The sequence below is a fragment of the Pseudoalteromonas sp. S4492 genome (assembly GCF_005886115.1).
In the GTDB taxonomy this organism is placed as follows: Bacteria; Pseudomonadota; Gammaproteobacteria; order Enterobacterales; family Alteromonadaceae; genus Pseudoalteromonas; species Pseudoalteromonas gelatinilytica.
The window spans coordinates 1-57671 of sequence record NZ_PNCP01000016.1 but is presented as its reverse complement, the minus strand read 5'-3'; the positions used below and the strand labels follow the sequence as shown (position 1 = coordinate 57671).

General features: G+C 41.7%; 40 protein-coding genes (1 of these 40 running past the window's edge). 25 read left to right on the top strand and 15 right to left on the bottom strand.

What is annotated here, in order from left to right; genetic code table 11:
- The 4 genes from CWC28_RS04865 to CWC28_RS04850 form a co-directional block, all read left to right on the top strand.
- Positions 1 to 1290, top strand: partial view of an nSTAND1 domain-containing NTPase gene (locus tag CWC28_RS04865; RefSeq protein WP_138624817.1) — the final stretch only. Its footprint begins 1953 nt before the window's first position; the window shows 1290 of its 3243 coding nt (coding positions 1954-3243); the start codon falls outside the window, past its left edge; it ends in the stop codon at positions 1288 to 1290.
- Positions 1291 to 1305: 15 nt separating this feature from the next.
- Positions 1306 to 1683 carry a DP-EP family protein gene (locus tag CWC28_RS04860; protein WP_063700337.1) on the top strand — a complete coding sequence of 126 codons (378 nt, stop codon included), beginning with the start codon at positions 1306 to 1308 and terminating at the stop codon, positions 1681 to 1683.
- 158 nt (positions 1684 to 1841) lie between these two features.
- Positions 1842 to 2822, top strand: a complete 981-nt coding sequence (locus CWC28_RS04855) for a GGDEF domain-containing protein (protein ID WP_244926727.1) — start codon at positions 1842 to 1844, stop codon at positions 2820 to 2822.
- A gap of 135 nt (positions 2823 to 2957) precedes the next feature.
- Positions 2958 to 5477: a TonB-dependent receptor plug domain-containing protein gene (locus CWC28_RS04850; protein ID WP_138624816.1), complete on the top strand. Its 2520-nt coding sequence runs from the start codon at positions 2958 to 2960 to the stop codon at positions 5475 to 5477.
- A gap of 62 nt (positions 5478 to 5539) precedes the next feature.
- Here the strand turns inward: CWC28_RS04850 and CWC28_RS04845 are convergent, their stop codons facing one another.
- A complete protein-coding gene (locus tag CWC28_RS04845; protein WP_105181141.1) occupies positions 5540 to 6421 on the bottom strand; it encodes a dioxygenase family protein in 882 nt (293 codons plus the stop codon).
- Between the two features lie 168 nt (positions 6422 to 6589).
- Between CWC28_RS04845 and CWC28_RS04840 the strand changes: the two genes are divergently transcribed.
- From CWC28_RS04840 to CWC28_RS04830, 3 genes are read left to right on the top strand one after another with little or no spacing between them, the layout of a single operon-like run.
- Positions 6590 to 8170 carry an ATP-binding protein gene (locus CWC28_RS04840; RefSeq protein WP_138624815.1) on the top strand — a complete coding sequence of 527 codons (1581 nt, stop codon included), beginning with the start codon at positions 6590 to 6592 and terminating at the stop codon, positions 8168 to 8170.
- Between the two features lies 1 nt (position 8171).
- Entirely contained in the window at positions 8172 to 8867 is a 696-nt protein-coding gene (locus tag CWC28_RS04835; RefSeq protein WP_063700345.1) for a response regulator, read from the top strand.
- A 59-nt stretch (positions 8868 to 8926) separates the two neighbouring features.
- Positions 8927 to 9475 (top strand): hypothetical protein, encoded by a 549-nt coding sequence (locus CWC28_RS04830; RefSeq protein ID WP_105174689.1) that lies wholly within the window; start codon positions 8927 to 8929, stop codon positions 9473 to 9475.
- Here the strand turns inward: CWC28_RS04830 and CWC28_RS04825 are convergent.
- From CWC28_RS04825 to CWC28_RS04815, 3 genes are all read right to left on the bottom strand, one after another.
- Positions 9472 to 10377, bottom strand: a complete 906-nt coding sequence (locus CWC28_RS04825; RefSeq protein ID WP_063700349.1) for a tetratricopeptide repeat protein — start codon at positions 10375 to 10377, stop codon at positions 9472 to 9474. The genes CWC28_RS04830 and CWC28_RS04825 overlap by 4 nt on opposite strands.
- 67 nt (positions 10378 to 10444) lie before the next feature.
- Complete coding sequence (locus CWC28_RS04820) at positions 10445 to 11182, bottom strand: hypothetical protein (protein ID WP_199775176.1); 738 nt, start codon at positions 11180 to 11182, stop codon at positions 10445 to 10447.
- A gap of 94 nt (positions 11183 to 11276) precedes the next feature.
- A complete protein-coding gene (locus CWC28_RS04815) occupies positions 11277 to 12920 on the bottom strand; it encodes an amidohydrolase family protein (protein ID WP_138624814.1) in 1644 nt (547 codons plus the stop codon).
- 107 nt (positions 12921 to 13027) lie between these two features.
- On the opposite strand from CWC28_RS04815, the gene CWC28_RS04810 reads away from it, so the two are divergent.
- On the top strand, positions 13028 to 13927 hold the full coding sequence (locus CWC28_RS04810) for a LysR family transcriptional regulator (RefSeq protein ID WP_138624813.1): 900 nt from the start codon (positions 13028 to 13030) through the stop codon (positions 13925 to 13927).
- Here the strand turns inward: CWC28_RS04810 and CWC28_RS04805 are convergent.
- Positions 13924 to 15276 carry a magnesium transporter gene (locus CWC28_RS04805; RefSeq protein WP_063700356.1) on the bottom strand — a complete coding sequence of 451 codons (1353 nt, stop codon included), beginning with the start codon at positions 15274 to 15276 and terminating at the stop codon, positions 13924 to 13926. The two genes, CWC28_RS04810 and CWC28_RS04805, sit on opposite strands and share 4 nt — an antisense overlap.
- Before the next feature lie 260 nt (positions 15277 to 15536).
- Between CWC28_RS04805 and CWC28_RS04800 the strand changes: the two genes are divergently transcribed.
- The 3 genes from CWC28_RS04800 to CWC28_RS04790 all read left to right on the top strand — a co-directional run bounded on the left by CWC28_RS04800 (position 15537) and on the right by CWC28_RS04790 (position 22301).
- A complete protein-coding gene (locus tag CWC28_RS04800; protein WP_138624812.1) occupies positions 15537 to 18296 on the top strand; it encodes a cadherin-like domain-containing protein in 2760 nt (919 codons plus the stop codon).
- Between the two features lie 290 nt (positions 18297 to 18586).
- Positions 18587 to 21238 (top strand): TonB-dependent receptor plug domain-containing protein, encoded by a 2652-nt coding sequence (locus CWC28_RS04795; protein ID WP_138624811.1) that lies wholly within the window; start codon positions 18587 to 18589, stop codon positions 21236 to 21238.
- Positions 21231 to 22301, top strand: a complete 1071-nt coding sequence (locus CWC28_RS04790; RefSeq protein WP_138624810.1) for a cytochrome-c peroxidase — start codon at positions 21231 to 21233, stop codon at positions 22299 to 22301. Before CWC28_RS04795 ends, CWC28_RS04790 begins: the two co-directional genes overlap by 8 nt.
- 36 nt (positions 22302 to 22337) lie before the next feature.
- On the opposite strand, the gene CWC28_RS04785 is transcribed toward CWC28_RS04790, so the two are convergent.
- Both CWC28_RS04785 and CWC28_RS04780 read right to left on the bottom strand, forming a co-directional pair.
- Positions 22338 to 23336, bottom strand: a complete 999-nt coding sequence (locus tag CWC28_RS04785; RefSeq protein WP_138624809.1) for an AraC family transcriptional regulator — start codon at positions 23334 to 23336, stop codon at positions 22338 to 22340.
- Positions 23320 to 24237 (bottom strand): GGDEF domain-containing protein, encoded by a 918-nt coding sequence (locus CWC28_RS04780; RefSeq protein WP_138624808.1) that lies wholly within the window; start codon positions 24235 to 24237, stop codon positions 23320 to 23322. Before CWC28_RS04780 ends, CWC28_RS04785 begins: the two co-directional genes overlap by 17 nt.
- Before the next feature lie 284 nt (positions 24238 to 24521).
- On the opposite strand from CWC28_RS04780, the gene CWC28_RS04775 reads away from it, so the two are divergent.
- Positions 24522 to 26822: a TonB-dependent receptor plug domain-containing protein gene (locus CWC28_RS04775; protein WP_138624807.1), complete on the top strand. Its 2301-nt coding sequence runs from the start codon at positions 24522 to 24524 to the stop codon at positions 26820 to 26822.
- 58 nt (positions 26823 to 26880) lie between these two features.
- A complete protein-coding gene (locus tag CWC28_RS04770) occupies positions 26881 to 28821 on the top strand; it encodes a phytase (RefSeq protein ID WP_138624806.1) in 1941 nt (646 codons plus the stop codon).
- A 58-nt stretch (positions 28822 to 28879) separates the two neighbouring features.
- Here CWC28_RS04770 and CWC28_RS04765 read toward each other — a convergent pair whose 3' ends face one another.
- The 3 genes from CWC28_RS04765 to CWC28_RS04755 form a co-directional block, all read right to left on the bottom strand.
- Positions 28880 to 30466 carry an L-lactate permease gene (locus tag CWC28_RS04765; protein WP_138624805.1) on the bottom strand — a complete coding sequence of 529 codons (1587 nt, stop codon included), beginning with the start codon at positions 30464 to 30466 and terminating at the stop codon, positions 28880 to 28882.
- A gap of 94 nt (positions 30467 to 30560) precedes the next feature.
- Positions 30561 to 31145: a YqaA family protein gene (locus CWC28_RS04760; RefSeq protein WP_063700373.1), complete on the bottom strand. Its 585-nt coding sequence runs from the start codon at positions 31143 to 31145 to the stop codon at positions 30561 to 30563.
- Between the two features lie 59 nt (positions 31146 to 31204).
- Positions 31205 to 32113, bottom strand: a complete 909-nt coding sequence (locus CWC28_RS04755) for a GGDEF domain-containing protein (protein ID WP_063700374.1) — start codon at positions 32111 to 32113, stop codon at positions 31205 to 31207.
- Between the two features lie 236 nt (positions 32114 to 32349).
- Between CWC28_RS04755 and CWC28_RS04750 the strand changes: the two genes are divergently transcribed.
- Both CWC28_RS04750 and CWC28_RS04745 read left to right on the top strand, forming a co-directional pair.
- Positions 32350 to 33582 (top strand): TMEM143 family protein, encoded by a 1233-nt coding sequence (locus tag CWC28_RS04750; protein ID WP_105181150.1) that lies wholly within the window; start codon positions 32350 to 32352, stop codon positions 33580 to 33582.
- A gap of 141 nt (positions 33583 to 33723) precedes the next feature.
- A complete protein-coding gene (locus CWC28_RS04745) occupies positions 33724 to 35763 on the top strand; it encodes a S9 family peptidase (RefSeq protein ID WP_138624804.1) in 2040 nt (679 codons plus the stop codon).
- Between the two features lie 33 nt (positions 35764 to 35796).
- Here the strand turns inward: CWC28_RS04745 and CWC28_RS04740 are convergent, their stop codons facing one another.
- Positions 35797 to 36927 (bottom strand): ROK family transcriptional regulator, encoded by a 1131-nt coding sequence (locus tag CWC28_RS04740; RefSeq protein WP_138624803.1) that lies wholly within the window; start codon positions 36925 to 36927, stop codon positions 35797 to 35799.
- A 155-nt stretch (positions 36928 to 37082) separates the two neighbouring features.
- Between CWC28_RS04740 and fucP the strand changes: the two genes are divergently transcribed.
- From fucP to CWC28_RS04700, 8 genes are all read left to right on the top strand, one after another.
- The gene (gene fucP, locus CWC28_RS04735) at positions 37083 to 38372 is read left to right on the top strand and encodes an L-fucose:H+ symporter permease (protein WP_063700380.1); all 1290 of its coding nucleotides are present in this window, start codon (positions 37083 to 37085) and stop codon (positions 38370 to 38372) included.
- A 59-nt stretch (positions 38373 to 38431) separates the two neighbouring features.
- Positions 38432 to 38803, top strand: a complete 372-nt coding sequence (locus CWC28_RS04730) for a hypothetical protein (protein WP_370626045.1) — start codon at positions 38432 to 38434, stop codon at positions 38801 to 38803.
- Positions 38803 to 39183 carry a hypothetical protein gene (locus CWC28_RS04725; protein ID WP_063700381.1) on the top strand — a complete coding sequence of 127 codons (381 nt, stop codon included), beginning with the start codon at positions 38803 to 38805 and terminating at the stop codon, positions 39181 to 39183. Before CWC28_RS04730 ends, CWC28_RS04725 begins: the two co-directional genes overlap by 1 nt.
- 84 nt (positions 39184 to 39267) lie before the next feature.
- Entirely contained in the window at positions 39268 to 40023 is a 756-nt protein-coding gene (locus CWC28_RS04720) for a substrate-binding periplasmic protein (protein ID WP_119852215.1), read from the top strand.
- A gap of 3 nt (positions 40024 to 40026) precedes the next feature.
- A complete protein-coding gene (locus CWC28_RS04715) occupies positions 40027 to 42243 on the top strand; it encodes a tetratricopeptide repeat protein (protein ID WP_138624802.1) in 2217 nt (738 codons plus the stop codon).
- Positions 42244 to 42403: 160 nt separating this feature from the next.
- Complete coding sequence (locus CWC28_RS04710) at positions 42404 to 44287, top strand: propionyl-CoA synthetase (RefSeq protein ID WP_138624801.1); 1884 nt, start codon at positions 42404 to 42406, stop codon at positions 44285 to 44287.
- Positions 44288 to 44392: 105 nt separating this feature from the next.
- Complete coding sequence (locus tag CWC28_RS04705; protein WP_063700389.1) at positions 44393 to 46060, top strand: asparagine synthase-related protein; 1668 nt, start codon at positions 44393 to 44395, stop codon at positions 46058 to 46060.
- 119 nt (positions 46061 to 46179) lie between these two features.
- A complete protein-coding gene (locus CWC28_RS04700) occupies positions 46180 to 46749 on the top strand; it encodes a DUF2799 domain-containing protein (RefSeq protein WP_063700391.1) in 570 nt (189 codons plus the stop codon).
- Here CWC28_RS04700 and CWC28_RS04695 read toward each other — a convergent pair.
- Both CWC28_RS04695 and CWC28_RS04690 read right to left on the bottom strand, forming a co-directional pair.
- Entirely contained in the window at positions 46735 to 48417 is a 1683-nt protein-coding gene (locus CWC28_RS04695; protein WP_138624800.1) for a sensor domain-containing diguanylate cyclase, read from the bottom strand. The genes CWC28_RS04700 and CWC28_RS04695 overlap by 15 nt on opposite strands.
- 115 nt (positions 48418 to 48532) lie before the next feature.
- Positions 48533 to 49846 (bottom strand): DASH family cryptochrome, encoded by a 1314-nt coding sequence (locus CWC28_RS04690; RefSeq protein ID WP_138624799.1) that lies wholly within the window; start codon positions 49844 to 49846, stop codon positions 48533 to 48535.
- Positions 49847 to 50081: 235 nt separating this feature from the next.
- Between CWC28_RS04690 and CWC28_RS04685 the strand changes: the two genes are divergently transcribed.
- Positions 50082 to 51722 carry a BamA/TamA family outer membrane protein gene (locus CWC28_RS04685; protein WP_138624798.1) on the top strand — a complete coding sequence of 547 codons (1641 nt, stop codon included), beginning with the start codon at positions 50082 to 50084 and terminating at the stop codon, positions 51720 to 51722.
- On the opposite strand, the gene CWC28_RS04680 is transcribed toward CWC28_RS04685, so the two are convergent.
- Together CWC28_RS04680 and CWC28_RS04675 are read right to left on the bottom strand one after the other, a co-directional pair.
- Complete coding sequence (locus tag CWC28_RS04680) at positions 51719 to 52192, bottom strand: VOC family protein (RefSeq protein WP_138624797.1); 474 nt, start codon at positions 52190 to 52192, stop codon at positions 51719 to 51721. The two genes, CWC28_RS04685 and CWC28_RS04680, sit on opposite strands and share 4 nt — an antisense overlap.
- 139 nt (positions 52193 to 52331) lie before the next feature.
- A complete protein-coding gene (locus CWC28_RS04675) occupies positions 52332 to 55892 on the bottom strand; it encodes an ImpA family metalloprotease (protein WP_138624796.1) in 3561 nt (1186 codons plus the stop codon).
- Positions 55893 to 56253: 361 nt separating this feature from the next.
- Between CWC28_RS04675 and CWC28_RS04670 the strand changes: the two genes are divergently transcribed.
- Complete coding sequence (locus CWC28_RS04670) at positions 56254 to 57504, top strand: MFS transporter (protein WP_138624795.1); 1251 nt, start codon at positions 56254 to 56256, stop codon at positions 57502 to 57504.
- Positions 57505 to 57671 lie beyond the last annotated feature (167 nt).

Genomic DNA, 57671 nt, shown 5'->3' with positions numbered 1-57671 from the left:
AACAAAGCCCTTGAGTATTTTACCAATCAAGATGAAGAAGCTGCCTCGTTGTTTGACTTTAGCGATAAACAAGCCGAGTTTAATAACCGTTTTCAATACGCTCAAACCTTAGAGGCCATGGGCGAAGTCGCCTACTCTCGCGGCAAAACCGACGAGGCCTTCACCGCCTTTGATAATGCACGAACGCGCCTAGAATCATTACTAAAAATTCAACCCAACAACCTTGATGTTTTAATGCTTGCAGGGGCTAATGCTTTCTGGCTTGGGCAATTAAACTTTGATAACAGTGACTATACAGGCGCCGAACCTTGGATAAAACGCTACCAAGAGCACAGCAAACAAATGTACACATTAGCACCCAACGATTTTAACTCAATTATGGAGTTATCTTATTCTTATAACTCGTTAGGTTCATTGTACTTAAAGCAATTTGACTACGCTCTCGCAAAACAGAACTTTACTGAATCTTTAAAACTTAAAAACCAAGCCCTTGAGCTAAAACCTAATAACAAAAATCTATTACGCGATAAGACAGATACCATCAGTTGGATTGCAAGTACTGAAGAAAACTTAGGGCATTTCAATGAAGCTCTCAAGATTTTTGAACATGCAGAAAATGAAACAAATAAAATGTTAACTAAGTATCCGGCCGATGCTAGTGTATTAACATCGTTAGCATATAAACATATCCAGCAAAGCTACTTATTAAGTTACTTCCCTGATAAATCAAAATCTTACGAAAAAGCAAAGCAAGCAACAGAAACAATTAACAAAGCGAGATTGCAAGATGTTCAAAATAAAACTATTGAAAGAACGTACTATCAGTTTCTAGCTTATCAACTCTCTCTCTCTGATAACCCAAATATAGATAATAGAGTTAGTGAAATAATAGAGTTTTTAGGTACCAACAAGTCATCGAATAGACAAGTTATTGGTACAAAAATTAGCTTGATAGAATATTTCATTAATAGAAATAATATTAAAAGGGCTTTAGTTCTTTTAAAAAGCCTGGATGAAAATAACATGTTATCCAGCGCACTGGATATAGACAATGCACGACTTCATACAAGAATCTTGTTAATTAAAGCTCGTTTAGCTAAATCACAACAAGAAAAAAATTCTTTATGTGAAGACGCAGCAACCACTCTAAATAAAATAAGTAAAAAAACTAAAAGTATAAAATTTACTTACCCATTAATTCAGGCATATACCTGCCTAAATAAATCACACGAAATAGAAGCGACCATTGTTCCGGTAAGAGAACTGGGAATAATTAATTTTCAACTATAAAGTAAAGGAAAAAACATGAGTGAAGGTAAAGTATACAATTTCACAGTGAATATTGAATTAGATAGCAACAAAAAAGCCGTATTTACATACTTCCAAGATGGTCAACAAGTATCTGGTGGTGGGGTTGTTACAGAAAGAAATAGTCTTGGGATTTACACCCTAAATGAAGAAACTCAAAAAAGAGGGTTCTTATTTTCTGCCGCTACTTTTAGTAATCATGAGGGTGACTGTGCTAAAGATTTCAGTTACGAGGTTACAAACGCTGGTACGGTAATCAATATTTCAGATACCGATGAAAACAGCGGTACAGCATGTATGATCTTCACGGTTAGCTGCAATGGTGAGGAATATCAAAGCGAAGATCCACAGTTTGAAAATAAAGAAGAAGTATAAAATCTAGAAATAACACCAACACAAGGCTCCACCAAGGAGTCTTTTTAAGTTCAAAAACAACAACTTAAAATCAGAAGATTACCAGAAGGTTAATTTGCACTTTTTTAAGTAACTTTATAGACACCAAAATCGTTTGCATCGGCAAAAAGGAAACGAACGTGTCTACTAATAAAAATGAACAACCAAGCACTGCAAAACCAGAAGCGAAAAACGCACTACCGCAGTCTATCAATTCAGAGCAACTTGCACTGATTGCCCAAATGTTTCAGAACATTCCTGAGGGAGTGTTTATCATTAATGGCCAAGGCACGTTTGAATTTGCAAACCCGATGGCGGCACAGCTTTTAGGTGACAACCAAGAAGCGTTAATCGGGCAAAACATTTTACATTACCTACACGACACCGACCGTGATAAATACATGTATACCCTACTCAGTTGGTTAGACCATAAAGACTCGCCGATAAGCCTTGGGCCAAACGAAGTTAAAATAAACCGCGCTGATAATAAAACCCTTGAGGCGGATTTATGTATATCGAGCCTGCCAAAAAACATTGCCGTTGCAGAAAATTTATTTATTTGTGTATTACACGATTTATCATCACACAAAGAACAATATAACCGTTTAATTAAACAGGCTACCACTGACCATTTAACCGGCCTTGCAAATAGATTAACCCTTGAGGAATCATTAAAAGAGCATTGGCAAGAAAGCGTACAAACCAACCAAGCCATTAGCACTATATTAATCGACATTGATTACTTTAAATTATTCAACGACCGATTTGGCCATGTGAAAGGCGATAAATGCTTACAAAAAGTAGCCAGTATAATCGCAGAATCACTCCCTTCTCGCGATTGTTTAGCAGCGCGTTATGGCGGTGAAGAATTTGCCATTATATTACCCCGCTGTCAAAAAGACACGGCCGCTGCCATTGCTAAACATATTCAAATAAAAGTAAATAACATGCCATTTACTGATATAGGTTTACCAAGTGATTTTAGAATAAGTGTAAGCCAAGGAATTGCCTGTGAGTTTAATAATCAATATCGTACTTCAGAGGCATTAATTTGTGCAGCAGATACTGCTTTATACCGAGCAAAAACAGAGGGTAGAAATAAAATAAGCATTAGCGCTTAACCAAGTTAAAATAATGTAAATACAGTGAGCTAAATAGCTTGTTTAGATAATCATATAGTATACTTTTATGTTATTTGTTTGTTCCTTTTTTATTGATAAACTGCGAAGCGAAATCAACGTCAGAAGGGATCAACAATGACATTTTTTAAAAAAGTACCTTTGCAACTCGCAATTGCAAGTACACTCGCTACATCAGTGACTGCAATCGCTGCTGAGCAAACAACTGACAACACCGCTCAAGATGTTGAAGTTATTTCTGTTACTGGTACTCGCCGAAGCCTTCGTAGTATTTCTGAAAGTACCGTGCCTGTCGATTTATTAACAAGCCGCGATTTATCAAGCACAGGTCAGCTTGATATGAGCCAAGTATTAGCATCACAGTTACCAAGCTTTAACTACCCAAGTGCCACCATTGCTGATGGTACTGACCACGCAAAACCAGCTGTTTTACGTGGCCTTGCTCCTGATCACACATTAGTGCTGATTAATGGTAAACGCCGCCATGCCGGAGCATTATTAAACTTAAATGGTACGGTTGGCCGTGGTTCAACGGCCGTAGATTTAAATAATATTCCGACTTCTGCGATTAAACGTGTTGAAATTCTACGTGATGGCGCTGCAGCTCAATACGGTTCTGACGCGATTGCCGGTGTGATCAATATTGTATTAAAAGATGCCGATGAAGGCGGTAGCGTGAGCTACACATACGGTGAATACGACACACAAATGGCAGGCTCTCCTCAGCTACTAAACACCACAACGGATAGCGAAGGCAACTTAAGCTTTGAAACTGGCAGCGACCGTGAAGTAAACGACGGTATTACGCGTACAGCAAGTGCTAATGCGGGCTTTGCACTAGGCGATAATGGCTTTATTAACGTGTCGATTGAGTCACGTAATAACGAGCCAACAAATCGCTCTGGCTTTGATGCACGTGAGCAATATAGCCGTGATGAGAATGGCGATTTAGATTCGCGTGAATTTGACTTCGACCGCTATAACCACCGATTTGGTAAAGCCGATATCGAAGACTTCGCACTTTTTTATAACCTAGGTTATGAGTTTGAAAACTCGCTATCGCTTTACTCATTTGCTAGTTACTCAAACCGTAAAGGTAACTCAGGTGGTTTTTATCGTCGCGCCAACGATTCACGTAACTTAACTGAAGTGTATCCTGACGGTTTCTTACCACAAATTGATACCGATGTTGATGACTACTCATTTGCAATTGGCTTAAATGGCGAAACCAATAATTGGGCTTGGGATGTAAGCACCAATTATGGTCGCAACGATTTTGGTATTGGCGTAAGCAACAGCTTAAATACCTCGATGGGTGTTAGCAGCCCAACAGAATTTGATGATGGCTCGCTTGTTTATGAACAATACCTAGTGAATATGGATGCTAGCAACACACTAGATTTAGGTTTACCTGATGATGTGTTTGTTACGATTGGTGCTGAGTATCGTCACGAAAACTACCAAATAAAAGCAGGTGAAACAGCCTCTTACCTCACTGTATTAGATGACGATGGTAACCCTGTTGCTGCCGGTGGCGCGCAAGTGTTACCTGGTTTCTCACCAGAAAGTGCAACAGATAAAAGCCGTCATAACATTGCGGTGTTTGCAGAGTTTGATACTTACCTAACGACAGATTGGAACCTTGTTTTAGCAGGTCGTTTTGAAGATTACAGTGATTTTGGTAGTACTTTTACCTCTAAACTTGCTTCGCGCTACAGCATTAACGAGTCGCTGTCGCTACGTGGTGCAATTAGCACAGGTTTTAGAGCGCCATCACTTGCCCAAACATCATATAAATCAGTAAGCACTGTCTTTGAAAATGGTGTGCCAAATGAAGTGGGCTTATTCCCAGTTGATGAGCCAGCAGCGCAAGCTTTAGGTGCACGTGAACTTGAAGCAGAAGAATCCGTAAATATGACAGCGGGTTTCATCTTTACGCAAGGCGGTTTTAGCTTAACCCTAGATGCGTATCGCATTGAAATTGACGACCGTATCGTTTTGTCTGAAAACTTAAGTGGCTCAGAAGTTGAAGCGATTTTAGCCGAAGCGGGCGAAGTAAATACGCAGCGCGTTCGTTACTTTACTAATGCCATTGATTCACGTACGCAAGGTGTTGATATTGTTGCGACCTACTCACTAGGCTTAGAAAACTATGGTGATTTACGCTTAAGTGCAGCGGTTAACTTTAACGACACTGAAGTAACACACGTTAAAGAAAATCCACCTGAATTAGAGGCGCTTGGCGATAGCTACGAGTATTTCTCTCGTCGCGAAATCACACGCTTTGAAAAAGGTACTCCAGCCGATAAATGGAACCTATCTGCAACATGGGATTATGAAAACTTCCAAACAACATTACGAGCAACTCGTTATGGTGAAGTAGTTGATACTGCAAGCAGTGAAGATGGTGATGAAGTACTTGATGCTAAATGGATTGCTGACTTAGAAGTGGCTTACCGCCCTGATGAGCAGTGGAAGTTTGCATTAGGCGCCAATAACCTATTCGATCAGTACCCTCAAGATACTGTAAGTAATATAGGTTATAGCGATTTCAACCAAATTTTCCCTTATAGTGGCTTTGCACCATACAGCTTAGATGGTCGTTTTATTTACGGTAACATCACTTATAGCTTCTAAAAAATAGGGCGTGAAAGCAGTAATTGCTAACACGCCCTAACCTACAATGATGAGTGAATAAATTAACTAATTTGAATAGTGTGATACGCCAATAAAGTGCCATCACTATTTTGTGCTGTGTTTAAAATAAACTGCTCATAATCACTACCAAACACGTTATCGATGCTAGCAAGAGTTGTATCTTGTTCACCGCGTGATTTGTAATCGCTGTGAGTGGTACAAATTTCTTTTGCAAACGCATCAGTAAAACAGAACTGGCTAATTACATAGTCGTTATTGTTGTTTGCTACTTTAAAGTGAATATGAATAGTACGGCCAGAATACCAACCAGGGAAATGCGTTTTAAAGTTCACACGGCCACTGCTATCTGTGATCAATGAACCACGGTACCAAGTACTTGCCTCAGCTTCGGCATCGCCGTCAGTACAGAAGTCACCGGCAAAACGTGAGCTATCAGAACTACTGCTAGTATCGCCCGAGTAAATACCGCTGGTATCACAGTGCCAAACCGAGATTTCGTAATTTGCTAATGGGTTACAGTCGCTATCAATTAACTGTAAGCACAGCATCATAGGTAAACCGGTTAAACCATCCGAAATATCTTCGTCTGAATCAGCTTGGAAGTAACATGGGCCTTCGGTTGTTGCTTGAGTAAGTGCTAACACACATGCTGTTGATGTTTCAAAAATACTGTCATCAGGAAAGTCATCAGTAATAAGTGCTGTTGTGCCCGATACATAATCACTGTCGTTCGTGGTTGTTGTATCGCCTGTATCAGTGCTGGTGTCTGAGCCTGTTGAAGTGTCTGTATCTGATGTTGTATCTGTTGATGATACTGTATCTGAGTTACAGCCTAAAAATGCCAACATAGGCACAGCAGCAACTGAAACACCTAATGTTTTTAGCATTTTTCTACGAGTATAAAGTTCAGGTTTTAAAGTCATCTTGTGCCCCTTCGCTAACATGAGTAATTAGCATCGAGTATAAAGAACAAATGTAGAGACTTTGTGTAGAAAAAGTGGTGCTTTTATAGAGTGACTAGGATGCGCATGCCAAAAAATAGACATTTATAGTATATTCATTATTGGCTATTACATTTTACTATTACATCTATGAAGTTAATTCACAAACTCTTAATTACTAATCTTATTATTACGTTATTGCTGGTACTGACCATGTTTGGTCTGAACGCAATTACCAATAAGCGTATGCTCAATAATGTGTTTGAAGATATAGATAACGAAGCATTTAACCGTATAGCCACTGAAATTAGCCAGCAGTATCAGCAAACGGGTTCGATTGGCATGTTTATCGATTCTAAAGCCCTGTGGTATGAGCTAATTAACCGCAATTTTCATTCAAGCCGTTTATTATTTTCACCCAATACCCCAAAGCCAAGAGAGCCCGGGCCTTTTACACAAGATGGCCCTCCCGAAAAGCATATGCAAAATGAGGCTATGCCACCCCCCGATGACTTTGGGAAGCCACCATCGTTCGATCAAGCACCTGAATTTGACCCATCAACTGAGTTTAACGAGCTTGCAAACTTTGCTGACATGCGTGAGCCACCGCCTCGCAATAAACCCATGGCTGATGACTTTATACCCTTTGAAAAACGCCTAAGTTTACTTGATGCAAAAGGCGAAATACTGATTGCTGGCAATACCGAAACTGAGGTCGTGAACGAGCAAGAAATCACTCACAATGGTGACGTTGTTGCAGTGCTTCAGCTGCATGCTAACCGCAGTCATGTTAGCGCACTGACTCAGCATTACCTTAATACCCAAATTAATATCAGTTTGTGGACAGCAGGGATTGGTTTATTAATTGCGTTATTGTTTAGTTACTTACTCGCACGTCATTTTACTAACCCTATTTCGCAGCTGAAAAAAGGCGCAAAAGCCCTTGCTGAACGCGAGTTTGAGACCCAAATAACCGTCAACAGTAGTGATGAATTTGCGACCTTAGCGGATGATTTTAATCGTATTGCCACAGAGCTCAGACGCTTTGAATCGCAGCAAAGCCAATGGCTCATGGATATTTCTCATGAGTTGCGCACGCCTTTAACTATTTTAGAGGGTGAACTAGAAGCTATTAACGATGGCATTATCGAACCAAATCAAAAAGCAATAATCTCACTGCAAGAAGAAGTGGCGCTGTTAAGCCGACTTGTCAACGACTTACATAAAGTCAGCTCACTCGACAGACACAGCTTTAACTATCACATGGAAGCCATTGATTTTAATGCCTTGGTAGCCCTACAAGCGCATAAGTATGCGTTTAAATTTCAATCCAAAAACATCACGCTTAATGCCACCTTACCAGAGCAAACGGTAATGGTTTTGGCTGACCAAAATCGTATTACGCAAGTATTACAAAACATATTAGAAAATAATTTACGCTATACAGATGAACAGCAAAAAGTCTGGTTAGATTTAACGGTGTCTAACCATCATGTATTTTTGTCGATAGAAGATTCAGGCCCCGGTGTTCCTGATGAGGCCCTTGAAAAACTATTTGATCGTTTATATCGCACCGATAGTTCTCGTAACAGAAAAACCGGCGGTTTTGGCTTAGGCTTGGCAATTTGCCAAACAATTGTTGAAGCCCACCAAGGAAAAATAAATGCAACTAAAAGCCGTTTAGGCGGTCTGTGTATAACGTTAAAACTCCCGCTTGCAGAGGCGCACTAATATGTCAGAAACCTTAGCTAAACAGCATATTCTCGTTATTGAAGATGAAGTTAAAATTGCCGAATTAATAGAAAAGTATTTATATCTTGAAGGGTTTAAAACAAGCCTAATTCACGATGGCAACTGCGCACTGGATGCTGTTAATGAGCTAAACCCTGATTTGATTATTCTCGATATCATGCTGCCAGGCACAAATGGCATCGAGTTGTGCAGCAAGATAAGACAATACAGTGATGTGCCTATTATTATGCTTACAGCACGGGTCGAAGAAATTGATCACTTAATTGGTTTTGATGTGGGTGCCGATGACTATGTTACTAAACCATTCAAACCAAAAGAGTTAATGGCGCGTGTGAAAGCCATTTTAAAACGACGCCGAATGCCAACTAACAAACCGAGTACATTCACAGCAGGCAATATTATTGTTGATCCGAGCGAATACAAAGTACTGGTAAAAAATGAAGAACTGAAACTTACAATTAATGAATTTAGTTTATTAAAAATATTAATTGCCTCACCTAATAAAGTTTTTTCACGCCAAGATTTACTGACCATGACCCAAGGGAAGTACTTTGAGAGTTACGAGCGCAGTATTGATTCACACATTAAAAACTTGCGTAAAAAGCTGATTCAAGCCGACCCTGATAGCCATTACATTGAGTCAATTTATGGCGTGGGATATAAATTTAAAATTTAAACAACCTTTTTCATACTTGCGACGACTAACTAAATAACATAACCCATTTGGACATCATTATGAATTTAGTACGCATCAGCGCAAGTGCACTCTTAATCACAGCCACTACAGCGTGTATCGGCCTCTCAAATGCCAGTACAGCACACAACCAAGGTGATTATCGTGTTATCACTTTTAAAGACTGTAAAAAGATAAGCGAAAGTACCCTCAATAACGAACAGATTGCTGCATACCTAGAGCTTGAACGTGAGCAGGTAAAACTAGAAGCACTTGAGCAACCTATTAGTGACATTGAGCTACAAGTTACTGAGTACTCTAAGCAAATAGAAGCAATCACTGAAGAAGCAGTAATTGAAGACGAAAACCATCTGCGAATTAATAAAAGCTTATTAAAAGAGCAAGATAAGTTGGCTAAAGAGCTCAATAAACTTATGGCTGCTCATGATGCCGATTTTAAAGCACTGGAACAGCAAGCAAAGTTAATTGAACATGCCGCTAAGCAGTTTGATAAAACTATGAAGCCTTTGATGGAACAAGGTGAGTCAACCCATCTACAAATTTTAGCGCCGGGTGAAGAGGAAAAACCTGGGTGTTTTTACACTATCTAAAGTACGTTGCCAAGATGTGCATAAAGTTTCGCATGTGATTGACGAATGTCTTCTTTATGCACTTGCTTATACCATTTTAGAGCCTGCTCTGGCTTGCCTGCTTGCCAATTAATTTCAGCTAGCCGTAATGTATAAATGGCAATCACATGGCGATCTGAGTCTGAGTCCATGTACTTAAGAGACTGAGTATAAACAGCGTCAGCTTGCTCATAATTTGCCAGCAGTTGGTGGGTACGCGCTAAATTACCTAAAGCGACAGAGATTTTGCGATTATGGTTGGTTTTTAAAATCCAATCAGCGGCGATTTGTCGGCTTGCAAGTGCGCCATCTACATCACCTAATGAATGAAAAACACTGGCTTTATTCGAAGCCAGTTCAAAGTGAAAAATGGGATCTTTGCTTTTTCCAAAGCGACGCTCTGCCCTATCAAGTATATGCAGTGCCGTTTCTTTGTTGCCAAACACGTATTGCAAATTAGCCAATTCAACCATGCGCATAGGGTTACCAAAAGAGTCAAAGATTGCTTGCAGTTTTTCAAATGCTTTAGTGGCATATTTACGACCTGTTTCAAAGTCGCCTAAATAATGCATTGATTTAGCGTAATAAAAGTAAACTTGCACTTGAAAGACAACAGGCAATTCTTCACTTGAAATGAAGGGCTCAGTGCTATCTTTCAAGGTCTGAAATTCCATTTTGTCGTAGAAATAATCAAACTGATAAGATTTAATCTCATACCAACGCGCAGAGCCCAACTCACTACTTGCAAGCTGCTGATTAATGTAATCTAAGCAACTAATTTGTGGTTGTTGCTCACAAAACATCTCATGATCACTAAAGTTTTCAGAGGCGCTGACATTAAGGCAAGATAATCCTAGTAATAACAAGGCTAACTTTTTTTTCATTCACTATTTTCTCAGTGATAACTCACTCAGAAAACTAACAAAATTTAATGCTTTGTAACAGTATTTTTTAATTAAATTGATAAGTGTAACCCAGTACTAAGTTTTGATCTGAGCCATAATCACTGTCTTCTGTTGCAGCAAAAAGCTTGAAACTTTGTTGTTTATCAAATTGATAACTTGCACCAATGGCTGCGAAATAACCTGAATAATCGTTAGAACCTACCGAATACGCTGCTGCAGTCATTAATGTCCATTTTTCGGATAATGGCTTTAAAGCAAACGCCCCCAAATAACCACCATCACTACTGTTTGGAATAAGCACCCAACCTTCAGGGCCAGGTATTTCTGTTGTTAAACACGCCCCTTGCCCTGCTAAACACGCAATTTCACCATCAACATGGCTATAACCACCCATAGCGAAAATTTGCCAACCATAGGGCGCAATATCAAAGTAACTCAGTGGCATAAAAGTGCCAACACTATAGGTTGTGCGCTCAGCTCCTTGATCATAACTTTGCTTACCAAAGTTAAAATTAACAATGCCAATATCAAATAGCCACGAGCCACCAACACGCCATTCATCACCATTGGCACTCACACTGGCATTAAGCTTTTTTACTGCTCCCAAACTTAGCGAACCGGTGATCCTTAATTCATCTGAATAACTTGCACCAAACTGAGTAACGACCTTGGTGGGATCTTCACTCAGTTTAGTTTGTTCACCCGAAGCGGTTTGTGCTGCTGATGCGCTAAACACTGAAATTACCGATAAAGCAGCCAGTGCTGCTTTTTTACCTAATACCATATTAACGTCCTTTTAGTTTGACTGAGTCACAATTCATAATAACTGTGTATTAGGTAAATAAAAGTGTTTATTTTATGTTCGCTTACAATTTTAGCTACAACGCAGCAATACACTCCACTTCAACCTTTGCGCCAAGTGCCAAGCCGCTAGCTGCAAAAGCACTTCTGGCGGGTAACTTAGTAAAAAATGGCGTGTAAGCTTTATTGGCTAAAGACCAGTCTTTTATATCTGCCAACATAAGGATGCATTTAACAACATCGTTAAAATCTAAATTGTGATCTTGCAAAACAAAGCCAATGTTTTTCATTGCCTGCGTCATTTGGGTGCTGATGTCATTGCCTGCCAACGCCATGGTGGTTGGCAAGTTGCCTAATTGCCCCGATAAAAATAACAACCCAGCCGCTTCACGCGCCATCACGAACGGTAATTTTTCATTATCACCTAAGTGGATAAATTGGCCATTTTTAATTACATGAACAATATTTTGGCTATTGGTGATTTCAATACTTGGATCACTGTTAAGTACCACAAGATTCGCCGTTTTTCCTGCCCTTATTGAGCCTGTTTGCTTTTCAATGCCAATCACTTTTGCACCATTAATGGTTGCAGCCTGTAGAGCCTCTAAAGGTGTTAAACCTGCCCGTTCAACTAATAACTGCATTTCATGGTGCACCATAGGCGTTACAGTATTAAATCTATCACTGGTCACATCGGTACCTGCTGCAATAGTTACACCGGCTTGATGAGCCAATTGCGTAAACAACCCGCCCCACTCATTGAGCAATAACCCTTTTTCACCACGTGAGGCTTTGGTTTTATCAAAGACCGTTAAGGTTGAGTCTAGAATTGTGCCCTTATTTTTCATCTGTTTTATGAGTGTTTGATAAGCTTCTAGTTGCTTTGCATCGCTTTTTTGCTGCTCTGTTAAGGCGACATTTTTACGGCGCATATCATAGAAGTTTTCAATTACTTGCGCGGCAAAATCGGCAGCATGTGAAATTGTTTCAACCCCACCATTAACCGCTTCAAGCGGTGTTGCTGGGCCAATAAAAGCATGCGACCACACCTTGAGGTCATGATTTTTAGCAGCTTGAGATAACTTTGCTACCATTGCTCCTGGCACATTTGCATAAATTTTGATGCCGGTTGCCCCCAACCCTTTACTACGCAGCATAATGGCATCAAAGTCACTGTGTTCATCAACGGCACGCATCCAGTCCACAGCACCGGGGATTTCACCTTTTGCAGAGGCGACTGTGCGAGGGTCAGAAAAGAACGCTTTACCACCAATAATCACAGAATAATAAATATCCGGTGATTGAATAATATCGTTATCGGCTCGTCTTTTAAGTGAGCTCAAAGCACGGGTATCGCCGCCCATATCGCGCACACTTGTTACACCCCCCTGTAAAAGCTGACGCAAGCGAGTGCGTGTGATTTCATCGTTATCTGAATCGTCAGGCGAAGTAGCATGGTGCACATGAGTATCGATTAAACCGGGTATGACATACTTTCCTGCTAAATCGATTTTAATGACATCATCGGCAAAGCGACGAGAGTTTGCAGGAACAATTTGTTTGATTTTGTCATCTTCTATGATGATGGTTTGTGCTTTATTAACCGACAAGGCTTCGACGTCGATTAGGTTCACATTTTGTAATGCAATGGTTTGTGCCATCACCGGCGACGATAATGCCAATGCAATGCTGGCAAGTAATCTGTTGATGCCCGATTTCATAATCACCTCTTATTCTTGTTTTAACCCCCAACTTACACCTGAATTGCTTGGTTTTACATCTCACAAAAGTTTATAGTGTATGAACTTATAGTTTAAAAATAATAACAATGAACAAACTAGAAGCCGTCAGGGCAATATGCTTAGTTGCTGAATATCAAAGCTTTACTCAGGCATCTAAGCAGATGCAGCTGTCTACCACCATGGTTAGCCGCTACGTTAAACAGTTAGAGCAAAACTTAGGCTGCTTGCTGTTAAAACGAAACACCCGCAAAGTTTGCTTAACCGATGCAGGCCAAAACTATGTTCTGCAAATGAAGCCATTGCTGAATAAATTTAATGAAGTTGATGCTGAGCTTAGCGGGCTTAGTCAAACGCCTAGTGGTAAGCTAGCTATTTCAGCCAGTATTGAATTTGGTTGCCAATATTTAGCACCTTTGGTTAGTCAATATCAGCATGATTTCCCTGATGTGAAATTAGATATTGTATTGTCTAATACGCCTGTTGATTTATTTGATAGCCAAATTGATCTGGCATTTAGAGTTGCTCCTTCATTACCTGATGCCAGCCACATAGCGCAGACGGTTTGCCATTCATCATTATCTTTATGGGCCAGTCCTGCTTACTTAAAAAAACATGGTACGCCAACAGATATTGCGGCTTTATCTGAACATAGATTACTGTTTTTCAGTCATCATATTCGTCATGACCAATGGATATTTTTGCTAGATGGTCAGCATGTTTGCCGCAAATTTAACTGGGCAATGACCTCTAATAATGGCCGATTTTTAAATGAAGCAGCGGCAGCGGGTGGTGGGATAATTCAAGCGCCTCGTTATTCAGTCGCCCCGTTTATTAAGTCAGGCGAATTAGTCGAGGTGTTAGCAGAGCACACCCTAAAACCATTAACGATTGCTGCGGTTTATCCGCATAGGTATGCGCTGTCAAATCGGGTGAAATCATTTGTTGAGCTGGCTAAACACTACTTTAGCCAGAATCCGATCCCTTAAAGAAGGAGTAAACTACCTAAACCTAGGAAGGTAACAAAACCGACGATGTCGGTGACTGTGGTCAGGATCACAGACCCTGAAAGGGCTGGATCGATTTTAAGCTTATCTAAAATCGATGGGATCACCACCCCAGATAATGAAGCAGCCACTAAGTTAAGTAAGATAGCGATAGTGATGGTTAAACTTAACATGCCATCGTTGAACCAAAAATAAGTAAGCACACCAATCACAAAGGCCCAAACACAGCCGTTTAACGCCCCTACTCTAAGCTCTTTTTTCAGCAGCGCTTTGCGGTTAGAGTCGGTAACCTGACCGAGTGCCAAACCGCGTACAATAACCGTTAACGTCTGACTACCTGCAATACCGCCCATAGAAGCGACAACCGGCATTAATACCGCCAGCGCAACCACTTGCTCGATAGTTGCACCAAACAAACCGATAAACCAAGAGGCCAAAAACGCCGTTGCTAGATTAATACCAAGCCAAATACCGCGGTTTTTTGCCGATTTAGTGACGCTTGAGAACAGATCCTCGTCTTCACGTAGACCACCGGCTTTTGCAGCGGCTTCGTCGGTCACTTCTTGACGCAATTCATAAGCTGATGACACTGACAATCGGCCTAATAGTTTGTTGTCGGCATTCACAACAGGCATCGCCATTTGCTCACTGTGAATAACCACTTCAGCGGCTTCGTATAGGTCGTCATCAGCATGTAAAGCCGATACATCAAGGTTCGCGTAATCCAGCAGGCTGTCGTTATCATTGGCTTTAAATAAAGCATTGATAGCCACTTCACCAATGAGAGTGCCCTTACGGCTGACTAGATAAATCACCTCGGTATATTGCGGTAAGCCTTTTTGAAAAATTTTACGCGCGCCTGCCACTGTGAGTTTTTCTGACACTTTTAGCGCATCAAAATCGAGCCAGTGACCTAACTGCTCTGGATTATATTGCTGTGCAAGGTCGTACTGTTTTGTTTGAACTTCATCGAGTTGTCTGCGTGCATAATCAACAAAGCGCTCAGGAATAATTTCTTCAAGTTCAAGTAACTCTTCTACGCTCACTTCGTCAAGTAACTTAAAGCCTTCGGTTTCATCTAGACTTTGCAATAACCAACGACAGCTATCGCCACCTAGGTTAATGAAGATTTCATGTTGTGTATCTTCATCAAGTAATTGCCATATTTCTAAACGCTGCTCTTTAGGTAACGCTTCGAACAATAACGATAAATGTTCAGTAGAAAGCTTTTCTTTAGCATCAGCAAGTAACTTATTTTTGCGTGTTGTGGTGTCACACTGAAGCAAGTCATCAATTAACTGGGGAAGTTGGTCAACTGGATACTCAATCATTTGAGACCTCGGTTAATTACATCAATAACAATAGTCTAACGCAGCTGGCAAAAAATAACTGCTCTGAAAAGGTATATTTTTTGAAACTAAGCAATTACTCCCCAGCTGTAAAACATCGTTTTTAAATCACGGTTCAAGTTAGAGAACCACAATTGCACAAAAAAGCACAACCAAACGCAATTAAGATCTATTATCATTCGCATTATAATGATAACATCTCAACCCTTCATAATTTTTAAATAATAAATACGGGTATCAGCATGAAAAACAGAATAAAGTATTTACCATTTGTAATTGCATTTGCTCTCACTGGATGCGGTGGTTCAGATAGTAATAATGCACCTGAGTTCACAAGTAACTTAATGTTCACACTAGATGAAGATACATCTATTACGGGCCAAGTTGTGGCAGCAGATGATGATGCTGTTAGCTATACCCTCGGCTCTGCAGCAAGTAACGGAGTATTTGCTTTAAATGCTGATGGTACATTTACCTATACCCCAAAAGAAAATTTTGCAGGCCAAGACACAGTAACCGTTACCGCCACTGACGGCAGCTTAAGTACTGATGCAGTACTTACTTTTACGGTTAACAACGTTAACGATGCACCAACGCTTACGAGCCAGTCAATCACTGTAACCACCTCAACAACAACTGAAGGTTCATTAACTTTTAATGATGCCGACGGTGACACTGTAACTGTCTCTTTAGTAACGCCTCCTACCAACGGTACCCTTACTCTAGATGAACAAACAGGGGCATTTACATTTACCGCAGAAACGCTGTCAGAAATTAACGATAGTTTTGTTATTGAATTTACCGATGGCAATATTAGCTCGCCTATCACCGCAACCATTGAATTAAAACCTTCGTATGTTACGAACGAAGATAAGCTCAATTACTACTACAGCTCAGATAAGTCTCATTTAAAACAAGCACAAGCGATTAGTGAAAATATCAATGATGATATTTACATGGACGAAGTAAACACACAATTAGCTATTGGTTACCTTATTGCAGGCTTTGCTGAGAAAGCTGACGAACACTTCAACAAAATTACAGCAATAGACACAAAAGCAAATGCCTATTTAGATGCAGCTAAATCTCTTGATTTGATAAATTTAAGTGAAAAAGCTTTAACGTTTAGACAAGATGCTGCAACTCTTTACAATCAATACCTTGCTGAAAAAGGACTGGAAAATATCAGCAGCTCAGATCCGGGCTTTTATCTGACTCTAACGAATCAATACAACGCAGCTGGCCAAACTGAGGCCGCTCAAGCTATGTTAGACACACTAAAACTTTATGCAAGTGAGGTTTATACAGAAGAATATAATGCGACTTATATTAGGTTCATATCTGCAATCAAAAAAACCGTTGAGTCTTCTAAAGAGCAATATGCTGCAACCCACACAGAAACAGTAAGAAATGAAGGAGTAAAAGTCACTCAAGCCATGGCCGAATTAAGTGAAAAAATCGGTTACTTTATACAAAAGTCAGGTGACTACAAAGGCCAACCAACTGAGCGTATGCGGGCACTTTACATTGCATGGTCTGCTCAATCTTTTATTCAGCTAAATGAAGTTGATTTGGCAAAATATTATACGAACTTAGCGCTTTCATATTATGGTGTTGTTGGTTTTGATAATACATATAGCTTTACTGCAAGCCCATATGCAGAAGCAACTTTAGCTTCATATACCTATCCATTAGAAGTTTTAACAGCAAATATTAAAGCTTTATATGATGTAGAGCTTTCAAATAATCCCGCTTTTGCTTTACTCACAGATCAAGATGACAAAGATGATGCTGTTGAATTTTCTTTTGCTTATGAAGTAGCTAACAAGCTACAAGCGGGTATCACCATAGATGATGCAGTACAAAACGCGAAAGAATACTTTATGAGTGGCGAATCACCTAATGCAATTAGCTTCTATCAGACACTTATAACCTCATCAGGCCAACCTGGTGCAGCTGATATTCTTCGAGTTCGAGGTGAAAATGAACTTGGCCTAATTCTGGCTAATTACGCCGCAGATATACTATTTTCTGAAGAGTATATTTTAAGTCAAACTTCACCTACTTACATTACTGACCGGTATGGTTGTGCTGGACTAGTCAATCTTGCAATAGCATTAGGTAATGAGCAACAAGCTAAAAATTACGCACAGCGTTGTTCAGATATTATAGATACTTACTTTATTGAAAATAATACTAACTTCACTACCGACTCAGCTGCTTATGCATTGAATCACCAGCTAGCTACTTTCGGGCTCGTATCTCAACCTGAATCGATAGCTAACACCGCAGAAAAACTTAACACTCTAATTAATTTGTTTGAAAAAAAGCAAACACAAATAGAATGGCGATTAAGTTCACTCGGATACCTTGTACAAGCAGGGCTAATTGATATGGCGTTAAATTGGTTAGATATCAGCTTGACCACACTGCAATCAGAACAATCAAACCTTGATATTAATGACTATAAATCTCTACTTACTAAAGCACTTTACGCGACACTTAGCACTGGCAAAACAAGTGGTGGACTATTCGAAAGCTACTCTCTCACCTCATCATTAGCTAGATTCCAAGTAAATAACGAGCAATATGCCTCAGCTTATGCTGAAACAATTGAAATGTTAAAGCCATTTGTAGCCAATGCAAATACGTTTGTACTCTTACAAGACGATAAAGTTATACAAAGTAACCTTGAAACATTGATTACTTTTCAGACCCTACTTGGCAATGATGCCGCGGTAAAAGAATTAATTGCTCACTCAGTCAATGCAGAAGCAGATAAGCTATCACTTACAGCCCTTTATGCTAACTTAGTCGCTCAAAGAGATGATTTCCCTACATCTTCGATAGCAAGTATCGATACAGACCACGATGGCAAACCTAACTTCTTCTTATCAGGCGCATCAGAACAAGCAATTGCTGAATCCGGCTTAATTGCAGATAACGATGCTGACAATGATGGGATTGAAGACAGTATCGATGTGACTCCTTTAGGAGAATAGCCCATTATAATACGGCGAGGCAGCTCTGCCTCGCCCGCCATGTTAAAACCCCAACAAATTCAACAAATACTCAACAAAAGGAATTTAATATTCCTTGGAAAATAAAAAACCCCGCAATACAATTGAGATCTATTTCTATTCTCATTTTTAATTGATACAATCACCCACTCTTATCTTTATGCAAAATACGCAACAAATAAAGCAATTAATTTAATAAAGGTAATTAACTATTGCCAGCTCTTATGCGGCCTTCTCTTTAATCTAATTGGTACTATTTCAGGAGTTTTACCATGCAAATGCGCTACTTATCAGCGTGTTTGATGCTTTTACTTAATGCCCCTTTACACGCTAATGAAGTAAAGCAACAAACAACAGATCCTCAATGTAACGATAAGAACAATAAGCAATGCAAAGAGATAGAGCGCATTACTGTTAAAGGGCAATACATCGGGATTGAAGTACCTGAGGTGATAGGTCGTGCCTATTTAGATAGAAACTTTATCGAAGCAACCCCCAAAGGTAATGGTGATATTAATGAGTTAATTGCCTTACTGCCGGGCGTGCAATTAAGTGAAGACTACTACTCGATTGATAACCTTGCTGAAATTAGCGCCCCTGAAATTAGTATCTCGGGTGCAAAGCCTTGGCAAACAGGCTTTATGATTGATGGCATGAATTATAACAATCGTCTTGATCCTGCCAGCGCGAGCCGTATTGGGGCCTCTGAAAATGAGGTATCAGGCGGTGTGCAGAGCATGAACATTAACAGTCAAATTGTTGAGTCGATTACTGTTTACGATCATAACATTCCTGCAGACTTTGGTGACTTTTCTGGTGGCGTGGTCGATGCCGAAACGATTTCACCTTTTTCTACAGACACTCGTGTGAGCTTTGGTATTCGTGGTAACCGCAGTGATTGGGGGGAGTACCATATAATCGATAACGATGAGCCTGATGACACCGCAGAGGGCAAAGACGACCTTGAGCCGCCAATCTATGAAAAAACGAATATCGATTTTTCAATCCAAAAAAAGTTAAATGAACAGCATGCGTTACTAATGAGCGTTAGCTATTTAAAAAGTGATATTTCGGATATTTCGCTCTCGGCGCAAAAGGTCGAAAGTAGAGAAAACATCAACGCCTTACTGAAATACAGCTATCGCGATGGCTGGGTTGATTCACTCGATTTAAGCGTTATGTATGCCCCTTATACTTCAGACTCGTACTTGAAAGACGTGCTCAATAGTGACTATCAAGTTGAAGGGGGAAGTTTTGGCTTTACTGCGAATTTAGCTGAAGAAACACGCTTTGGTCACTTCAGCAGCAAATTTAATATGAGTCAAAGTGATAACAACCGTACAGGGCCTGCGCATTTTTATACTTGGCTTCAAGCTAAAGGCAAAGAATGGGGTCAATTAGCCGATCAAAGCGTCGACTCAATTCCTGTTTCAGAGTACGGCGGCTATGGCAACCTTGATAACACGCAAACCACCTTTAATTGGCGAAACACCCTAACACTTGAGCGTAAAAAGTGGGGCAATACCGAACATGCAATTCGCGTGGGTGCTGAACTCAACCATCAAAATTATGAGCGAACTCGCCAACAAAACTATTATAAGTATGACTCACCAATTCAATACTCATCAACCAACGCACAACTAAACTGTAGTGGCTATACCCTTGATTGTGTTGAGCAAAGTTTTTATGTTGATTTAGATACCCTTGCCGAACAATTAGGTGGCAGTATCGATTTTAATAACCCAGAGCACTTACTTGCCTACTCTAATAACGTAGCAACAACAGCCCAGTATTTTAACTCCCGTCTTGTCACGCCACGTGAAAATATCGATGTAAGCTTAAATAAAGCGGCACTGTATGCAACCGATGTGATCACTTGGAAGCAGTTTGATTTTCATTTAGGCGTTAGATACGACTACGATGAATTTTTCAAAAATCACAATATCGCGCCACGATTTTCAATGGGTTATGACGTATTTAACGATGGCAATACACTAATGACTGCGGGTTTAAACCGTTATTACGATGCAGGCCTACTTGGTTATAAAATTAAAGAGCAACAAAAGTTTGCTTACCGTGAGTACCGCCCTATTCAAAGTGGCTACTTACAAGCTTGGCTTCCTTCTTCTTACACAGGTAACTTTCGTTATATTTATGACGATGTGAAAAGCCCTTACGATGATGAAGTTGCATTAGGTCTTCGCCATGCTACCGAGAGTTTCGGTAACTTTGCAGTGAAATATGTACATCGTGACAAAAAAGACCAGCTATCCAGAAATGAAGAAACCAACCTAAAAAACGACGGTTATCAATATATTACTATTTATAATAATGGTACTGGCGAAAGCGAGCGATACTCGCTGTCTTGGGATGCAAAATTTGGCGACCATTCAATTTGGGCCAACGCATCTTATAGCCAAAATAGTGAAAGCAATAGCGACTACACCGCGACTCCTGACAACACCCCTATCGAGACACTGGTTTACTATGAAGGTGAGCTCATGAGCTTATCTGAATTAGATACCCTTAAAGCGAATTTTGGTCGCCCAGCAACTGCTAACTTTGGTTGGAATACCAACTGGACTGATACGTTTTCAACTGGTTTAACAGCAACCTACAGCGGCAGTTACACAACTGCAATTAAGTCTAGCAGCGATCAACAAATTGGTATTGGTAGTGAGTGTACTACGTGTGAAGCAGTTGAAATATTTGTACCAAAATACGAAGCACATACCTTTGATTCTCGCATTATGTTTGCCTTAAGTAGTCGTTGGAATTATCAAATAAGTCAATCTCAATCTGTTGAGTTCCGTCTTGATGTCAGCAACTTATTCAACGCCCGTAGCCATGCTATTACAGAAGGAAACTCAGGGATTGAACCTGGAAGAATGTTTTGGTTAGGGGTGTCTTATAACTATGAATAAGTGGTTACTTCTCTTAACGTGCAGCATTTTTACAACGAGCGCTTTTACTCAAGAGCAGTCATTACGCGAATTATACGCAAAGCCACAGCATGAGTGGCCAACGATTATTAGTAGTAAAGATGTGCCAGCTGCACCGCTTAAACCTTTAAAAGCCAAGCCGTTTAAGCAAAGTGATGAGATCATCGCATTAGGTGAAAAGCTATTTAACGATACCCGTTTGTCACGAGATAACACGGTAAGCTGCGCAAGCTGTCATGAGTCTCGTTTAGCGTTTACAGATAGGCGTAAACTAGCAGTTGGCATTGATGGTCAAGTCGGCACACGTAATACCCAAGCCATTATTGGTGTTGACCATTGGCAAACATTTTTTTGGGATGGCCGAGCAAAAACTGCAGCTCAGCAAGCATTAATGCCAATTGAAAACCCGATAGAAATGGGCAGTTCGGTTGAGCTTGTGCTTAACAAAGTAAACAGTGCTGAGGACTATAAAAGTCCAATATTTAATGCCTTTGGCAAAGAAGCGCTTAATAAAGAGCTATTGGCTCTTGCGCTTGTTGCCTTTGAACGCACGTTTGATATTCCTGAATCACTTTTCACGCGCTTTATCGATAAAGCACAAACGAACCCTAGTGAAGCGGTTGCACTTTTAGACGATCAACAACTTGAAGGGTTACATCTATTTAGAACCAAAGCGAGATGTATGACTTGCCATGAAGGTGCTTTACTCAGTGACAATGAATTTCATGTTACGGGGCTGCATTTTTATGGTCGAAAACTTCAAGATTTAGGGCGTTTTGAAGCCACCCAAGACCCCGCTGATATAGGCAAGTTTAGAACCCCTTCTCTTTTAGCATTACAACAAAGTACGCCTTGGATGCACCATGGTGGCTTTCAAAGTTTGCTGGGGATAGTCAACTTTTATAATGCAGGTGGAGCAAGGCCAAAACCGAGCAAAAAATTTAAAGATGATCCAAACTACCCACAAACAACTGAGTTACTGCATAAGTTAGCACTCAGTAAAGATGAAAAAAATGCGCTTATCGCATTTTTAGAAACCCTTTAATTGCACGCTCGCTCTTAGCAATAAGAGCGGGCTTTCTTACCCCTTTAATTGACTTGGCGTAAGCCCTGTCCAGCGTTTAAATGCTCGTCTGAAATTAGCAATATCATAAAATGATAAGCGCATGGCGACTTGCTCATTGCATTGCTCGCGCATGGCAAGTAGGTAAATCGCTTTGCGCTTACTTTGCTCATCATACAAGGTAGAAAAACGTACGCCATGAGCTTTTAGTTTGCGCTTGAAGGTTGCAGGGCTCATGGCAAATTGGCTGGCGACTTGGTCTAAATTTAACGCTGGATTTTGATAAATTAATCGGCTTACGACTTCCACAAAAGTGCTATTTGCAGAATCTAATGCCGCTAGCTGCGAGTTAATTTGTGAGAACCTAAAACTACTAAACGCGGGGTTAGTAAGCCTAAGCGCGTGTTTATTCAATACCCAACGGGTTATGGGCTTTTCAAAAGCGACTTTAAGGCCCAAATGCTGCTCGTATTCTTGGCTATGTCTGGCGCGTTTACAGGCAAACTCAAATTGACAAGGGACTCGCTCACCCGCCACTTTTTTAAGAACTTGGTAAAACGCGGCGCTGTAAATTTCCATAACATATTGGCTTATTTCATCATCCAAGCCCACTGCATTTTGCAGCACAATGTAATACTGCTCGTTATGTACATAACTATAACTAAATAACAAAGGAGCTAGTTGCATGCGCAAATTGTGTAACTGCTTTAAAGCTTGGCCGATGTGCGCTGCATGTAGCACGCCTTGAGCAGCAACAGAGGTATCGTTCGCCAGCTGACTGCCTAATAAAAAGCCGCTGTCGGCAGATTTCATCAACTGCTTAAACTGCGTCAATAAGCGTACTTGCTGCGAAATACTAAACTGATGCTGCACACTCATTAAGTCTTGCTCAAACACCCCAGTGCCTCTGAGTAACTTATGCAGTGCAATGCCGCGGCTTAAAGCCAGCTCCACCAGCGTGGTGATCAGCCCCTGTGCGGTGAGGTATTTGTCATCTTGATTAAGATACGGCTTCACAATGGCTGACTCTTTGTTGTTTTTGTTGTTGTAACTTAGCGTGTAAACGCGAGCTTAAACTGTGTGGTGTATCGCCTTGCATACTGCCCACTAAGGCCGCTGTTACATCTTGGAACTTAGCGTGTTTTTCGCCTTCAACCTTAAATGCACAATGGCTCAGCGCCGAGGTAATTTGCGCCACCAGCTCTTTCGCTTGTACTGCGCTGGTGTTTGGCATTAGCACCATAAAGCAGTCTCCTGCATAGCGGCACACCACATCGCTAAGGCGGCAATTCATCAATAAAAGCTCGCTCACTTCACGGAGTAAGCGGTCGCCTTCGATAAAACCAAATTCAGCGTTAAAATCAGCAAAACCGCGAATATCAATGGCGGCCAGTTGCAACGGCTGTGGCTCACTTAACTGCTCTTTTAGCACTGCTTGTAAGTAATCAGCCTTGTAAAGCCCTGTTATTGAACACACTAATTCATGCTCACGATGCTGGGCTTCACGACGTTTTAGTTGCCTATTCAGTACGTATTGCTCTTGATGCCATTGATACAGCCCAAGGCTTGTGAAAATCATGCCTATCGGCGCAGGCAATGATTCAATCCAAGTAAGCCATGTGTTAGTTGGTTGATGTAACCACTCATCAAATAAATCAAGGGAAGCTGAGAACATAAAAAGCCCTAGCCCAAGCACTAAAAAGCTGGTGACTTTGCCGGGCGGCCTCGAAATAAGCAGCGCAGCTATCCAAGTCAGGGTCATTAGCACAATGCCACCCTCACCTAAAATATCTAACCAAGCAATATCGGCAAGAGGCTTTAATTCTCCTGCTTGCGCACTTAGCAAAAACGCAATTACAAACAGAGCAATAACTGCATTGGTTAAAAATCGATGATGAGTAAAAGGGTTATATCGCATTCTCAGTACCTAACAATAATTCACGCTGCCATGCTAACTCGTTAGCGTTTAAAGCAGCAGGGTCATATTAGCTCAATGATGTGACAGCAAAACGACAGTCATACCTTGTTAAACCTCCTAAGCACTGTATTTACCTTAAAAAGATGGGGTTATTGCAGCTCAAAAGCACTTTTAAAACCCGCTAATCACTTGTTTTTACTGGCTGTTAGCGATTTTCTGTCACATTTGCGTCATTTAAGCTGCGTACTTTGCTCGTCAAACCAAGGACAACCAGGAGCAACCCCATGAAACAATTTAAAACGAAGGCGTTAGTAAGCGCCCTCGCCTTATGCCAATTTGCCGCTTACGCACAAGACGAACAAAACAGCGATGAGAAAAAAGTAAAAGTCTCTGAAGAGCTTGTCGTCTATGGCGAGATTGGTTATCGCAACCGCTCACAAGAGCTGGCACCGACGCTTGAATACTCACAAGAGTACTTTCAACGTTTTGAACCACTTACTGCTGGTGATGCATTAAAACGCGTACCGAGTGTGACGTTTTTATCGGATGTTTTAGAGTCTGATGGCGCGCGTATGCGTGGCTTAAGCCCGGCTTACACAAAGGTTCTTATTAACGGTGAAGAAGTACCTGGTGCAGGCGCAGACCGTTCATTCTTTGTTGACCGTATTCCTGCTGAGCTAATTGAGCGTGTAGAAATTATTCGTGCTTCAAGTGCAAACCGCTCTGCCGATGCCATTGCCGGTACGCTAAACATTGTATTGCGTGACGGTTACAGCCTAGATGGTGGTTACCTTCGTGCGGGTGGCCTGCGTTATGATGATGGCGAATTAAAAGAAAGCTTTTCCGGTGTTTACGGCACTGAGTTTGCTGGCGGCCGTTTATTACTTGGCGCTAACTTACAAGGCCGTTATAACCCAAAACAAAAATCAAGCCTACGCTATGGCGACAGCCCAGAGAATAACGCCAATTACAAAAGCGAAGAATTCGATAACCGTGAAGACCAAACAGACACCCGCGATGGTGACGACACCTCACTAAATGCCAGCTACGAAATTGCTTTTGATAATGGCAGCAAGTTTGATATCAGCGCAATTTGGGTTGATACCGACCGTACTGAAGATGAGCGTTCATTCGAATATGACGACCCAACAGCAATCAATAATTCAATTGTTGAAGGCGGTAATCTTGAAACCGACAACGCCAATGTGTCTTACATTGATCAAACCAACTACAACATCAACTCGGGTTATGAGTTACCCCTTTTTGGTGGTACCAGTAAATTCAAGCTTGGTTTTGCAAGTTTTGAAGAGTCTGTTTACGAGCAAGAAGTAGAAATTGATACCTCTGAGCTACCTATGGTGTTTGAGGAAGAAGAAGAAACTGTAGACCTTGATGACAAAGAATGGTCATTACAATGGCAACATAGCTTATTTGCAGGCGAGAACAAAACGATTCAATTCGGTGCCTTTGTACAAGGCAAAGAGCGCGATACTGCAGTTTATCAAGCCGAAGGTGAAAGCGAACAAAGCTTTACAAGCTGGGATCAGTTTAACCAAACACCAATGTCACTAGCAGGCTTTAACAACGAGTTTGAAGCAGCCGCTGGTGGCGTAAATAAACTCGAAGAAGACCGCCTAGATGTATTTGCACTAGTGAAGCACGAAGAGCAAGACTTCTCGTGGGAGTTAGGTGTGCGCTACGAAACAACCGACTCAACCATTACTGACAAAGTAGAAGGTGTAAGCGCTAAAAACGATTATGACTTCTTCTTACCATCGGCACATTTACGCTACAACGTCTCTGAAAACGGCCGTGTTAGTGCATCGGTTGCACGTAGCTTACGTCGCCCTGACTTTGACTACATCACCCCTGCTCTACTTGAAAAAGAGCTAGGCGATAACGACTTTTTAGGTAACCCAGACCTACAACCAGAATCATCGTGGGGTATGGACTTAGGCTATGAATATCGCTTAGGTAAAAGCGGCGTCGTGGGTATTAATGTGTTTTATCGCGATGTCACAGACCTTATCGAAATAGCCAATACAGGCCAACAAGGCTCAGAAGGTGATGGTACTTACATTTTGCAACCGCGTAACACCGGTGATGGCAACGTAAAAGGTATCGAGCTTGATTTATCAACGCCGCTAAGCGCCATTAGCATGCCAAACACAGGGGTATTCTTTAACTACTCATGGCTTGATTCAGAAGTAGATGACACTTTCGGTAGCCGTAAATTCAACGACCAATCTGACTACGTGTTTAACGTTGGTTTTATTCAAGACCTACCTGATTTAGGCGCTTCGTTCGGTGCAACTTACCGTAAACAAGGTGATGCGTATGGCCGTATCGTGGGTGAAGAAGTGACCACACACTACGGCGCAGACCTTGAAGTATTCGTAGAAAAACGCTGGCAAGACGTCACGCTTCGTTTAGTGGGCTCAAACCTATTAGATGCAAGTAAAGACGAAACCTTTAACAAGTTCGACACGGTTGATGACCAAATCAACCGCGACTTTGACGAGTATGAATTAGAGTCTGAAGAAGCAGGCCCTGTTATTCAGTTAATGCTGCGCTACGCGTTTTAATACACAAAAGAGTTATTAAGGCAGCGAATTGCTGCCTTGTTGTATATTTGGGGATCCCATGAATTTTAAAAAACCACTTAATCTTGTTGCCAGTGCAGTGATACTAAGCACCCTAGCAGCGTGTAGCCAAACAACGGCAACCGAGGCACCAAGTAAAAACCAATTAACAGCCTTTGGCACAACTGAAAATATGCAAGGCTCACAAGCAGCAGCCCTTGCTGATGACGCTTGGCTCTTAAGCTCACAAAGCCAAGGTCTGCAACTTATTGATGCCACAGGTAAACAGCACGCATTACAAAAAGGTAACTTCGAAGCGTTATCTGTTAAGGCTATCAACAAAAACAGTTACCTTGTTGCTAGCATCGACAACGAAGCCGACCAAGCGGTGATTTTTAGCTTACAAAAAGCAGCTAAATGGCAGTTAACTGAAATTAGCCGTATTAGCCCACCAAAAGCAAAGCCTGAGGCAGTGTGCTTATTTGCCAACCCGACCACTCAGGCTGTGTCGGTATTTGTGGCAGACGCTCGTGGTCTTATTCGCGAAACACTGGTGTTTGATATGGCAAACAAGCGCGCGTTAAACCTTGAATTACGCGAGTTTGCTGGCGTAAGTGAAACATCGGGCTGTGCGGTTGATGATAACAGTAAAACCCTTTACCTAAGCGAAGGCGAAGTGGGCATTTGGCAAATTAACGCCGACGCTGAATCGCGCGCTGATAAAAAGCCCCTTGCTATGATGTCGCCATTTGGCAGCTTAGCAGCTGAAGTTGGTGGCTTAAGCACAACAGAAGATGGCAGCTTATGGTTTACCACCTCTGAAGATAACCAATTACATCGCTACGAAAATAACACAAAGCGTTTTAGTAGCTGGCAATTTGCAGGAGAACTAGCAATTGAATCTGGCGCAGTGCGCTTTAACAATAATCAAGCTGATATTGTGCTATACGATGATGAATCAGGTCATTACCTAAAAGGTCAAATCGAGGGGCAAGTTAAAGCACAAGCCAAGCAGCAAAATAGCGCTAAAACAGCGGCTGTTACTTATATCAATGCACAAGCGCAAACCGATGCGGTACGTGCTTTTGGTGATGCTGCCGATGACCCTGCTATTTGGGTAAACCCTCACAAAGCAGCAAAAAGCCTTATCTTAGGTACCGATAAACGCCGCGGTTTAATGGTGTATGACCTTGCAGGCAAAGAACTACAAGCGCTAGAAACAGGCCGTTTAAATAATGTTGATGTGCGCCAACATGCAAGTATCAACAACGCAAGCAATACCTGGATCACCGCTAGTAATCGTACTCATAACAGCATCAGTGTTTACAGCGTCGATACTCACAATCAAGTGCAACATCTTGCTGAGTTACCAACGACTTTAAACGAAATTTACGGTATGTGTATGTACTCATCAAACACAGGCAATTATGTGTTTATGAATGATAAATCAGGGCTGTTTCAGCAATACAAACTAACTGGTGATAATGAGAGCGTATCAGCACAACTAGTGCGCGAATTTAGTGTTCCGAGCCAACCTGAGGGTTGCAGTGCCGATGATAAAACCGCACAGCTATTTTTAGGTGAAGAAGACGAAGGTATTTGGTTTATTGGCGCTGAGCCAACAGCAGGAAATAAACCTTTAATGCTAAAAACCGTGAACGATATGCTCGTTGATGATGTAGAAGGCATGGAAATCTACCACGCAAAAGATGCTCGATATTTAGTGGTTTCTAGCCAAGGTGATTACAGCTATGTGCTTTATAAAATTATTGATGGCAATACCCCTAGCCTTGAGTTTGCGGGTAAGTTTGCAATCAGTAATAACCTAGAGTTAGCAATTGATGGCGTATCAGAAACTGATGGCCTAACGGTAACGCCGGCTGCACTACCGGGCTACCCTGAAGGGGTGCTAATTGTGCAAGATGGTTACAACCGTATGCCACAAGCACCGCAAAACTTTAAGATTATTGACTGGCGCGAAGTAAAAAAAGCCATTCAATAAATTACTCCGTAAAGGTGCTCGGTTTACCTGGGCACCTTTTTTATCTGCACATATTTAATCAGTAAAATAGATAACTAAAACATCCTACAATTGCACCGTAAATCAGCATCGGCAAAAAGGTTTTCTTAAGCACGGGCCCTTCTTGATTATTCACTCCAACAATACTGGCTACAGCAATAATATTGCTAATGCAGATCATATTCCCCATCGCCGCCCCCGTTGATTGCAATGCAAGCACTAAGGTTTCTGACAAGCCCACTTGCTCAGCAATACCATATTGAATACCGCCAAAAGTAAGATTAGACACGGTTGCAGAACCTGAAAAGAAAGTCCCAAGAGCTCCCAAGTAGGAGGCAAATAACACCCAATGCTCACCGCTTAAATCAGCAAAGGTACTCGCCATATAAAATATGGGCGCATTATGGCCACCTTGCATTAAAACATTCACCATCACCAGCGCCCCGATCAAAGCAATACATGGCATAGCAATACGGCCTAAGGTGTCGGAGCACATTTGCTTTACTTGTGACTTGCTCATTTTAAGTAACGGCACGCAGATCAGCACCACTAATACAAACGGGATCAAGGCTGGTACAAACAAGGTTTTATACGACCACCCCACTGAGGTGCCAAATATCTCATGTAAAGATAAGATCAGCGCTTTGCTTAATTCAAATTGTGCAAAGCCCAAATGGAAACTCAGCCAGATCGTTTCGTCGTTAAGCAATGCTTTAATGCCCAATTGGTGAATACGGGTTATGACCAGCACAACAATCAAAAGTAATAACGGGAATAACGCTACAAACAGCGTTTTAGGTGTGAACTCAGCCTTGTTTTTCGAGCTTTGTGTATTTGCAGCTGATTTATCTAAACCCACTCCCCGGCTTGCCAAATAAATAGTGACTAATAGCCCCACTGCACCACCAATCAGTGATGGAAACTCATAGTTCCACTGAGCAAACAACCAATAAGGCAAGACACATGAAAACACGCTTAGATAAATGAATACGCTATTTTGACGCACCTTTTTTAGTGGCAGCACAAGACACAGCGCAATCATAGGAATAACCAAAGCAGCAATAACATGGCACAGTGCCGTCCATTTTGAGATAGCCAGCACTTGCTGGTCATCTAACTGTAGCGCCGAAAAACCAAACCATGTTGGTGTGCCAACAGCCCCAAAAGAAACGGGAATTGAGTTTAAAATAAGAGTGAAAACAATCACTTTAAAAGGCGAGAAACCAAGCCCGACTAAAATAGGCGCAGCAATAGCCGCTGGCGTGCCAAAGCCCGATGCGCCTTCGAGCATAAATGCAAATGCCCAACCTATGATCATCAATTGCGCAACCTGATTACTGCTAATAGATTCGAGCCAGTGTTTAATCGTGGTTTCGGCCCCTGATATTGCCAACATGCGGTTAAGTAAAATAGCCCCAGCAATAATCGAAATGGGGGTCATGACTGACAACACACCAGCAAACGAATTAGCAAGCAACAGCCTTAAATCAGCTTGAAAGTAAAACAGTTGCAATAAGGCTGCGAGTAGCGCTGTTATGGGTAAGGCAATATAAGAAGCGATGGGGCTGCGTTTTACCATCATCCAGATCAGCACCAAAATAGGTAGTGCAGCCACTAGGGTATTCATGGGTCATCCTGTTGTTTTTATTAAGCGCTTTCCTTAATTCAAAGTATAGACAGGATAACCATAATCAGTATTTTTTATTTGTTAAATGAGTGTATTAAATGAGTGTACTGAGCCACCAAAGAAGCAGTACTAACACAGAAATAGCCACTAAGGCTTTGGTTTTGTGCTTTTGAATAATTCGCTCAGCCTGATTACCCGCGTAATAAACAACGGCAGCAAGGGCAAAGTACCGAATTGAGCGAGCAATGACCGTAGCCAGCAAAAAGAGAAAAATTGAATACTTAGTTGCCCCAGCGGCCAGCATGGCAATTTGAAATGGAATGGGCACAATACCGAGCGTCAATACAAACCAAAAGCCTTGTGCTTGCATGTTTTGTTTAACTTGCTCGAATTGCTCAGGGTTCGAGAAGGTATTAATCACCCAGTCCCCCACTACATCAAACAGATAATAGCCGAGGGCATAGCCAAAAATAGCACCGATAATACAGCCAATGGTCGCCATTAATGCAATTAACCAGAGCTTTTCGCGGCGTGCTTGCATTAACGGTATAAGCACAGCTTCAAGGGGGATGGGCACGATGGTTGACTCTAAAAATGATGCCACCGTAATCGATTTAAGCATATGTTTAGAGTCGATAAACTGCCGTGTTTTTTGCTTTATCTTTTTAGCAATTGCCATTATTCATCCCTTGGATTTTTGTTGCGATATAGGTTACAACAAAAACCCTTAACCGTCCCTTACGGTTTATGAATATAACGGCTACGGCCTTGGTTTTTTGCCAAATAAAGCGCTTGGTCGGCACGTTTCATGGTGTTGCTAAATGTCTCTGTGGCGCGTTTTATCGCCGAACCAACACTCACGCTGAGCGTTTTACTCGGTGTCACCATCACATTATTGGCAAGGCTTAGCAGTTGCTCACAGGTAGCACGTAACTTATCAGCGTCGTCGGTGGCAACATACAGTGCAAACTCTTCACCACCAATTCGCGCAAATAGAATGCTTTCATCTAACGCTTGATGACATTGATATACAAAATCTATCAATACCTGATCGCCAACATCATGGCCATATTCATCATTAATCGCTTTAAAGTGATCAATATCTGCAATCACTATACTGTGCGGCTTATCTTGGTTTTGCTGCACATAATGATAAAAATAACGACGGTTGTACGCCTTTGTTAATACATCTGTTTTTAGCTCTTCTTCAAGCTGCTCGCGGGTTTTCGCTAAATCAGTCAGGGCAAGATAAAGACCAAACCCCGTTACTAGCATCCCTAAGGTGCGGGTAATATCTTCGATATAAATACCAACCCAAATTGGTTGAAATACCAGCTCGTCTAAAAAATCAAAAGTCAGCCCAACGCTCCAAAGGAAGATACCCACACTTAAAAATAAGTAACTGCGCTTAGCAACCACTGAGGTTTGCACAAAGGCAAAAATACAAATCAAAATAAGCAAATTGATGGCATCACTTAGCACACCATTTAAGTAGATATCATTTTCGAGTCGATTAAAGTAATACAGATAGGTGATCACTATCAGCAACAAAAAGACAATAAAAAAACTAATAAAGAACTGCTTTATTATGAGTGGCACTGAGTTTAACTCAGCCTTTATTTCTGGAGGAGAAGACTGTTTATTCATAACTAATCACGACAACATACTGCAATGACTTAAACATTAGCAAAGCAAATTTAAAAGTGCATGATAAAGCCGCTTTAAAGGGCAAAAACCAGCGTTTTTACTGGAGTAAAAAGTCTAAAAATAAGCCGTTTTAGTCAGTAAAAAAGTCTAAGTTCATGCTATTTGCCACTAACGGTCGCAATTCTGCTGTGTTTTTTTTATCATCGCTGACAATTTAAATGACACAGCAAGAATTAATGAGCGACGCACGATTTATTCCATTTCGAAAACACGACATCATCAACCTTTGCCAAGCCTATTTAGGTGAACCGCAATCAGGTTCGTTTTTGGAGTTTGCTACACTTTTGCAAAGCGTGACCCATTATCAATATCACGAGCTGCTGGAGTCATTAAAAAACAACTATGCGCCATTTGACCCAAATAGCGACACCCGCACTCTATCACCGATTACTAACGAGCAACGTGCCAGCTACCAGTCAGCCTTCGCAAAAGATTTTGCCACCGTACTCAATGCTGCCAATTTTGAAACCATTACCAATCAAGACTTACAAGATGCGCTCAATGAAGAGTCTTTATTTAAAGTGCGTTTAGCCGTTGAGTTTGATGACTTTGCAGAAGTGGTCTTTTACCGTCGCGGCGAATCGCAAAAAACAGAGACGCTTCGCAGCTTTTGGGGCCTCAAGAAAAAGCAGATTCAATTTACTAACTATGATCGTGTTGCCATATTCATCCGCTTTAAAGACGAGCAGTACTTTTTAGAAAAAGGCAAAATGCCAGTGGGCTTTGAGCCAAACTCAACCATCGTCAAATTATTCCAGAATGTGCCAAAAGCCGATTTAGAAATGCTGTTTCCGAATAGCGAAGTAAAAATGCGTCCAATAGATAAACTGATTATTGGTTCATCAGCACTGATTGGTGGTGCTGTGGTGTTGGTAACAAAATTAGGTGCGTCAATTTTACTCCTGATTGCCATGATTGCCTTTTGGGGTGGTTGGCGCAGTGAAGAAGTGCATATGAGTCAGCAGCACTTTATTACCTTTGCAATTGGCATGGGAGTGTTTGGCAGCTTTATTTTTAAAGAATGGAGCAAGTTTAAAAACCGTAAAATTCGTTTTATGAAAGCACTGGCCGACAACTTATATTTTAAAAACCTCGATAACAATGCGGGGGTTTTTCATACCCTAGTCGACGCAGCTGAAGAAGAAGATGTAAAAGAGGCGCTGCTCGCCTACACCTTTTTACTAAAAAGCGAGTCTGCGATGACTGCACAGCAATTAGATAGTCAAATTGAACAGTGGTTTAACGAGCAACATAATTGCCAGCTCGACTTTGAAATTGATGATGCTTTAGACAAACTCATCAAGCTTGAGCTAGTTAATCAGCAAAATGATCTTTATTCGGCGGTTGATTTAGCTAAGGCCAAACAGCGCTTAGATAGTCGTTGGGATGACTATTTTAAGTTTGCCTAAGCCTTTAAAATCAGGTACTAGCAAGCATAAATCGAGTTTGAGTCAATTTAACTCTCGTTACGGCATTTTGGTCTCAATGTGCTTGCGCAGTAAATGGTCTGCTTTTAGGATAAAATTTTACGGCTAAAAAAAGACCATTCCATGCAATTAAAAAAAACAATCCTTATTGGAGCTAGTTTGCTGTGCGCAGCAACGACTGCTCAGGTATATGCTAGCGACAAGTTTGTCTCTGAAGATATTTTTCAACTTGAATACGCAGGCGACCCACAAATAAGCCCAGACGGTAAAAAAATCGTTTATGTTCGCAGCGGCTACGACATCATGAAAGATGGCAACAAACGTAGCTTTTGGCTGTACGATTTAAAGTCTGGTCAACACACGCCACTGTTTTCTGATGAGCATAACTACAGTCAACCAACCTGGTCTCCAGATAGCCAAAAAATTGCCTTTACCAGCAACTCAAGCGGCTCAAATCAGCTTCACGTTTATTGGTTAGCGCAAGACAAACAAGCACTTTTAACGCAACTACCAAAATCAGTCGGCAACTTAACGTGGTCGAATGACTCAGAGCAAATTGCGTTTACGATGAGTATTCCTGAAGGTAAATCTGCGTTCGCAAAATCTGTAAAGCTGCCAAAAAAACCAAAAGGTGCTGAGTGGTCAAAACCTGTTAAGGTTATTGAGAAAGCGCGTTATCAAGCTGATGGTGCAGGTTTCTTAGAACCTTCATATCGTCACGTTTTCGTTATCCCCGTTTCGGGTGGCACGCCGCGTCAGCTAACCTCAGGTGATTTCCAGCACTATGGCCCACTGGCTTGGAACGCGAACAATAGCAAGCTTGCTTTCTCTGCTGATCGCAATACTGATTGGGAGTACCGTACAACAGAGTCTGATCTTTATGAAATCAATGTAAAATCAGGTGAGCTTACGCAACTAACTGATTTACCAGGTAGAGAAAGTAACCCGCATTACGCTAAAGACGGTGATGAACTTGCCTTCATTGCTCGTGATAACGCCCCTGTGCCTTATATCAACTCAACCTTGTTGTTACTTGATCTAGATAACAAATCAGTCAAGCATATTACTGAAAAGCTAGACCGCTCTGTGGCTGATTATAAATGGTCAGGCGATGGCGACTTTGTTATTCAATACGATGATTTTGGTAAGCGTAAGCTCGCTAAAGTAACAAGCCGCGGTAAGGTCACTGATTTAACTGATACCGTGTCGGGCACTTCTATTGGTCGCCCGTATGTCAGTGGTAGTTTTAGCATGGCCAATAATGGCGCGATTGCTTACACCACAGGCAGTGAATACCGCCCAGCTGATTTAGGCTACTTATACAAGGGTAAAAGTAAAACACTGACTTCATTAAACGAAGATGTGTTAGGCCATAAAAAGCTTGGTAAAGTGCACGAGCTGAATGTTAAGTCGCAGTTTGACGGCCAAGCCATTCAAGGTTGGTACATCACGCCGCCTGATTTTGATGAAAACAAGCAATACCCATTAATGGTTGAAATTCACGGTGGCCCACATCTTGCCTATGGCCCAAGCTTTACTGCTGAATTACAACGTTATGCAACCGAAGGTTATGTGGTTGTGTATGTGAATTACCGTGGTTCAACAAGTTACGGTAAAGACTTTGCATTACTGCTAGATGGTAAATACAGCTCTGAAGAAGACTTTGCTGATCATAACTCAGCGGTTGATGCGATGATTGCTAAAGGCTTTATCGATAAAGATAACTTGTTTATTGCTGGTGGTTCAGCAGGTGGTATTGCAACGGCTTATGCGGTTGGTTTAACAAACCGCTTCAACGCTGCAGCAATTACCAAGCCGGTGATCAACTGGTTAAGTAAAACACTAACTGCCGACAGCTACATTGGTCAAATTCGTAACCAGTTCCCTGGTATGCCATGGGATAATGTTGAGCACTACTGGAAACGTTCGCCGCTTTCATTAGTGGGTAACGTAACCACGCCATCATTGATCATGACAGGTGAAGAAGACCGCCGTACGCCGATTTCAGAATCAGAGCAGTTCTATCAAGCATTAAAACTGCAAAAGGTCGATACTGTGCTTATTCGCGTACCGGGCTCACCACATGGTATTGCGGGTCGTCCGTCACGTATGATTTCGAAAATTGAATACACGCTTGCGTGGTTCAAACAATATCAGAAGTAATGAATTAAGCAGGAGTGAGGCACTCACTCCTGCTTAAAAGTAATGATGACTAAGCGCAAGTTGAGCAGACCCTATCGACTGCGCTTTTTCCCCGCACACGCCTAAACTCACTTCACAGCTACGTAATCCACGACTATCTAAACGTGCAAATGCTGCAATTGATAACTGCTTGAGCTGTTCAAGCGCTTTACTCGGTAGTGGCGAATCAATAATAACCGCTTGCATATCTAATAAACTTAAACTGTTATGCATGGCAATACTGATAGCCTCAGCGGCTTTTTCAAGCCAAGGCTGAACGAGTCGTTTATGCTCTGTCAACTGACTGTCGGTAAGCTCGTACACAGAAATACCAAGTTGCTGCTTATCAAACTCGCTTTGCAGTGATAGTAATGAACATTGGCTAAGTAACTGCTCCCGATCAGCGTTTAGCATTGAGCCTATAGCACCGGCATTGCCACTTTTACCTTCGAGAAGCTGGTGGTTAATAACCACGGCTCCTCCTAAAAAAGCCCCCAAATAAACATATAAAAAATCGCTGTAATTATTAGGGTTACCAAGGCTTAGTTCTGCACAGCAGGCTGCGTTATTATCGTTACTAATATAAACAGGTAACTGGAACTGGCTTTCTAAGTAACCTTTTAAGTCGAAGTTTTGCCACTGGCTAAGAGTATTTGTTGCTGAGTCTGAAGCTGCTTGCCATTGCCAAATATCAAACGGCATAGCGACCCCAAGCCCACACACATATGAGCGCAGTTCAGGTTCTAATTGACTGATTAATTTTGGGATATATGTTTCTAAGAATGATTTAAGCTCATCAACCGATGCTTCATTCACCTCAACAGATACAGATGCTCTTTGCGTGCTTTGTAAGTCAACGAGTATCAGGTCGAAGCGTCGTCGCCCAATTTTCAAACCAAAACTAAATGCGCCATCAGGATTTAGCCTAAATGGCACACTAGGTTGCCCTACTCGTCCTTTTACGGGTGCATCACGAAGCAATAGCTTATCTTCTTCGAGCTTGTTGATATTCACTGTTGCCGCCTGAGCAGACAAGGCTAACGCTTTCGCTATTTGTGCTTTAGGCATGCTTTGCTGTTGCCTAATTAAACTTAAGATTGCGCGCTCGTTATTGCTTCTTGGTGCTCGCGATAAACTGCTCTTCATAACATCCTTCTTGATACAAGCTTGATTAGCGGCCTATTAGACCTTTTTGGCGTACTATCTACCAGTCAAAATAATAAATCAACTAGGTTGATTTATTATTTATAGTCGTGAATACTGTCGGCCACAACAATATGAACACATTAATCTGGTGAACTATGCAAACACAGTCCGCTATTGTATCGCGCCAAATGCTTTGGCCTTTTATTCTGCTTACAATTTGCTTTGCTGCTTGGGGTACTGCGGCGAATATGACAGACCCATTAGTGAAAGTTTTTAGCAAAACATTTTCGATGAGTGCGTTGCAATCAGCACTGGTGCAGTTTAGTTACTACGGCGCATATTTTTGCTTAGCTTTACCGGCAGCCATGATCAATAGACGGTTTAATTATAAAACGGGGCTGTTAGTGGGTTTAGCCATGGCCGCCTGTGGTGCGTTATTGTTTTACCCTGCTAGCCAAACCATGCTCTATAGCCACTTTTTATTGGCCTTGTTTATTCTTGCAGGTGGCTTGTCTATTTTAGAAACCTCTGCCAACCCCTATGTCATGCAGTTAGGATGCGAGCAAACAGCCACCCGTAGACTTAACCTAGCACAAGCTTTTAACCCTGTTGGTACTAATATTGGTGTGTTTTTAGCGGCGACGTTGATTTTACCGAACTTAAATCAAGCTGATAGCGCAAGCCGTGCCCTGATGAGTGAAGCGCAACTAAAAACCGTTGTGAGTGCAGAACTCGATGCTGTGATGGTGCCGTATGTGGGTATGGCCTGTTGCTTAATCTTACTATGGCTATGCATCTTTTTTAGTCGCTCTCCTGCCACAGCAACAAAAGCCGCCACGCAGCCGCGTAAACTTAAAAAGACCTTTCAACATTTGTATCAAAATAAGCACTACCGATTTGGCGTGCTGGCACAGTTTTTTAATGTTGGCGCGCAAACCTGTGTATGGACCTACACCATTGGCTACACCATGGAAGCACTTAACACCACAGAAGTTACCGGCGGCCAAGTCTTACAATATTCTATGCTGGTGTTTTTAGTATCTCGTTTCATTATGACTTGGCTAATGCGCTTTATTAGCGGCGCTAAATTACTGCGTTTTATGGCTTTAGTTGCAGCCGTGCTTTGTTTTATTGTTACCACCCAAGTTAATTTAGTGGGGGTAGTCGCACTTGTTGCTATTTCAAGCTGTCTATCTTTGATGTTTCCAACCATTTACGGCACAGCACTTGAAGGCCTCGGCGAAGATGCAAAAGTGGGTGCGGCAGGTTTAGTAATGGCAATTTTAGGGGGCGCATTTTTACCTCTGATCCAAGCTGCAACCATAGATGCCTTTAACACTGCGGTTTCGTTTGTTGTACCTCTGGTTTGCTTTTTAGTTGTTGCTTTATATGGCCACCATACCAAAGTAGCAGCAATACCCGCCAGCGCGCAGTTGCAGGACTAAACGCATCAATGAGATAATGCACCTCGTTTACCTACTTAAGCGAGGTGTATCGTCAATTAATGGCACATATTACGTTTTTCATGGTCAAGTTTTTGGCCTTTTCTGCTGGCTGTTTTGCCTGTTTTTTACTTCATGATCAAGCCCATGTTGCCCTTGTATTATCTGCCGCTGTTACCGGGTTAGTTGGCACATTTATTCCTTTTCCTGCTCGTTTTGGTAACCACCCTTATGCAGCCATTTACGCTGGCAGCTTTGCTGGTATGTGCTCATCAAGTTTAATCAACAGCTACTGGGAGCTGAGCTTTATCTCTTTAATTGGTGCCAGCCTTTACGTATTAACTATGAATCTATTTGCAGGTTTTGGTGGTCGTCTTGGTAGCGTTGCTTTTGCCAGTGTGGCGCTTTACATGCTTGCAAAAGGAGTCTTTTAATGGATTTGTTTATTGCTATTACCGCTTTACTAGGCGCCTACTCTACTTACTTTTTAGCGCATCATAATCGCTTTGATGGCATTCGCGCCTCAGCCGCCACCAGCATTATTGCATTTGCAATTTTAAGCCTATTCCCTGTTGATGTAGAATTTTACAGCGTGGCGTTTTTTGGGGGGACTTTCATTGGCATGAGTGCACCAAAACGCTTTGGCATTTTTACATTAGCCATTGCTTCAATCTTGTTTGCTTTGTTATTTGAATACCTTGTGCCGCGCTTGCATGGCTATGGCGGTGCATTGGGCTTGAGTGCTTTTCTATCTGTCTGTGTTTGCCATATAGGTATCTTGCTAGGGGCACCCCGCAGTAAAAAAAGCAACTAAATCTGACTTGCCAATTAAAAACCTATACCTTTTCATTAAGATTCTTTAGTATGTTAATTACTTGTTTAAGGATAAAGGATCTTTATGCTGTTTCGCTCATTACTGATTGCTACCCTGCTTTGTTTCATCAGTTGTGCAACGGCTGCGAAAACACTGACCTTTATCGCTGAAGATCTACCTCCTTACCATTTTAAAAACCAACAAGGCGAAGCCGATGGTGCACTTGTTGAAGTAGTAAAAACCGCCTTAACACACGCAAACATCCCTAGCGAATTCGCAATTATGCCTATGGCGCGTGCTTTTCATGAGCTCGAAAACAATCCAAACATGTTAATGATTTCGCTACTAAAAAACTCAGCTCGCGAAAACCGCTTTCAGTGGTTAGCACAAACCTATTTTTCGGACGCTTACCTTGTTGACCTTACCAGCAAAAGCCACAATATAATTAGCTTGAAGCAAGCTCAGCAATACCGTGTCGCAACTATTCGAGGCTATTCAAGTGAACATTATTTGAAGCAAGCTGGATTTAATGAAGATAAAAACTTGGTGCTAGTCAGTCATTACCATCAACTTTGGCAATTGCTTGAAAAAGAGCGCATCGACTTTGTACTGACCAACACCCTAACCTTGCAAAACGAACTGGCATTATCTGGGGTTGATCCGAGTGACATTCATAAAAGCCTTCACTTAGATGACTTTCCTTCAGGTCTTTATTTAGCTGCAAATCTTAATTTAGATAAACAACTCGCTGTGCAATTAAGTAACGCGATTGAAGCGTTGAAGCAAAGTGGTCAATACCAAGCAATTTTACAAAAATGGCAGTTGCCTTTACCCAAATAAAAAATGAAAAATACTCCATTATTTTACAAAAGCTTAGCTTTAGCTTGTGCACTTAGCTGTTTCTCGCTCAGCGCCTTTGCAATAACCTCTGAACAAGCGTTAGAAAAGCTAAACGAAGCACAATCGTTACGTAACAGTAACCCAAACCAAGCCACTGAAATATTTGAGCAGTTAACTAACGACTCAACCCTTGTCAATGAGTCTAACATCATGCAAGAAGCGCTTGAATCGCTGGCATTTATGAATGTCAGCAGTGGTGATTATGACCAAGCACTGAACTATGCAGAGCAGCTGCTGGAATACGGACAAAAGCAAAGTAATCAGGCTATCACAGTACGAGCAATGCTTATTCAGGGCTACGCACAAGGTAGAAAAAGTAACTTTCTAACAGCAGAGCAGCACTACCGAGATGCATTATCTATTGCCAAACAGATAAAAGATTCAGTGCTGATTGCTCAGTCTTATGAGCGATTAGCAGCCATTTTGCGTTGGCAAGATAAATACATAGCCGCCCTAAATGAGGCACAAAAATCTGTTAATATCTTACATGAATTCGATGATGACAAATCGTATGCATCGGCATTACTAAATCTAGGAATAATCGAAGCCATTATTGGCGATCACAATGCGGCGCTCGCAAGTTTAACTCAATCATTTTCTTTGCATCAAAAGCTTGATGACAAAAAAGGCATTGCCGATTCGCTTTACGAAATTGGCGAAGTTTATCGCCGTATGGGCGACAGTGCCCAATCGTTAAAGCATTTTAAAATGTCTCACGTGTTAGATTTAGAAATTGGCTCTAAAGTCGACATCGGTAACAGTGCAATGAAAGTTGGCTATGCTGCGCTAAAACAAGGTGAACTTGCTACAGCCACAGACTACGCAGAAAAGTCGATTAGCTATTATCAGCAATCATCTTCAAACACTGGGCTATGTCGTTCATATAATTTAATGGCATTAATTGCTTTAAAGCAAGGCAACATCAGTGAAGCGCAAGCCTATATCAACCGCGCTTTGGCAATCGCTACTGACTATAACTTTCGCTCCCATTTAGTCTCTTTAGGGATCACTCAAACACGTATCAATCAAGCCCTTGATGATCACGCTGAAGCAATTAAGACCGCGGAGCAGGCTTTAAAACAGGCTGACGAACTGCAAGATGTTGAAGATCAAATTACCTTAAACAAGCTACTCACTGACTCATACCTTGCATTACAACTGTATAAACAAGCATTTGAGTCGCAAAGCCGCTATCAAACCCTTGAAGATCGTACCGGTAAAAATCAGCACGACTTAACTGTAGCCGCAATGCAGAGCCAAGTGGCTTTTATGCGAAATCAGCAAGAAATCAATCAATTGAGTGCTGATAAGCAAATTCAAGCGGCCCAACTAAGCGAAAGTGAATGGCAATTTAAAGCGTCGTTATTGGGCCTAAGCTGCGTGATTTTATTGATATCTGGCTTTGGTTACCGCTCATTTAAAAAGCGTAAACTTGCCAGCGAGCGAGCCCAGCTACTCCAAGAAGTCGTTGATAAAAAAAACCGCTTACTAGCCGATGTATCTCATGAAATTCGCACGCCACTCACTGCACTGCAATTGCAAGTTGAAGCATTGCAATACAATATCGCCAAAGACATAGATGCCTCTTACGATGCCATTAATCGAAAACTTACCGATATCAATGTACTGATCCGTGATATCCATCAACTAGCACAAGCAGATTCAGATAGCCTATACCTGAACTTAAAACCCTATTTACTTGCTGATGTACTATCCCTTTGGCAGCAAGACTTTACTGCTTTTGTAGAAAACAAAGGCTTTGAATTTACCAGTAACATTCGCGTTGCTGCTGATATCAAGGTGACATGGGATATCGATAAAATTAAGCAAGTACTGACGAACCTTTTATCAAACAGTACTTTTTATACTGACAAACCCGGCAAAATTAAATTTATAGCGACAGCCTCAGAGCAGAGCATTACTTTTAGTATTGAAGATACCCCACCCGGCGTTACCGATAATCAATTAGTTGAAATATTCGAACGTTTATACCGCGTTGATAAGTCGCGCAGCCGCCAAACGGGTGGCTCAGGCCTTGGACTGGCGATTTGTAAAAGCCTGATAGAAACACACAAAGGCACTATAAAAGCTGAGCACAGTGAGCTAGGTGGCGTTAAGATCCTCATTTGCTTACCGCTTATTAGTGAACAACAGGTTTAATTAGCATCACGATTCCCTAAAATCGCCCCTAAACAGGGCGATTTCACGACATTTAGCTCAATTAATGCCGACCAAGGTCGCATATTATTTAATCAAAAACCGCCCTATATTTTTTAGTACGTTGTACAAATCTCTCACTAAAAAGTATAGGAGCCTCACAATGGCGGGCGAATATCAACAAAAATATCAACAGTTCCAGCGCGATCCGGGTCAGTTTTGGCTTGAGCAAAGTAAACGAATTCCTTGGTTTAAAGAGCCAAGTGCCCCTTATCAATATGACGATAATGATTTTTACCATTGGTTTGCCGATGGTCAGTTAAACACTTGTTACCTAGCCCTCGACCAACACGTCGAAGCTGGCTATGGCGACCAAACTGCACTGATTTACGACTCCCCTGTTACCAATACCAAACAACAATACACTTATGGCGAGTTACAAACTCAAGTTGCTAAATTTGCAGGGCTCATGCAATCCCTTGGCGTTAGCAAAGGTGACCGTGTAGTCATTTATATGCCAATGATCCCACAAGCGGTTATTGGTATGCTAGCGTGCGCGCGCCTTGGTGCCATTCACTCCGTTGTATTTGGTGGTTTTGCACCGCACGAACTCGCGGTGCGTATTGATGATGCAAAGCCTAAGCTTGTGCTTACTGCGTCTTGCGGGGTCGAAATTAATCATGTGATTGAATATAAACCACTGCTTGATGAAGCACTCGAAACTGCAAAGCATGCTGTTGAACACTGTATTGTATTTCAGCGTGAACAAGCCATTGCCGACATGCAAGATGGCCGAGACATCGATTGGCAATCAGCCTCTGATGCAGCAAGTGCAGTCGATGCAGTGCCTGTTGCAGGCGACGACCCGCTTTATATTCTTTACACATCAGGCACCACAGGCACACCTAAAGGGGTAGTTCGAGAAAACGGGGGTCACGCAGTTGCAATGCATTACAGCATGGAAACCGTGTATGGCATGAAGCCCGGCGAGGTATTTTGGGCTGCCTCTGATATTGGCTGGGTTGTTGGTCACTCATACATTGTATATGCACCGCTCATTTATCGCTGCGCCACCGTACTTTATGAAGGTAAACCCATTAGAACCCCAGATGCCAGTGCGTTTTGGCGTGTTGTAGAAGATTATAAAGTCACTGCTTTATTCAGTGCTCCTACTGCGTTTCGCGCAATTAAAAAAGAAGACCCCACCGCCGAGGGCTTTAAACAATACGATACCTCAAGTTTAAAACGCTTATTCTTGGCCGGTGAGCGCCTAGATCCACCCACTTATGAATGGCTAAAAGACAACACCGGCTTGCCTGTACTCGACCACTGGTGGCAAACAGAAACAGGTTGGGCAATTGCGTGTAATCCAATTGGTATTGAACAACTTGCTACTAAGCCGGGTAGTTCAACGGTGCCAACACCGGGATTTGATGTACAAATTCTTGATATGAATGGTGAGCAGTGCGCTGCAAACGAAAGTGGCGCTGTGGTTATTAAACTACCTTTACCTCCTGGCTGTTTACCAACAATTTGGCAAAACAATGAACGCTTTCAAGCGGGCTACTTAAGCGAGTACCCGGGTTATTACCTTTCTGGTGATGGCGGCTATATTGATGACGATGGTTATCTATTTATTATGGGTCGTACCGACGATGTAATTAACGTTGCGGGTCATCGCTTATCAACCGGTGAAATGGAAGAAATTGTAGCAGCCCACCCTGCTGTTGCTGAATGCGCAGTATTTGGTGTTAACGATGCACTCAAAGGGCAATTACCTATGGCGATGATAGTGCTCAAAGACGATTACCTTGGCGATAGCAAAGAAGTCGAGCAACAGTTGATCCTATCGGTAAGAAATCAAATTGGCGCCATTGCCTGCCTGAAAAACATTTTGCATGTTGAGCGCCTCCCAAAAACCCGCTCAGGGAAAATACTCAGAAAGAATTTACGTCAATTGGTCGATGGTGAAGAACTACAAATTCCATCCACCATTGATGATGCAAGTATTTTTGATGAAATCAACCAACAACTTAACAATCGCTGATCAGCTTTTGTAATGTTACCCAAAGGCCTTGTTTAAGGCCTTTATTCGTTTTGGCCTATGGCTTGCAACTTTACATGTAAGTTAGCAAACGAAAAGGTGGTTAACATGGCTGTTATCGCAGGTTATATCCAATTCAATGAATTAGGCAAAACAGAATTTCATTATATTAATCAAATAGCTGATGTATTTAATCGCTATAAAAAAGCAGATGTTCAGCGCTTTGATTGTGATAATGGAGCTATTTTTCACTATGACTTTGATGCTTACCAACAAGCGAGTTGGTTGCAAACTGAGTCGCAAATTGCAACGCTGATTGGTCATCCTTTACTCAGCAGCTCGCGCAGTGATGATTTAAAAGCCATGGCCAATACAGCTTCGCTCAACACCTGCTTACAGCAATGTGAAGGGGTTTTTAGCTTTTGCCAGTTTAATAGCCAATTAGGCAGCTTAGTACTTGCCACCGACCCACTTGGCTTAAAACCATTTTACACCTTAAAAACGGCGCAAGGCTTACTGTTTTCAACCAACTTGGGGATATTTAAACAACTGAGTATTGAGCTTGAAAGCGATGCCGAAGCACTCACAGAACTTGCTGTGCTTGGTTACCCGCTATTAGATCACACGCCTTATAAAAACATTAAATGCTCATACCCAGGCGAAATATTACGTTTTGATGCCAGCCACGGCGTGGTAAAGCAACGTTACTTTGATTGGGTCGCCCTTGCCAAACAAAACCGAGAGGTGACCGATGCAATTGAAGGCGTTACTCAGGCTTTTCGCAGTGTTGTAACAAAAGCGATGCACACCGATAAAAAAGTGCTGAGCACTCTGTCAGGTGGCCTTGATTCACGGTTAATTAACTGCGAGCTCTTACGCCAAGGTGTTGAGCTTAAGTCGTTTAATTTTTCGCAATCAGATAGCCAAGATCTCTACTGCGCAAAACAATATGCTTCGCAAAATGCCCTTAAACTTGAAGTTGTGCAAGTACGCGACACGCAAAAGCTCTCTGTTGAGCAGCGCCTTGGCAAATACTGGCGCAAAGCACATCACAATGAATATAAAACCGTTTCAAGACCACAAATTAGTTGGTCAGGTAATGGTGGCAGTGTTGGTTTAGGTGCCGTATTTTATGGCGACGCTATTTATGAGGCGGCAAAAGAAAACAATCTTGATAAGCTCATTCAAGCTTATTTAGATCAGCAGTACGCTTATTTGCCAAAGTCAGTGGTTCATAATGCGTCTATGCTGCAACAAAAACTAATTGATAACCTAAAACTTAGTTTTAAACCCTTGGCTGAATTACCACTGGAAAAAGCATTCCAATTGTTTTTACTACTCAATGATCAACACCATCATTTAAGCATTCCGAACGAGCAAGTATGCGAATTTAAAATGGAGTTCTTCCATCCGTTTTATTCGTGGAAAGTACTGCAATATCCTCTAGCTGTCCCAGTTGAATATGTACGTAAACACCGCTTTTATCAACGTTGGCTGAAAACCAGTTACCCACGAGCTATGCTTGCACCATGGCAAGCTTATCCGGGTCATATGCCTTGCCCTATCAAGGTAAATTACCAATCACAGTGGCAGTTTAACAATAACAATCTGATGCGTTTTGGCGAGCTCTTTAAGCTGTGGTACGAGATCATGCGCTTTGATCGCCATCAATTGATCAAACGCAGTCACTTTACCGCGTTATGCTTATTACAATTAGCTCACTTAAAGAATGCCCAGCCAAATATACGCATTGCTCAGCGGTTTTGTCAGTGGTAATTGATAGTCATAATGCCCTCATCTGAGGGCATTATTATGAAATACAAAAACTACTTTCTAAAAAATAATATTACAGGCTAGAATCAAGTCAGTTATTAATAATTTAAGCTGAGACTTTAATGAGAAAATGGACACTTCCTCTACTGCCATTAATCGTATTAGCAGGCTGTACCTCAGTCAGTAAAGATGAATGTTTACAAGCCAATTGGCATGGTATTGGTTATAAACATGGTGCAGATGGCACTGAGTATCGTGATGGCATAGATGCCTTATCACAATGCAGCGAATATGGCGTAAGTGCCGATATTGCTGAATATAAAGTGGGATATGATCAAGGTCTGGCAGTGTATTGTGAGCCCGAAAATGGCTTTACGCTTGGTATGCAAGGCGCATCTTACAATGGTGTTTGTAATAGCACGGCGTTTCGTAAAGCATGGCAAGAAGGTAATGATAGGTACGAAGTACAACAAAGGCTGATATACATTGATGACCGAATTGACGACATAGACCGTCGCCTAAAAGATATTCGTGCAGAGCTTAACAGCAATCAGCTTGATAATAGCCAGCAAAAAGCGCTATATCGAGAGCGTAAAGACTTAGAAAACGAGCGCAAAGACTTACGCAAAGAGCGCGCTTTACTTCCGCTTTTAAATAAATTGCCGAGTGTCGAAATATCAACCGAGTGGTGATGCTTTATGTTTAAGCTTCATCTTATACATTTGCTCGTCAGCTGTGGCGAGTAACTCTTTGGCGTTTTTACCATCTTCTGGGTAAAGCGCGATACCAAAACTAGCACTCACAGGCACTTTTGTTGCGTAGCGCTTTGCTACGCCTTCAACTGCTTTTTGGCAGCGTCCAGCAATGTCTTGGCAAACAGAGAGTTTTGCTAACGTTGGCAACACAATCACAAACTCATCGCCACCAATGCGCGCTAATATGTCTTTATCACGCAGCTGAAGTGAAAGCTGCTCACTGATTTCAAGAAGTAGATTATCGCCCTGCTCGTGACCAAAGGTATCGTTCACCAGTTTAAAGTTATCAAGGTCGACATAAATCAACGAAAACTGGTTACCTTCATTCGCCGCATGATGAGAAAATGAATGTAACTGAATATCTAAACCACGCCGATTTAATAGCTTAGTCAGTGGGTCTTGATTGACTAACTCATCAAGAAGTTGGCGTTTTTCTACTGCCTTTGAAATATCATCAAATGCACCAATGTAATGACTCACCTTACCATGTTCGTCATACATGGCATCTATAGTTAACAATTCAGGAAATACTTCACCGGTTTTGCGCTTGTTCCATATCTCCCCTTGCCAACGGCCAGTATTTAATAAACGCTCCCACATCTTTTCAAAAAACTCTTTGGGTTGCTGCTTAGCTGAGAGTATAGATGGGTTTTTACCAAGCACTTCTTCCTTACTAAAGCCTGTGATTTGTTCAAAAGCAGGGTTAACATCAACAATTTTAGGCTCAGGGGTGGTTATTAATATACCGCGGCTTGTTGTGGTAAATACCGCTGTAAGCAGCTGTATTTTTTCGTTACTTTTAACTTCTTCGGTGACATCTTCTGAATAACCATTCCACTCAACACTGCCATTAGCACGGGCAATTGGTGAAGACTTTCCTTCAACCCAAATCACCCCTTTAGTTGGGTGATTGACTCTATAAACCTCATGCCAATCAGATAATTCGACTCGCGATTTTTCAATGCTATCTATAACGCGCTTTAAGTCATCAGGATGGATAATTTGCTTGATTAAATCAGCAGACTTTTTTATATCATCTGCCGTGCAGCCATAGATATCAAAAACTTTAGAGCTTGCAAAAGGAAAGTAAGCTTGGTCATTTTTATCAACTATATATTGATAAACAAACCCCGGTAAGTTATCAGTAAACTTTTGTAATTTAGCATGTAAAAACTCAATTTCTCGCTCTTTTAACCACTGCTCGGTGATATCGATATGAACGCCTAGCATCCACTCAGGGTTGCCATTTTCATCCCAACTTTGCACTTGGCCTTTATCGAGCACTTTAACCCAGTGCCCTTGTTTATGCTTCATTCGCGCTTCGCAAATATAGCGCTCAGAATCACCTTTAAAATGGGCATTTAATAGCTGTTCAGATTTTGGCAAGTCATCAGGGTGAGCAAAGCTGAGCCAAGTTTCAATTGAAACTGGCAATAATTCTTGCAATGAATAACCGATAATATCGGCCCACTTATCATTAAAAATGGTTTCGCCTGTTTGTACATTCCAAAGCCAGATACCCGCATCCCCACTGTCGAGAATTAGCTGAGCAATGTCTAATCCAAGCTGCGATTTAATCGCATCATACCCTTCACTAAATGCCATAATTAGCCTTGTTAACTAGCTCACCCGAAATAAAAGTAAGCCTTAATCATTATTTTAGTTAACAAAATAAAAAAACACTAAAAATCCGTGAAGAATATTGATCTAACGCAGGCTATTACACTTTTGGCCAATCCACCTCATCAACACTGTCGATTGTGCTTACGATGGTTTTATCTCCTTGCCATTTTCGAATGTAATGCGCCAAAGGATCATAAAGTGCTGTTTGCTTATTAATATGAAAATGTCGACCGCCTCTAGGGTCAACGCCGACACCCGCAATATATTGCCAATTCCCCCAATTTGCAGCCACGTCGTAATCAATGAGTTGCTGCTCGAAATATGCTGCACCATAGCGCCAATCAAGTTCAAGCTCGTTAACAAAACAACTTGCCGCAATTTGCCTCGAGCGGTTAGAGATATAGCCTGTCGCATTAAGCTCATGCATTATTGCATTTACCAAAGCAAACGGCGTGCGACCTTGGCACCACGCATTAAAGCGCTGGCTGTTAAAAGTCGTCAGTGGCGCACTATGCTTTTGCCCTTTAAACTGGAAGAGTGTTGCGCCAGCATGCATCGCATGCCACTTAAAATATTCGCGCCACAGTAATTCGAACTTTATCCAATAGCTCGACTCATTTGCACCGTTTTGTAACTCATACACTTCAACTTCTCGGTACAGCTGTTTTGCGCTAATTGTGCCCCCTGCGAGCCATACACTGAACTTAGTACTGTTACTAAAACCGTCTAATTCATTACGAGTTTCTTTATAAGTACTTGGCGCTTTAGATGAAAAGTACGCATTACAATGCTGTTGGGCTGCAACTAAGCCACCTTTAAAACTTCCTGAGTGAACAGGAACATCATCTATAGTTTGCTCAGGGCATAGCTGAACTGGGTGAGGTAAGTAACTAGCAGCTTGTTGTGGCGCTGCTATAAAGGTTGGCTCAGCTTCTACCTTTTTGCGAAAGGCAGTAAAGTTTTTAGGTAAGTCATCAAGCTGAAAAGGTAAGTCCGCTGCTTTAAATAAGGTATCTTGCTGATAGGTTTTCACCGTCACTTCTGGGCATAACACTTTGATTTTATCGAGCTGTTTTTGCTCATAAACGCCAACTTGCTCTGTACAAACCAAAGTTTCAATATCGTACTTTTGTAATCGCTGACTGATTACTTGCTCAGGCTCACCACTTAGCACATGAAGTGTTTGCCCAAGTTTCTCAACAGCTTGTGCGAAGGCTGCGAGACTCTCACGTAAAAAGTGGTATTTATGCGTGCCATACGGTTTTGATTGATAGTTAGTTTGCCTAAACCAGCGCGGTTCAATCACAAACACTAAATCAAGCTCGCCATCAAAATCAGCTAACTCAGATAGAATTTCATTGTCGACTAGGCGTAAATCATTTTGCAGCCAATATAAAACGCGCTTTTTCATTATTTACTCTATTAGAAACCTTAAGAAATCATACGTAAGCCAGCTATTTCTCGATTAACTTTGCCACAGTTAGTTAGCATAACTTTTATTAATCATAAACTTACAATCTTCAATGAAGTTTAAGTTTTAGTTAAGTTTTTCTTAAGTTAGCGATTTTATGCTGATAACTGTAAAGAATTTAAAGGTTGATAAAGCCAAACACGCTGCATCTCCTTGGTATTTAGTAGGCATAATAATGATGAATAAAATAACATCGGTTTTATTAATAACATGCACTGCTACAGGGACTGTTTATGCAAACGAGCCTTTAAGCTTAGATGTGGTTTGTGAAGTAAAAAGCAAACCTACTGCAGAGTTAAGCGAAGACAAAGACATCACTGTTGATAAACTCAACATTGATACGCATACGATTTTCGATCCTAATGACCCTGAAACGACCGCCCTACATCGCTTTATCAACTGGCTGCACATAGATACCAAAAACAAAGTTGTTAGTGAGCAAATTACCTTCAAAGAGGGTGACCAAGTCAGTGAGCGTCAGCTACAAGAAGCGGAACGTATTCTGCGCAGCAAAAAATACTTAAGAGATGCCAAAGTTAGCTATACAAAAGATTGCCTTGAAGATGAACCCCGCGTGGTGCAAATCGATACCTGGGATACCTGGAGTTTATTGCCAACCATTAATTTTGGCCGTAGTAGCGGCAATAATAAATACAGCTTAGGTTTTAAAGAAGAAAACTTTTTAGGCTACGGTATTCGCGCATCATTAAAGTATAAATCAGATCATGAACGCTCAGGCTACCACTCAGTGCTACAAATGCCAGTGCCTTGGCAGCCTCATGCAACCCTCACTTTACAAGCTGATGATTACGATGACGGGCAAGTCTTTTTAGTAGATTATCATCAGCCTTTTTATCAACGCAGCAGTGACGCACTAATGCGCTACTTTGTTAAATCACAAAAGCAAAAAAGTTATATCTATCAAAATGGTATGACCCGTTCAGAGTTCTTTACCGATGAATTAATCGCCCAGTTTGCTTACGGCGGAATTTTATCGCAAGACAGTCAGCAAACCTTTCACTGGCTTGCTGGGATTGATTACCAAGATATTAGTTACCGCCCTTTTGAAACAGAGCCTTTGCTTGCAGGCCTTAACGATTACACCATTGCAGCGCCTTGGGTCGGATTACATTGGCTAGAAGACAATTACGCCGTATTGCACGATATTGACCTAATAAACCACAATGAAGACGTTAACCTAGGTTGGGAGCTAAATTCAAAGTTTGCCATCGATACCGTAAATTTTGGCCAAGGCTTTATATTTGATACAAATCTTACCAAAGCGTGGTTTAACAATAACGCCTTGTATCGATTTGCCGCTGGAATCAAAGGCAATGTAGGAACTGAGCTTGATGACCGTTTGGCGCTTTATTCAAAAGCACAAATGAACTATCGCTGGTCAGACTCATTTGCTTTTTATGCACATCTAAATGGTCATTGGCAAAATCATGAATTTGCTGACAAACCACTGGCTGTTGGCGGTGAAGAAGGCATGCGTGGCTTCCCAGAAAGTTACCAACATGGTACTTCAAGCGTACAAGCAACGGCGGAACTAAGAATGTACCCTAACATCAGTCTGTATCAGTTTGTAGATGTAGGCTTTGTTGGCTTTGTTGATGTAGGCCAAGCTTTTGGCAGCACTGAAACTGCGAATATTTCAGATTCAATGCTAACCAGTGCAGGTCTAGGTGTTCGCCTATATTCCTCGCGCTCAAGTAACGACAATGTGATACATATCGACTTTAGTACGCCTCTGGGCAGTTACCAAGACGTGGATTCATGGCAAATAGGAATGTCGGTTGAAACCACTTTTTAAGCATCTTGCTCTTTACTCATAAGCTCGCTCATACGCTGCATAAGCTCTTGTTCACTGAGGTCTTCTTTGTGTGTGCCTATAGTCCAAATATGGCCAAAAGGGTCTTCTAGAGTCCCTGATCTGTCACCATAAAATTGGTCATGTACTGGGCGCAGCTCTTTTGCCCCAAGCGATAAGGCTTTAGCAAAAACAGCATCGACATCTTCAACATACAGCATAATGCTCACCGGTGTACCGCCAAGTTGTTGCGGCGACTTAAATTGTACATCAGGGCAATTATCAGAAAGCATAATATGAGAGTCGGCTATTTTTATTTCAGCATGCGCCACCCCACCATCTGGCAGAGGCATTTGCATTACAAGTTCAGCAGCAAAAGCTTGTTTGTAGAACTCTATCGCCTTAGTGGCACCTTCAATAACCAAATACGGGGTTACCGCATGGAAACCTTTTGGGATTGCAGAAACAGCCATGTTACACCTCAACGTTTAATGTGTGAGTTATAAAGGTAGCAGTTGTAGCTAATTTCACTAATCTAATGGTAAAAAGGCCAGCGAAATCTTTCGCTGGCGTTTTAAATATAAATACCAATCAACTTAACAAAGCGGTGTATTATTCAGGCCAGCTTTGAGCGCCATCTATTGCAACCTCTGTTTGATTTAACGTCGTGCAATAACCTGTGGCAGATGAGGCATAGTAAACATCACCTAATACCGTGTAGTTTTTCGCTTTAACCTGCTGTTTTGCTTTGTCTGATGTTGCCATACCCCACATGCTGAAGTAGTTGCTCAAATCGAGCTCGGTTGCTTCTGAAAGTGCGATTAATAGCCAATCATTGTTGCCTATGCTTTGTGCCTCCGACAAGCTGTAGCTTGAGAAGCCAAGTGCATCTTTTTGTGCCTGCCAATTAGTCTCGCTGTTATCAGCTAGATTAAACGCACGCTCCAAAATGTGTAAGCGAGGGTATAAATGCCAGCCGTTTTCAAGCTTATTGTGTGCCTGTGCGGCCATCATAATTTGTAAATAAATAGCGTGACTTTGCGACCACTGAGACATTGCTAAATCTTGCATATAAGCAAATGCATCTGCGCTTTGCTTACTGGCTTGTAAATGATCAAACAAGTTCTCGAATGGCAAGTTTTGGCACGATGCCGAAAAGCCCGTTTCATCTTCAAACTTCGACTTACTGTAGTAGGAGTAAAAGTTGGTATTTGAATGGCCACCAAACCCTTCGATACGAAAGCGCCCTTTCTCAAGTCCATGCCCTAATTCATGGATATCGCCATGCCCTGTTGGGTTAAAATTCCAACCTGCGTCATACGGATTACCAGAACAGCCCCAACCACAGGTCGGTTGGTCAGCATTCATATGTTTTACAATATCAATTGTTTGTACTTCAATACTGCGTGTACTCGCAAAGTCATGAATTTCGCTAACCACATCGATGCCCGGCCCTTTAAAACCAGCAAGTACATGCGGATAGTTATGAGTATAACGCTCTACAGCATGGGCGAAGTCAGACGCTACAGGCCAATAACCATCATTAATTGAAATACGCATTTTCTCGAGCTTTGAATGCACTTCAAAGCCACCGGTTGCGACCTCAGCCCAATCATAATCTCCTTTTTCAAGCAACTCAGCAAAGCGCGCATCATCACTGCTACTACGCCAATACGGGTGCTCACCTACATTGCTAAATTCAAAGCTGACATCTAAATCATTTTGATCAAACTCAATTTGAATTGGCCCACCATAAGGTGACGTAAAATAGACTGTTTCATTTGTCTCTATAGGCACATGAACTGACTGCAATTTAGCGGGTCGATTATAGCCATTGCTGCTCATGTAATGTGTTGCGCCATCACGCAGAGTATTAACAAACACCTTGGTATTCACTGCTTGATTATCGGTGCGTTTAATAGCAAACGTTTGCCCCGGCAAGGCATACACACCCGTTGAGCGAAAATACGCCTTACTCTGCATATTCACGGTGACTGTTTTAGGTGTTACATGACTAAAATCACTACGGCTGAAATTACCCATATCAACTTGAAGTGGGTTAACTTTACGTATATTTAATACCGCATGATCAGTAAACAGGGCACGAAAGAAGCTTGTATTATCGGTGCTTAGCTTATCCATCGGGAAGCTCACTACTTGGCGATAATGATCTGCAAGCAGCGCCAGTAACTGATAAAAGCGATAGCCCTGCTCAGTAAAGATATCTGTTTTCGCTTGGTCAAAACCTCTAAACACCGCATTAATGATAGTTGCCGCATCACTAAATTGTTGCTGATATTGGCTTTCAGTCGGACAGCTTCGATTATCACAAGCACTTAAATCAACACTAAATTCGCTGTTTTTAAAGCGGCTAAGTAAGTCTTTAATAGTTTGCGCATCAGTTGGCAAGCTGTCGTTAATAGCAATTGGGTTCCAATTTGCCAGTTCTAATCGGTGCCAGTAGTTATCACCTGCAACGCTCACATGGAGTAATTCAAATAGCGCTCTACCTAGTGCAGTTTGGCTTCCATCACGCTGAATATAGATCACTGCTATATCATTTGCTTGTGCTTGCTTTACTGCAGCCACAACATTATCAATATTTAATCCTTCACGCTCATGCTGAGAAATAATCAGTACATCCGTGTCAGTTGTTAAGCACGCCGCTAAAGCGTCGTTGTCACAACTTGCATTGTCGTTATAGCTCACCATGCCTTCATATTGACTATCAAACCACTCTCGTGTTTTGACCCTATCTTGAAAGTAATAGCTTTGATCAAGTTGCGCTAATACAAGTTTGAGTGGCTGCTCTGCGGTTATTTCTCTACCAGCTAACCAGGTGGTGCTGTTTTTCAAAAACTGAGTCATTTGCTCGTTAATAGTATTTCTATAAGGATTACTACCAAATACCAAGTAACGGCCCTGCTCACCATCACTAGTCCCGACAACGGCAAGGTTTCTGATCTTTGCCTCGTAACCATCTTGCCAACTATTGTTGGTAAGTAGTACTGGCTCATTGAATGGATACGTAGCAATTAATAGCGTTGCATCCCATGTTGGATACCAGCTTAATTCATCAAGGGCGGAGCTTGAGCCAAACCCAAATAAGCTATTTTTAATGCTTTGAAAGCGCGCTTTGTGGGTATCAATTTCAGCAAGTGTCGCATCAAGCAGTAATTCACTGTTTGGCACAACTAGCGCATTACCTGTTTCTAGTGCCTCAGCTACATAGCTTTGAGTAATGTTTAACACAAACTCGAAGCTTGCTTGTACACGTGAGTCAGAGGCTGTGATTGTGAATTTATGTTCACCAAGGTCTTCATTACTCGCCGTGCCAGATAAGATGCTAGTTTGCTCATCAAAACTTAGCCACGTTGGTAAACCTGTTAAGGTTAAGCTCACATCATCGTTGTCTGCATCGGTGCTGATTAACTGCACACTCAATGCCTGCTCAGCACGCGCTTCACTACTCAGTGGAGACACCACAGGCGCTGAGTTTGCTCTGGCAGCGATGTTAAATGTTTGCTCTGCCTGCTGCGTCACTTCGCCATCTGAATAACGAAAACGAATTTGCTGTTCGCCCGTATTCGCAAACAAGGGCGTGCCGCTAAAACTGAGGTTAGTCGCATCAAAACTAAGCCAATCAGGTTTACTAACTTCACTTACTACCACAGTGTCATTTTGTGCATCAGCAAATGTTAGCTGGTAAGTATAAGCTTGGCCTTCATTGCTATCTGATGGGGTAGACGTGAGCGTTGGCGGTGTATTTTCAATAAGTTTGGCTTCTACATTAATATCAATCAAAAGCTGTGCAGAGAGCTGCCCATCTGTGACCGTAAACTCAATGTTTGCATACTTACCTACTTGCTCAGGCGTGCCACTGATACTTGCTGAGGCTTCATTAAAACTTAGCCAACTTGGTAAGTTTGTTACAGACAAAGTAAGTGGGTCATTATCTGGATCAGAGACTTCAGGGCTAAAACTCAAGGTTTCACCAACCCGTAAAGTCTGTGATTGACCGCTGATTTGCGGCGCTTGATTTTGTGGTGTTTCGGTTACAGGAGGGGTTGTTGTTTGTTTTTCATCTGAGCCTGAGCCGCCACAAGCAGCAAGTGTTAGCAATACAGCCGAGCATAATAGCGAGCGTTTGCACAAAAAGTAGGGTGCGTTCATTGAGTTCTTATCGGTATGGTAAACAATTTTTTAACATTATAAGCCGATACTACAAACTAATATCTCGGAAAAAATACGTAAATTGATATCGCTGTAATTAATTGTTTATACCAATCCGCTTAATTAAGTAGTCTATTTTGAGGCAATGAAACCTCGTTGATAACAAGGCAAAAATTTCGTTATTTAGTTGTTCTAAATGAGAAATTTTTAACGCAGTTAGCGACAGGTTTAATCCCTCAAAATGATTAAGTATTATTGCGGGTTGGTATAACACGCTGTTACAAACAAGTTTTAGATTAAATACCCAAGGCAGATTCAGTTCCTGTATAGTGTTTTAATCATCATCATAAAAATTAAAATAATGAATTCAGATATCTCTTTAGCGCGCTTTAAGCAGTTTCCTGTGCTTATGTGGATCTTCCTATTTGGCTCATTTATTACCCGTGGTAGCTATTACATGGTGTGGCCATTTCTTGCGGTGATCTTGTACGAAAAGTTTGCTTTATCGGCGACAGAAGTCGGTTTGGTACTTACCAGTGCTGCGGTGATTTCGGTGTTCACCAGTTTTATTGGCAGCAGCCTCTCAGATAAAGTGGGCCGGCATACGCTGATGTACATTACCGGCGTGCTGTATATCATTTCTTTCTCGCTGTTAGCTGGGGTAGAAACCGTGGCCGGTTATGTGATTGTAATGACCTTATGTTCGATTGCGACTGCACTTTGGCGACCATTAACCAGTGCGGCGATTGGCGATATTATTGAGGATTCACAAACTCGCGAGCTGGCCATGCAGTCGCTGTACTTTATTGTTAATGTGGGCTGTGCGGTGGGTCCATTAGCAGGGGTATGGCTAGGTTTAACCGGTGAGCAGTCGAGCTTTTATATTACCGCAGGGGCATTTGCTATTTTATTGGTGCTGCTTGTTTGGGGCTTTAATTTTAGTGCTAAAGCAGCAAAAAATACTGCCGCAATCGACGAGCCTGAAGAGAAAAAACCAGCTATACAGGGCAAGCAAATCTTACGTATTTTATTTGCAGATAAACTGCTGCAATGTTTAATTTTAGCCAATATTTTGTGCATGTTTATTTATGCGCAAATGGATAGTTCACTCATACAATACCTAACTCGTGCAGAGGCACCCGACCTACTTGCATTGATTTCTGCACTGATATTTACCAATGCGTTAGTGATCATTTCAAGTCAATTTCTGCTGTTAAAAATGATGGCACGATTTAGCCTAACGGTGCGCATTCAAATTGGCTTGCTGCTATTGATGGTGTCGCAGTTTTGGCTAGCACTTAATCCAATCGATTTATTCTGGGGCTGGATTGGTGCGATAGTGGTGATGAGTTTGGCCGAAACCATTTTGTTTCCGACGATGAACGTTCATCTTGATAGGCTCGCACCTTCTCATCTTCGTGGTGCGTACTTTGGTGCGGCTTCGTTTTATGATTTAGGGTTTGCTTTAGCACCACTCGGTGGTGGTTTAATTTTAGATTATTACGATGGCCCAACCTTATTCTTTGTAGCGGGAGGGCTTTGCCTTGTGGTGATTTATTTATACGCCATACTCGAAAAGTTACCCAGACCCGATTTTGCAAACCCGTCATAACCTTTAAATAGCCCCTTTATGGGGCTTAATACCAACCCGCAATAATACTTAATCATTTTGAGGGATTAAACCTGTCGCTAACTGCGTTAAAAATTTCTCATTTAGAACAACTAAATAACGAAATTTTTGCCTTGTTATCAACGAGGTTTCATTGCCTCAAAATAGAC

Coding starts and splice junctions, on each gene's coding strand:
- CWC28_RS04860 (WP_063700337.1), top strand. CDS start 1,306: ATGAGTGAAGGTAAAGTATACAATTTCACAGTGAATATTGAATTAGAT.
- CWC28_RS04850 (WP_138624816.1), top strand. CDS start 2,958: ATGACATTTTTTAAAAAAGTACCTTTGCAACTCGCAATTGCAAGTACA.
- CWC28_RS04845 (WP_105181141.1), bottom strand. CDS start 6,421: ATGACTTTAAAACCTGAACTTTATACTCGTAGAAAAATGCTAAAAACA.
- CWC28_RS04840 (WP_138624815.1), top strand. CDS start 6,590: ATGAAGTTAATTCACAAACTCTTAATTACTAATCTTATTATTACGTTA.
- CWC28_RS04835 (WP_063700345.1), top strand. CDS start 8,172: ATGTCAGAAACCTTAGCTAAACAGCATATTCTCGTTATTGAAGATGAA.
- CWC28_RS04830 (WP_105174689.1), top strand. CDS start 8,927: ATGAATTTAGTACGCATCAGCGCAAGTGCACTCTTAATCACAGCCACT.
- CWC28_RS04825 (WP_063700349.1), bottom strand. CDS start 10,377: ATGAAAAAAAAGTTAGCCTTGTTATTACTAGGATTATCTTGCCTTAAT.
- CWC28_RS04820 (WP_199775176.1), bottom strand. CDS start 11,182: ATGGTATTAGGTAAAAAAGCAGCACTGGCTGCTTTATCGGTAATTTCA.
- CWC28_RS04815 (WP_138624814.1), bottom strand. CDS start 12,920: ATGAAATCGGGCATCAACAGATTACTTGCCAGCATTGCATTGGCATTA.
- CWC28_RS04810 (WP_138624813.1), top strand. CDS start 13,028: ATGAACAAACTAGAAGCCGTCAGGGCAATATGCTTAGTTGCTGAATAT.
- CWC28_RS04805 (WP_063700356.1), bottom strand. CDS start 15,276: ATGATTGAGTATCCAGTTGACCAACTTCCCCAGTTAATTGATGACTTG.
- CWC28_RS04800 (WP_138624812.1), top strand. CDS start 15,537: ATGAAAAACAGAATAAAGTATTTACCATTTGTAATTGCATTTGCTCTC.
- CWC28_RS04795 (WP_138624811.1), top strand. CDS start 18,587: ATGCAAATGCGCTACTTATCAGCGTGTTTGATGCTTTTACTTAATGCC.
- CWC28_RS04790 (WP_138624810.1), top strand. CDS start 21,231: ATGAATAAGTGGTTACTTCTCTTAACGTGCAGCATTTTTACAACGAGC.
- CWC28_RS04780 (WP_138624808.1), bottom strand. CDS start 24,237: ATGCGATATAACCCTTTTACTCATCATCGATTTTTAACCAATGCAGTT.
- CWC28_RS04775 (WP_138624807.1), top strand. CDS start 24,522: ATGAAACAATTTAAAACGAAGGCGTTAGTAAGCGCCCTCGCCTTATGC.
- CWC28_RS04770 (WP_138624806.1), top strand. CDS start 26,881: ATGAATTTTAAAAAACCACTTAATCTTGTTGCCAGTGCAGTGATACTA.
- CWC28_RS04765 (WP_138624805.1), bottom strand. CDS start 30,466: ATGAATACCCTAGTGGCTGCACTACCTATTTTGGTGCTGATCTGGATG.
- CWC28_RS04760 (WP_063700373.1), bottom strand. CDS start 31,145: ATGGCAATTGCTAAAAAGATAAAGCAAAAAACACGGCAGTTTATCGAC.
- CWC28_RS04755 (WP_063700374.1), bottom strand. CDS start 32,113: ATGAATAAACAGTCTTCTCCTCCAGAAATAAAGGCTGAGTTAAACTCA.
- CWC28_RS04750 (WP_105181150.1), top strand. CDS start 32,350: ATGAGCGACGCACGATTTATTCCATTTCGAAAACACGACATCATCAAC.
- CWC28_RS04745 (WP_138624804.1), top strand. CDS start 33,724: ATGCAATTAAAAAAAACAATCCTTATTGGAGCTAGTTTGCTGTGCGCA.
- CWC28_RS04740 (WP_138624803.1), bottom strand. CDS start 36,927: ATGAAGAGCAGTTTATCGCGAGCACCAAGAAGCAATAACGAGCGCGCA.
- fucP (WP_063700380.1), top strand. CDS start 37,083: ATGCAAACACAGTCCGCTATTGTATCGCGCCAAATGCTTTGGCCTTTT.
- CWC28_RS04730 (WP_370626045.1), top strand. CDS start 38,432: ATGGCACATATTACGTTTTTCATGGTCAAGTTTTTGGCCTTTTCTGCT.
- CWC28_RS04725 (WP_063700381.1), top strand. CDS start 38,803: ATGGATTTGTTTATTGCTATTACCGCTTTACTAGGCGCCTACTCTACT.
- CWC28_RS04720 (WP_119852215.1), top strand. CDS start 39,268: ATGCTGTTTCGCTCATTACTGATTGCTACCCTGCTTTGTTTCATCAGT.
- CWC28_RS04715 (WP_138624802.1), top strand. CDS start 40,027: ATGAAAAATACTCCATTATTTTACAAAAGCTTAGCTTTAGCTTGTGCA.
- CWC28_RS04710 (WP_138624801.1), top strand. CDS start 42,404: ATGGCGGGCGAATATCAACAAAAATATCAACAGTTCCAGCGCGATCCG.
- CWC28_RS04705 (WP_063700389.1), top strand. CDS start 44,393: ATGGCTGTTATCGCAGGTTATATCCAATTCAATGAATTAGGCAAAACA.
- CWC28_RS04700 (WP_063700391.1), top strand. CDS start 46,180: ATGAGAAAATGGACACTTCCTCTACTGCCATTAATCGTATTAGCAGGC.
- CWC28_RS04695 (WP_138624800.1), bottom strand. CDS start 48,417: ATGGCATTTAGTGAAGGGTATGATGCGATTAAATCGCAGCTTGGATTA.
- CWC28_RS04690 (WP_138624799.1), bottom strand. CDS start 49,846: ATGAAAAAGCGCGTTTTATATTGGCTGCAAAATGATTTACGCCTAGTC.
- CWC28_RS04685 (WP_138624798.1), top strand. CDS start 50,082: ATGATGAATAAAATAACATCGGTTTTATTAATAACATGCACTGCTACA.
- CWC28_RS04680 (WP_138624797.1), bottom strand. CDS start 52,192: ATGGCTGTTTCTGCAATCCCAAAAGGTTTCCATGCGGTAACCCCGTAT.
- CWC28_RS04675 (WP_138624796.1), bottom strand. CDS start 55,892: ATGAACGCACCCTACTTTTTGTGCAAACGCTCGCTATTATGCTCGGCT.
- CWC28_RS04670 (WP_138624795.1), top strand. CDS start 56,254: ATGAATTCAGATATCTCTTTAGCGCGCTTTAAGCAGTTTCCTGTGCTT.